Source organism: Streptomyces sp. 4N124 (genome assembly GCF_052245395.1).
Classification (GTDB): Bacteria; Actinomycetota; Actinomycetes; order Streptomycetales; family Streptomycetaceae; genus Streptomyces.
In genome coordinates this window covers 222200-265184 of the sequence record NZ_JBQQBS010000007.1, presented here as the reverse complement: position 1 = coordinate 265184, position 42985 = coordinate 222200, and the positions used below count along the sequence as shown (strand labels likewise).

The 42985-nt window shown below is 69.4% G+C and carries 30 protein-coding genes and 2 pseudogenes (1 of these 32 only partly in view); 16 read left to right on the top strand and 16 right to left on the bottom strand.

The window, feature by feature from the left end:
• Window positions 1–147 precede the first annotated feature (147 nt).
• The 5 genes and pseudogenes from ACTWQO_RS10210 to ACTWQO_RS10190 form a co-directional block, all read right to left on the bottom strand.
• A pseudogene (locus ACTWQO_RS10210) lies at window positions 148–1116 on the bottom strand (IS5 family transposase); the annotation flags it as partial.
• A gap of 96 nt (window positions 1117–1212) precedes the next feature.
• The gene (locus ACTWQO_RS10205; RefSeq protein ID WP_443236891.1) at window positions 1213–1689 is read right to left on the bottom strand and encodes a hypothetical protein; all 477 of its coding nucleotides are present in this window, start codon (window positions 1687–1689) and stop codon (window positions 1213–1215) included.
• 128 nt (window positions 1690–1817) lie between these two features.
• Window positions 1818–2381 carry an MBL fold metallo-hydrolase gene (locus ACTWQO_RS10200; protein ID WP_443236890.1) on the bottom strand — a complete coding sequence of 188 codons (564 nt, stop codon included), beginning with the start codon at window positions 2379–2381 and terminating at the stop codon, window positions 1818–1820.
• 557 nt (window positions 2382–2938) lie between these two features.
• Window positions 2939–3577: an NAD(P)H:quinone oxidoreductase gene (gene wrbA, locus ACTWQO_RS10195; RefSeq protein WP_443236889.1), complete on the bottom strand. Its 639-nt coding sequence runs from the start codon at window positions 3575–3577 to the stop codon at window positions 2939–2941.
• 58 nt (window positions 3578–3635) lie between these two features.
• Entirely contained in the window at window positions 3636–5135 is a 1500-nt protein-coding gene (locus tag ACTWQO_RS10190; RefSeq protein WP_443236888.1) for an aldehyde dehydrogenase family protein, read from the bottom strand.
• 143 nt (window positions 5136–5278) lie between these two features.
• Between ACTWQO_RS10190 and ACTWQO_RS10185 the strand changes: the two genes are divergently transcribed.
• Window positions 5279–5986, top strand: coding sequence for an IclR family transcriptional regulator (locus ACTWQO_RS10185; protein WP_443236887.1), 708 nt, complete (start codon window positions 5279–5281; stop codon window positions 5984–5986).
• 19 nt (window positions 5987–6005) lie between these two features.
• Here ACTWQO_RS10185 and ACTWQO_RS10180 read toward each other — a convergent pair whose 3' ends face one another.
• From ACTWQO_RS10180 to ACTWQO_RS10170, 3 genes are all read right to left on the bottom strand, one after another.
• On the bottom strand, window positions 6006–7961 hold the full coding sequence (locus ACTWQO_RS10180; protein ID WP_443236886.1) for a primary-amine oxidase: 1956 nt from the start codon (window positions 7959–7961) through the stop codon (window positions 6006–6008).
• A gap of 61 nt (window positions 7962–8022) precedes the next feature.
• On the bottom strand, window positions 8023–9492 hold the full coding sequence (locus ACTWQO_RS10175) for an APC family permease (RefSeq protein WP_443236885.1): 1470 nt from the start codon (window positions 9490–9492) through the stop codon (window positions 8023–8025).
• 182 nt (window positions 9493–9674) lie between these two features.
• The gene (locus tag ACTWQO_RS10170; protein ID WP_443236884.1) at window positions 9675–10454 is read right to left on the bottom strand and encodes an IclR family transcriptional regulator; all 780 of its coding nucleotides are present in this window, start codon (window positions 10452–10454) and stop codon (window positions 9675–9677) included.
• A 115-nt stretch (window positions 10455–10569) separates the two neighbouring features.
• Between ACTWQO_RS10170 and ACTWQO_RS10165 the strand changes: the two genes are divergently transcribed.
• The 8 genes from ACTWQO_RS10165 (at window position 10570) to ACTWQO_RS10130 (ending at window position 19387) form a co-directional block, all read left to right on the top strand.
• Window positions 10570–12162: an acetolactate synthase large subunit gene (locus tag ACTWQO_RS10165; protein ID WP_443236883.1), complete on the top strand. Its 1593-nt coding sequence runs from the start codon at window positions 10570–10572 to the stop codon at window positions 12160–12162.
• Window positions 12163–12173: 11 nt separating this feature from the next.
• On the top strand, window positions 12174–13694 hold the full coding sequence (locus ACTWQO_RS10160; RefSeq protein ID WP_443236882.1) for an aldehyde dehydrogenase family protein: 1521 nt from the start codon (window positions 12174–12176) through the stop codon (window positions 13692–13694).
• Window positions 13695–13734: 40 nt separating this feature from the next.
• Window positions 13735–14529 carry an SDR family NAD(P)-dependent oxidoreductase gene (locus ACTWQO_RS10155; RefSeq protein WP_443236881.1) on the top strand — a complete coding sequence of 265 codons (795 nt, stop codon included), beginning with the start codon at window positions 13735–13737 and terminating at the stop codon, window positions 14527–14529.
• A gap of 51 nt (window positions 14530–14580) precedes the next feature.
• A complete protein-coding gene (locus tag ACTWQO_RS10150) occupies window positions 14581–15603 on the top strand; it encodes a WD40/YVTN/BNR-like repeat-containing protein (RefSeq protein ID WP_443236880.1) in 1023 nt (340 codons plus the stop codon).
• 2 nt (window positions 15604–15605) lie between these two features.
• Entirely contained in the window at window positions 15606–16133 is a 528-nt protein-coding gene (locus ACTWQO_RS10145) for a VOC family protein (protein WP_443236879.1), read from the top strand.
• Between the two features lie 74 nt (window positions 16134–16207).
• Entirely contained in the window at window positions 16208–16810 is a 603-nt protein-coding gene (locus tag ACTWQO_RS10140; protein ID WP_443236878.1) for an amino acid synthesis family protein, read from the top strand.
• Between the two features lies 1 nt (window position 16811).
• A complete protein-coding gene (locus tag ACTWQO_RS10135) occupies window positions 16812–17684 on the top strand; it encodes an alpha/beta fold hydrolase (protein ID WP_443236877.1) in 873 nt (290 codons plus the stop codon).
• Window positions 17681–19387 carry a bifunctional 3-(3-hydroxy-phenyl)propionate/3-hydroxycinnamic acid hydroxylase gene (locus ACTWQO_RS10130; RefSeq protein ID WP_443236876.1) on the top strand — a complete coding sequence of 569 codons (1707 nt, stop codon included), beginning with the start codon at window positions 17681–17683 and terminating at the stop codon, window positions 19385–19387. The genes ACTWQO_RS10135 and ACTWQO_RS10130 overlap by 4 nt, the downstream gene beginning before the upstream one ends.
• A gap of 50 nt (window positions 19388–19437) precedes the next feature.
• Here ACTWQO_RS10130 and ACTWQO_RS10125 read toward each other — a convergent pair whose 3' ends face one another.
• The gene (locus ACTWQO_RS10125) at window positions 19438–20805 is read right to left on the bottom strand and encodes a ferredoxin reductase family protein (protein WP_443236875.1); all 1368 of its coding nucleotides are present in this window, start codon (window positions 20803–20805) and stop codon (window positions 19438–19440) included.
• A 218-nt stretch (window positions 20806–21023) separates the two neighbouring features.
• On the opposite strand from ACTWQO_RS10125, the gene ACTWQO_RS10120 reads away from it, so the two are divergent.
• Complete coding sequence (locus tag ACTWQO_RS10120) at window positions 21024–23003, top strand: glycoside hydrolase family 31 protein (protein ID WP_443236874.1); 1980 nt, start codon at window positions 21024–21026, stop codon at window positions 23001–23003.
• Between the two features lie 62 nt (window positions 23004–23065).
• A complete protein-coding gene (locus ACTWQO_RS10115; RefSeq protein WP_443236873.1) occupies window positions 23066–25375 on the top strand; it encodes a beta-L-arabinofuranosidase domain-containing protein in 2310 nt (769 codons plus the stop codon).
• A gap of 75 nt (window positions 25376–25450) precedes the next feature.
• On the opposite strand, the gene ACTWQO_RS10110 is transcribed toward ACTWQO_RS10115, so the two are convergent.
• The 7 genes from ACTWQO_RS10110 to ACTWQO_RS10080 form a co-directional block, all read right to left on the bottom strand.
• Window positions 25451–27298: an RICIN domain-containing protein gene (locus tag ACTWQO_RS10110; protein ID WP_443236872.1), complete on the bottom strand. Its 1848-nt coding sequence runs from the start codon at window positions 27296–27298 to the stop codon at window positions 25451–25453.
• Between the two features lie 70 nt (window positions 27299–27368).
• Window positions 27369–29105, bottom strand: a complete 1737-nt coding sequence (locus ACTWQO_RS10105) for an amylo-alpha-1,6-glucosidase (protein ID WP_443236871.1) — start codon at window positions 29103–29105, stop codon at window positions 27369–27371.
• Window positions 29106–29215: 110 nt separating this feature from the next.
• Window positions 29216–30040, bottom strand: coding sequence for a carbohydrate ABC transporter permease (locus tag ACTWQO_RS10100; RefSeq protein ID WP_443236870.1), 825 nt, complete (start codon window positions 30038–30040; stop codon window positions 29216–29218).
• A complete protein-coding gene (locus ACTWQO_RS10095) occupies window positions 30037–31020 on the bottom strand; it encodes a carbohydrate ABC transporter permease (protein WP_443236869.1) in 984 nt (327 codons plus the stop codon). The genes ACTWQO_RS10100 and ACTWQO_RS10095 overlap by 4 nt, the downstream gene beginning before the upstream one ends.
• A gap of 28 nt (window positions 31021–31048) precedes the next feature.
• Window positions 31049–32290, bottom strand: a complete 1242-nt coding sequence (locus ACTWQO_RS10090) for a sugar ABC transporter substrate-binding protein (RefSeq protein ID WP_443236868.1) — start codon at window positions 32288–32290, stop codon at window positions 31049–31051.
• Window positions 32291–32417: 127 nt separating this feature from the next.
• Window positions 32418–33437, bottom strand: a complete 1020-nt coding sequence (locus ACTWQO_RS10085; protein WP_443236867.1) for a LacI family DNA-binding transcriptional regulator — start codon at window positions 33435–33437, stop codon at window positions 32418–32420.
• A gap of 329 nt (window positions 33438–33766) precedes the next feature.
• Window positions 33767–34489: a FadR/GntR family transcriptional regulator gene (locus ACTWQO_RS10080; RefSeq protein WP_443236866.1), complete on the bottom strand. Its 723-nt coding sequence runs from the start codon at window positions 34487–34489 to the stop codon at window positions 33767–33769.
• Window positions 34490–34670: 181 nt separating this feature from the next.
• Here ACTWQO_RS10080 and ACTWQO_RS10075 point away from each other — a divergent pair, with 181 nt between their 5' ends.
• The 5 genes and pseudogenes from ACTWQO_RS10075 to ACTWQO_RS10055 form a co-directional block, all read left to right on the top strand.
• Window positions 34671–36662, top strand: a complete 1992-nt coding sequence (locus ACTWQO_RS10075; RefSeq protein ID WP_443236865.1) for a right-handed parallel beta-helix repeat-containing protein — start codon at window positions 34671–34673, stop codon at window positions 36660–36662.
• Between the two features lie 221 nt (window positions 36663–36883).
• Entirely contained in the window at window positions 36884–39115 is a 2232-nt protein-coding gene (locus ACTWQO_RS10070) for an alpha-L-fucosidase (RefSeq protein ID WP_443236864.1), read from the top strand.
• Window positions 39116–39734: 619 nt separating this feature from the next.
• On the top strand, window positions 39735–40682 hold the full coding sequence (locus tag ACTWQO_RS10065) for an expansin EXLX1 family cellulose-binding protein (RefSeq protein WP_443236863.1): 948 nt from the start codon (window positions 39735–39737) through the stop codon (window positions 40680–40682).
• Between the two features lie 202 nt (window positions 40683–40884).
• Window positions 40885–41583 (top strand): annotated as a pseudogene (locus tag ACTWQO_RS10060) (beta-galactosidase); the annotation flags it as partial.
• A gap of 363 nt (window positions 41584–41946) precedes the next feature.
• A protein-coding gene (locus ACTWQO_RS10055; RefSeq protein WP_443236862.1) for a glycoside hydrolase family 43 protein crosses the window boundary here: on the top strand, window positions 41947–42985 show its 5' portion. It continues 473 nt past the right edge of the window; 1039 of the gene's 1512 nt are visible here — the first part of the coding sequence; its start codon is at window positions 41947–41949; its stop codon lies off the right edge, out of view.

Here is a 42985-nt window from a genome sequence, read left to right as displayed (position 1 = left end):
TGCACGAACCGCTCATGCAGAGCGGCCAGTTCACCCGCCCACAGCCTGACATCAGCAAGGTCCCCACCCATAACCACACCAACGAACGACCTGGCCAGCAGTCACGACAACCACCGTTGCAGTACTAGGGCCTGTCTGGAGTTGCGTTCATGTGGCGGGGCGGAGGCTGCAGATCCAGATGATTGATCCGCGAAGCTGAAGTCCCGCCATGTAGCTGTCGGGTGTCTTGTCGTATCGGGTGGCTAGGCCACGCCACGCTTTGATCTTGTTGATGCAGCGCTCCACGGTGTTGCGGTCCTTATATTGTCCGGCGTCGAAGGCGACCGGTCGGCCGCCGGCGCTTCCGCGCTGCTTACGGTGGGCTGCCTGGTCGACCTTTTCCGTGATGACCGCCTTGATCCCTCGTCTGCGCAGGTAGGCGCGGTTGGCCCGAGAGGAGTACGTCTTGTCGGCGGCCACCGCGTCCAGGCGGGTGCGTGGACGCCCGATGGGCCCGCGTACCTTCACCTTCTCCAATACCGGCACGAACCGCGGGCTGTCGGCGGCCTGTCCGGGAGTGAGCACGAACGCCAGCGGACGGCAGCGCCGGTCCGCGGCCAGATGGACCTTGCACGTCAGCCCGCCGCGCGAGCGTCCCAATGCAGCCGGCCTCAGCCGGGCGCGATGCCGGCGCCGGGTTCGTCGACGCTCGGCCCGCTCGTCCTGGCGTGCCTGTTCCTGCTCGGTCAGCGGACCGATTTGCCCGGTATCGGCCGCCCCTTTTCCTCAGCCACGGCCTGCTCCAGCGCCGCCAGCACCGCCGGATCCACGATCATCCCGGCCGCGTCGTGGTGCGCCCGGGCCACCGTGGAATCCACGCTGACCAGCGACAGATCCGTCTCACCGCGGGCGGCAGCCTCAGCGATCATCCCGTCCATCAACGCAGCGAACACCCCAGCGTCCCGCCACTGCGTGAACCGGTCGTACACCGTCTGCCAAGCGCCGAACTCCTCGGGCATCTCCCGCCACTGGCTCCCAGTCCGGAACCGCCAGATCACACCCGCGAACTGCTCACGCAACCGCTTGGGATAAGGACCGAACTGCCCGATCGGCAAGAACGGCTCGATCAAAACCCACTCAGCATCGCTCAACTCGCGCCGGGTCACATCAGGGTTCTACCAACCCGACAGCATCCACCGGACCGAAACTGAACCTCACAACTCTAGACACGCCCTAGGTGAAAGAGCGCGGTTCGAAGCTGATCCCTCCGCGGTCGGCCATCCGTAGCACTCGCCTGCCGTATCGCGGCGGTTGGCGCAGGTGAAGGGTGAAACTCCAGGCGCTGAACTTCAGGAGGAAGCCGGCGCCCTCCAGGTACCACCGCCTCTCACTGCGGGGGAGCGTCGGCCCTACCTGTTGCAGCCTCCTCATTTGCAGCGGCAGCTGGATGGAGCGCAGGTCGCCGGATATCGGCCCCATGCAGTCGAAGACCAGCGTGGCCGGTGAGACCCAGAACTTGACGTCCCGCCAGGGCGGCGGCGGCTCGACCCGGCGCACGATGTAATCGAGGTCGAGGTGCAGTTGCAGGGCCGACGGTGCGGTGTCATCGATGTCGTCCTGCTCGAGGAATTCCTCGGGGGTCAGGTCGTCGGGCGGGCCCTCGTCGTCGGTGACGGCGAGGGCGTGGATCTGGCACGAGTCAAACGACATCGCGTCAAGGTCCCGCTCCGTCCAAGTGGCCTTGCTCAAACCTGACTCGGGGTGGACCACCATCTGCATACCGCGAGTATCGACCAACACGAGCACATCGCAATAGGGATCACGACTCCAAACGCGGCCTAGACGGGCGTCGACGCCGACGGCACGAACGGTGCGCCGTGTCCCGGCACGATCAGCGCCGGGCCGAGGGCCAGGACCTTCTCTCTGGCCGCCCGCAGTTGCTCGCGGTCGGGCGCGAAGGGGTCGTCGGCCGGTCCCTCGGCGGTCCACCACAGATGAGTCAGGACCACCAGGCCCTCGGAGGCCCTGACCAGGGTGCTGACGTCCTCGGCGGTGTGGCCGGGGGTCGTCATGAGCGTGATCGACCGCGACAGCTGGTATCCGTCGGCATCGCGGTCCTCCCAGATGTCGTTCTGGTAGATCGCCATGTGGTCGTGGAAGCGGGCTTCGGGGAACAGGGCCGCGTTCAGCGTGTGGTCCGGATGGTGGTGGCTGAAGATCACGTCGGTGACGTCTTCGGGGGTCAGTCCGTGGTCCGCGAGCGGGTCCAGGATGAGCCGGCGGTCCGCGACCATGCCGGGATCGGCGATCGCCACCGTCTCGCCGTCGACGAGCAGGGTGACGGTGCCGGCCACCCGCGTGTCGGCGTAGCCGGTGGTCAGGACGTGGAAGGCAGCGGTCATGAGGGGCTCCTCGGGGATGGGTGTGGTGTGGGGCCGTACGAGCCGGTCACCGGGATAGGAGCGCCCGCAAGCCGGTGAGTAGGGCTTGGTCGGCGATCAACAGGCATTCGGCGGCCTTCTCCCTGCTCCCAGGGCTGTGACGAGTCCCAGTCGTCAGGGCCGGCACGGGCGCCGCCGTGCCGATGCGCCAGCGGTCCAGCAGAGGGGTGCGCGGCCTTGGCACGGGGCTCCTCTTCGTACGTCTCCCCGCCGGGCGGCGGCACGGCCGCCCGCGGCTGTCACGCGAACTTACCGAACGACTCTCAGTAAAAGCTCTTTCCGACCGTTCCAGTCGTCACGCTCAGCCCGGTCGTCTTCGCGATCGGCGCGGTCCTCGCGATGCGGATCCGCCGCAAGCGGCCGGAGGTCTGCGCGCAGCTCGCCAGCAGCGACGTCGAATCCGTGTGAACACGGGCGGGCCCCGTCGCGGGGCGGCACTTCACCGCGACGGGGCCGCATTCCCACGCCGACGTCTCTCCGCCACGCCCGGCGAAGAGTCGACGTCCCGACGTGCCCGCTCAGCCCTGTGCGGCGGACGCCGGCGCCGCCCTGTCCACCGCGAGCAGTGTCGCGAACCGCGCCAACCGGGCTCCCTGGAAACGGGCGCAATCCAGCGTGACCTCGTCCGGGGCCGTCGAGGGGAATCCTGCGGGCCACGATGTTCCGTAGGGGTTGCCACCGGCGGCGTAGACGATGTCGTCCGTGTAGCCGAGCGGGACGATGACCGCGCCCCAGTGGTAGAAGACGTTGTTCAGCGACAGGATCGTCGACTCCTGGCCGCCGTGCTGCTCGGCCGAGGAGACGAAGGTCGTCACCGGCTTGTCGGACAGCTTCCCCTCCTGCCAGAGACTTCCGGCGGTGTCGATGAACTGCTTCAGCTGCGCCGCCGGGGCGCCGTAACGCGTCGGTGTGCCGAAGGCATAACCGTCGGCCCACTCCAGGTCGGCGAGTTCGACCACCTCGACGGTCGATTCCGTCTCCTGGTGATGCTTGCCCCAGTCCGGGTTCGCGGCCATCGCCTCGGCGGGGGCGAGTTCAGCGACCCTGCGGAGCCGTACTTCGGCGCCCGCGGATTCAGCTCCTTCGGTCACTGCCTTCGCCAGCCGATGCACGGACCCCGTCGCGCTGTAGTAGACGACCAACACGTGTGCTGACACGGAAAACCCCTCCCAGGGATGATGCTCGATGACGAAGTAGGCGCCGCCTGGCGCCGGTTCACTTGTCCGGTGCGTACGAGAGAACGGCGGTGACCGTCTTCTCCTCGGTGTTCGCTTCGATACCGGCCCAGCCAAGTTCCCGCCCGTGACCGCTGAGCTTGGAACCGCCCCACGGCAGGCGGGGGTCGAGGGGCGCCCAGCCGTTGATCGCGACAGCCCCGGCCCGCACTCGGCGAGCGACCACATGCGCCCTGCTCACGTCGGAGGTCCACAGGGTGGCGGCCAGCGCGTAATCGCTGTCGTTGGCCATCGCGACCGCCTCCGACTCCGTGTCGAACGCGATGATCGCACCCACGGGCCCGAAGATCTCTCGCCGGGCGATCGTCATGGTGTTGTCGACGTCGGCGAACAGGGTCGGTTCGACGAAGAAGCCCTTGCCGTCCGGTCGGCCGCCCCCGGCGATCAGGCGGGCGCCGTCGTCGATTCCTGCCGCGACGTACTGCGAAACGCGCTCCAGCTGCCGTGCGTTGATCAACGCGCCCATCGTGGTGTCTTCGTCGAAGGGGTCACCGACCTTGATGTCGCGGGCACGCGCCAGCAGACGTTCGACGAACTCGTCGTACACGGAACGAGCGACCAGGATGCGGCTGCCCGCGGCACACACCTCGCCCTGATTGGCGAAGATTCCGACCGCCACTCCCTGCGAGGCCTCGTCCAGATCGGCGTCCCCGAAGACGATCTGAGGGCTCTTGCCGCCGAGTTCCAGGGTCGTACGCCGAAATCCCTTCGCGGCCGCCACGGCCACCTTGTATCCCGTCTCGGGGCTTCCGGTGAACGAGATCTTGTCCACCCCCGGGTGATCGATGAGCGCCTGGCCCGTCACGGCTCCGAGCCCCGGAAGCACACTGAACGCCCCGGCCGGGAAGCCGGCTTCGTCGATCAGCGACGCGAGGAGAAGAGAGGTGAGGGGCGCGTCCTCCGGAGGCTTCAGGACGACAGCGCACCCCGCGGCGAGCGCGGGCGCGATCTTCCATGATCCGATCATGGTCGGCGAGTTCCAGGGCGTGATGGCCGCGACGACCCCGACCGGCTCGCGCACGGTGTAACTGTGCGTGGGCCGACCCATGTACGGGGACGTCGGGACGGAGCGGCCCTCCAGCTTGTCGGCCCAGCCGGCGAAGTACCGGAAGGTCCCGATCGCCTGGGGCAGGTCGATGGCCCGCGGCTCGAAGCCGGGCTTGCCGATGTCCAGCGACTCCAGCGTCGCGAACTCCTCGCTCCGGGCCTCGATGAGATCGGCCAGACGGTGCAGCAGGAGCGCCCTGGCGCTTCCGTCCGTTCTCCCCCACTCACCTTCATCCAGCGCGGACCGGGCGTGGGTTACGGCCTCGTCTACGTCCCGGGCCCCGGCGGCGGCCACGGTGGTGAGCCGTCGTTCGGTCACCGGGTCGATCACGTCGAAGGTGTCGGTGCTCTGACCGCTGCCCCATCGCCCGGCGAAGTAGGGCTCCGTCGGAACCGTGCTGACCAGCTGTTCGGCTTCTGCGCGTGCTAGCATGAGTACGATTACCGTTCTATGTGGACGATATTCGAAACCATAGGGACGAGGGTGACGCCGGGTCAAGGGGTCCGCGTCATACGACCGTTCTGACCGCCGTGACATGATGTGCGGCACAAAAAGGCAGGAGGCGAGAGAAGATCGTGGCGGCGAACGGCGGGGAAACGTCCCTGACTCTTGACCGTGGGCTGACGGTGCTGTCATTGCTCGCGAGGAACGCCGACGGTCTCACGGCGGCGGAGCTCGCCGAGCGGCTGAGCATCGCCCGGGCGGCCGTCTACCGTCTTCTGCGCACGCTGGAGGCGCACAGTCTCGTCGCCCGTATCGGCACGCGATACATCCTCGGGTTCGGCGTGGCCGAACTGGCCGGGCAACTCAAACCACGGCTGCAGGCCACCGTCCTGCCGATTCTGCGACGGCTCAGCGAACAGACCAACAGCACGGCGCTGTTGAGCGTCGCCGACGGCGACCAGGCCCTGATCCTGCTGACGGCGGAGCCGCCGAACTCCACCATGCACCTCGCCATGCGGGAAGGCGCCCGGCACGCCCTGACCATCGGCGCGGACGGCATCGCCATCCTCGCCGGCAGGCCGGAGAGCGACGAGGACACCGACGACGTCCGCGAGGCCCGTCGTCGCGGCTACGCCGTCAGCGTGGGCTCGATCCAGGAAGGTGCGATCGGCATCGCGGCCCCCCTCCGGGTCTCGGACTGGTCGACCGCGAGCCTCGGAGTGGTGCAACTCGGCCTCAAGCTCGTCGACGACCAGGTTCCCCATCTGGTGACGGAGGCCGCCGGGACGGCCGCGACCCAATTGGTCGGCGCGGCCGGCCCGGAAGCGGTCAGTCGATAGCGCCCCACGCTCGCCAAGGTCACTCGCCGTGCCCGTCCCCCTGCTCCGGTGCGGAGTGACAGCTCTTCGCGCCATGCCCGACCGGGGGCGGCACGTCCAGCGAGGGGTTGCGGTCGAAGAACCCGACCGGCTTCAACGCGAACCCCACGTACTCGCACGGCATGATGGGCCAGTCCTCCGGCCGTGGCAGATGCGAGGTACCGAAGGTGTGCCAGAGCACCACGTCCGTGTCGGCCAGATCGCGCTCCTGCTCGATCCACCTGCCGATCCCGTCCCCGGGGTGCTGGTTCGGGTAGTCGCCGGCCGCGTGCACTTCGTCCGGGCTGTACCGGGTCACCCACAGATGCGCCCGCGCGAACTCGGCGCGTCGTGCCAGATCGCTTTCGGGGGCGGCGAGCAGCGTCGGGCCGACGAAGGGGACCAGTTTGTAGGCGACGGGCTCGTCGAAGCGGTTGCGCACACCGGGATTGGTGATCTTCCAGGTGCGAGCGGTGAGGGGATCGCACATCCTGCGGCCGTCACGTTCGTTGGTGATCTCCGTGCGGCGGGCGACGATCGCGTTTCCGTACGGGTTGTCCGGCCCCATCGGCAGACCCACCGCGTCGACCTCCACGACCGTGTTGCGCGGCCCGTCGACTTCCATGTCCAGTCGCATGTTGAACAGGTGCTGGTGGTTCGGCGCGTCCAACTGGGGCGCCACGAGCGTTCCGTAGGCGGGTTTCTCGCCGGGAGCCACGGCCCGCGTCTGGACGATTCCGGTCAGCTTGGCTTCGAACTGGATCGTCCCGTCGAGGTAGAAGTACCAGAAGAAGCCGTACTCGTAGTTGCCGATCGTGTGGATCGACGACACGACGAGACGCCGGGAACGCCTGACCTCCGCCTGCTCGACGTAGCGGAAGTCCCAGTGCTTCCAGAGGATTCCGTAGTCCTCCTCGTGCAGACAGATGGCGTTGGTGATGGTGTGCGGGGTGCCCGACTCGTCGGCGAGAACGGCGTCGAGGTACCGGATCTCCCCGAGGCAGTCGCATCCGAGGCTGAGCGACCCCACGGTCTTCCCCAGGCTGTATTCGCCCGCGTCGAAGACGTTCCGGAAGTAGAAGTCGTCGCTGGTGTCGCCGTAGGGCACCACCATCTCGCTGATGCCGGCCCGGTGCACGATCGAGCGGCGACGCCCCTCGTCCAGGTAGGAGACATCGCTGATGACGAGGCCCTCCACCACGTCGATGTGGGCGTGCAGCCGCCATCGCTGCCACTCGATGACGTTGCCGGACACCGTGAAGGAGGGGCCTTCGGGCTGGGTGATCTCGATGGGGCGGAGGTCGTCGCGCAGCGGGCCCACGCTGCCCGGGTCGTAGTTCCCGCTCTCCGGCGGGAGCGGCAGCGGATCCCCCTCCGAGATGGCCACCACCGAACGGGCGTCGCAGTCGATGACGAAGACGAGGTTCCCTACGGGCCTGGCGTAGCCGTTGTCCGCGGTGAAGTGCCGGATGTACGCGGTCGCGCGGATCACCCGTCGTCGCGCGTCCACCCCCTCGATCGGCAGGGTGCCGGTCGACCAGGGGTCGAACTGCACCTGCGAGAGATCGTCGACTCCGTGCCGTGCCAGGGCCTCCACGGCGGCCGGGTCATTTTTGATGATTTCGTCGAGTGCCATCAACTCGTCGATCATGATGGGCGGTTGCAGGCCCGGGAGGTGCTTGAAGGAGACCAGGGTGTCGCCGGTGAGATCGACCCGGGCCTCGAACATGGCACTGGCCTCGGGGTCGTAGACGACGAGGAAGGCCACGCGGGGGATCGGGCGCGAGGGGTCGTACGCCCGCACCCGCTCCTTGTCCGGGAGGTCAAGCCGCACCAGGGGGAATTTCATCGCCCGCCGCTGACGGTGACTGGCACGCACCACACCGACGGCCTTCTCTATCTCCTCGGCGGTCAGCGGATCGTACGGGTGTGCCGTGGTGGTGATGGTGGTGGTCACTGCCTTTCCTCCTGATGGCATCGGCGGTGAAGGGTGAGGTGAGGGGCGGTTCTGGTCGTCGTCAGAGTGGGGTCACTTCAGTGGTGTCTTCCGCCGCCCGGTCCGTCACGGGTTCTCCCTGACGGGAGGAGCGGCCGAGCGCGAAGAAGGACCAGACCGCGCCCAGGGCCACCCACATGAGCAGAGCCCAGGGAACGGTGTCGAGAGGGCTGGCCGCCTTGTAGACCGCGCCGAACACAGCGCCGGACGCCACCGCTACACCGGCGCTTCCCGCGATGAGCAGTTTGGTGCGGCTGACCTGGTTCCAGAGGCCCTTCACGCCCGCGGCACCGACGACGAGATACATGATCGCCATCCCTGTTCCGCCGAAGCCGGCCATCCAGCCGAACGCCGACGACCATCGTGGCTGCCCGGCCGCCTGTCCGAACATCCGGTCGCCCCCCACGTGCACACCGATGATGGCGACGCACGATACGGCGCCCAGCAGCGCGGCGCCCCACACAGGGGTACGGAAGCGGTGGTGCAGAACAGCCAGCTTCGAAGGCAGTCGGCCACTGCGGGCCATCGAGAGCATTCCCCGAGTCGATGCGACGCCGATTCCGATCGCCACCGCGAGGATGTCGAGAATGATCAGGACGGCCAGGATGTTTCCGAACGCGGCAGACCCGAACTCCTCACCGTACGAGAGCTTCTCCAGCGGGAAGACACTGTTCTTCCACGCGTCCGCGTCGAGGCCGAAACCCATGACCTGCGCGTAGGCCACCACCACGTAATAGACGCCGACGATGATCAGCGAGAGCATGACCGCCCGCGGCACATGGCGTTTGGGATCCGAGGTCTCCTCGGCGAGGTTGGCCGCCGACTCGAAGCCGATGAACATGTTGATGCCGTACAGCACGCCGAAGAGAAGATTCAGACCCCCCACGGCGAAGGGATTGAAGGGTTCGGCGGACCAGCTTCCGCCGTTCTGGCCGCCGCGGAAGATGATGACCAGCGAGAAGACGAGGACGACGACCATGGCGCCCAGGGCGAGGACGAGTTGCGCCCGGATCGAGACGTGAACGCCGACCACGAGAATCGTTGAGGTGACGGCGGCGTACATCAGGGACAGCGGCCACCACGGCACGTCCACGGACAGGGCGCTCTTGAGCCATGTCTGCGTGAGTCCGCCGAGGACGAGATACGTCGAGGCACCCAGAACCAGCATGGCTCCGTAGTAGAGCCATCCGGCGATCACGCCGATGCGAGGTCCGGCACTGTCACTCACGTATTCGTAGAGAGAGCCGCACAGATGGATGCGCTTCGCGTACTGGGCGATGATCCATCCCACGCCGCACATGCCGATGCCGGCTATGACGATCGCGATCGGGGTGGCGACGCCGGCGCCGCGTCCCGTGGCCGACAGGCCCACGACCAGGGGCAGAAGGGCCGCGACAGAGAAGACCGGTCCCATGAAGCCGAGCGATTGAGTGAGGACGCCGATCAGTGACAGGCGGCCTTGGGCCAGGGTGGTGCGATCAGGGCTTGTCATCCCGATCAGCCTCCAGTTCACCGCTGTGCGCTATTCGTACACGGTGTACGTTTGTTGAGAGCACATCGTGTTGTGGCTTGTGGTGGGTGTCAAGGCCCGGCGGACACAAATGGGACCGCCCCCTGCCGAAGTCCTTCGGCGGGGACGGTGGTTGACCAGGGAGGAATGCGGGATGGGCGGTTCTACCGCGGACCCAGCAGGAACGCCCGGGCCGCTCGCGCGGCGGAGACCACTTCCGGCGTGGCCTCGTCGACGCGGTCCTGCCGGTGCGAGACGAACATGACGCAGGCGTCGAGTACGTCTCCGTCGCGGGCCAGCGGAGCAGCGACCGCGTGGGCTCCGGGCTCCACCGCGCCATGACTGGTGACCCAGCCCCTGCGGCGCGCCTCACGGACGGCGTCCGAGTCGTCGTCAGCAGGCGCTCGTCCGGCCCGGATCGCGCACGGGGCGGCCCCCCGGTCCAGCGGCTGGCGGGAGCCCTTGCGGTAGGCGAGGTGGTAGTCGGCGTCCTGGGGAACGGCCGTTGCAACGGCGACGACACAGTCCGGTTCCGGGAAGAACAGGATCGCCGTACCGCCGTACCGGTCCGCGAGTTGCTGCAGCAGCGGCTGGATGAACTCCGCGAGGGTGGGCCGCGAGGTGCCCGCGAGCGTGTGCAGTTCTCCTCCGGGTACGTACGCGCCGTCCGCGTTCTTCGCCAGGAATCCCTCCGCGGCCAGCGTGCCCGCGAGGCGGTGCACGACGGTCCGGTGCAGGCCCGTCCGGGCGGCGATCTCGGCGACCGTCAGGCCACGGGGCTGGTGAGCGACGGCCCGCAGGACGGAGAGGCCTCGGACGAGGGTCTGCGACGGTGGCTGGCTGGGACGCTTCGCCTTCTCCGCGCGCTCGCCACCTGCTCCGTTCTCCGTGTCGTTCGCGGCCTCTGCCCGCACGCCGCCTACCACCTTCCCGGTTCCGCTCACGCGTTCAGCGTATGGCACGGGTCTCTTGGACCCAGGGGTTGACGCCGGAGCCGCCCCATGCTGATGCTGTGCACTATACGCACGGACGGTGCGCATAGTGCACGGAGGAATGTCCATGACCCACGCCACCACCGTCTGGCAGGCGAACCGGTCCGGCGGCCTGACCGGGGCCGAGGCCCTGATCGAGACCTCGCTCGCCGCCGGAGTCGACGTCTGTTTCGCCAATCCGGGGACCACGGAGATGCCCCTCGTTGCCGCGTTGGACTCGGTTCCCGGCACCCGCGCGGTGCTCGGTCTCTTCGAGGGTGTCTGCACCGGAGCGGCCGACGGCTACGCCCGGATCGCGGGCCGGCCGGCGATGACGCTGCTGCACCTGGGCCCCGGTTTCGCCAACGGCATCGCGAACCTGCACAACGCGCGGCGGGCCCACTCCCCCGTCTTCAACGTCGTCGGGGATCACGCCAGTTGGCATCTCCCCTTCGACGCTCCCCTGACCTCGGACATCGTCTCCCTCGCGACCCCCGTCTCCGGCTGGGTCGCCGCCGCCGCCTCCGGCGCGGGCCTCGCCCAGCTCACCGCCCGCGCCGTCGCGGCCGCCACCACCGCACCCGGCTGCGGGGCCACGCTCATCGCCCCGGCCGACTTCCAGCAGGAAGTGCTCACAGCCCCCGTGGACGTCGAGTTGTCCCACTCCCGGAGCAGGCCGGAAGTGGCGGCGGACGTCATCGACGCGATCGCCAAGCGGCTGCGTGCCGGCGAGCGGGCTGTCCTCCTGCTGGGCGGTGCGGCACTCGACGAGCGCGGTCAACGGGCGGCCGCCCGGATCGCCGCCGCCACCGGGGCCGTCCTGTACAGCGAGACCTTCCCGGCCGCCGCCGAGCGCGGCGGCGGCCTTCCCGACCTGGACCGGCTCCCGTATTTCCCGGAGAAGGCGATCGAGGCCCTCGCCGAGGCTCAACTGGTCGTGCTGGCCGGTGCGTTGGAGCCGGTGTCGTACTTCGGCTACGAAGGGGTTCCCAGCCTGCTGGCTCCCCACGGCACCGTGGAGGTACTGGGCACCCCGGAGGAGGACGCCGCCCGCGCGCTCGAAGTCCTCGCGGCCGCGCTCGGTGCTCCCGAACCGGCCCCACAGCCGCCCCGACCGTACGACGAAGGGCTCCCGGACGGAGCGCTCACGCCGCAGTCGGTCGGCCGGATCGTCTCGGCGATGCTGCCCGAACACGCCATCGTCTCGGTCGAGGGCGGCACCTGCGGCTACCCCTTCTTCACCGCGTCGTCGCGCGCCGCCCGCCACACCGCACTGACCAACACCGGCGGAGCCATCGGCCAGGGCCTGCCCGCCGCCGTCGGCGCCGCGATCGCCGCACCCGGCCGCAAGGTCGTCGCCCTGCAGTCCGACGGAAGCGCGCAGTACACCATCCAGTCGCTGTGGACGATGACCCGCGAGCAGCTGCCCGTCGTCACCCTCATCGCCTCCAACCGCGCCTACAACGTGCTGCGCACCGAGCTGGGCCGGCACGGACAGAGCCAGCCGGGGCCGGGCGCGATGGCGCTCACCAGCCTCGACGAACCGGCCTTCGACTGGCCGGCGCTGGCCCGTGGCTACGGCGTGCCCGGCACCCGGGTGGAGTCGAGCGAGGCGCTTCGGCGCGAACTCGGCCGCGCCCTCGCCGCCGACGGTCCTCAGCTCATCGAGATGGCCCTGTGAGAGGAGCCACCATGCACAGCGCAGCAGCCCCGGTCACCGGCGCGGCAGAGGCGGTCAGTCGTTTCCTGGCCGAGCCGCGGACCATGTTCATCGGCGGCCACTGGGTCGGGGCGCACTCCGGCCGCTCGTTCGAGAGCGTCGACCCCGCCACCGCCACCGTGCTCACCACCGTTCCCGACGGCGACGCCGCCGACATCGACCTGGCCGTGGCGGCGGCGCGCCGCGCCTTCGACGACCCCGACTGGCGGCGGATGAGCCCGCTGGACCGGGGCGCGCTGCTGAACCGTGTCGCCGACGTCATCGAGGCGCACGCCGAGGAACTGGCCCTGCTGGAGTCACACGACAACGGCAAACCGGTCTCGGTGGCGCGGGCCGTGGACGTGGGCACCAGTGTGAAGCTGTTCCGCTACTTCGCGGGCTGGCCGAGCAAGCTGGAAGGCAGCACGATCCCCGTCTCGCCGCGCGGCGGGCTGCGCGTGCTGAACTACACCACGCGGCAACCGGTCGGCGTGGCCGGTCTGATCGTGCCGTGGAACTTCCCCGTGTCGATGGCGTGCTGGAAGCTCGCGCCCGCACTGGCCACCGGCTGCACGGTCGTCCTCAAGCCGGCCGAGGAGACCCCGCTGTCCACGTTGCGGCTCGCCGAGCTGCTCCAGGAGGCGGGGGTGCCGGACGGTGTCGTCAACGTCGTCACCGGGCGCGGTGCCACGGCGGGCGCCGCCCTCGCCGCGCACGACGGAGTCGACAAGATCGCTTTCACCGGGTCCACGGAGACGGGCCGCTCCATCGTCCGCGCCGCCGCCGGGAACCTGAAGAAGGTCTCCCTCGAACTCGGCGGCAAATCCCCGAACATCGTGCTTCCCGACGCCGATCCGCAGGCCGTCGCCGAAGCCGCCGCCCAGGCCGTCTTCTTCAACCAGGGCCAGGTCTGCACGGCCGGTTCCCGGCTGTACGTGCACCGCAAGATCTTCGACGAGGTGCTGGACGCGGTGGCGGAACGCGCCAGGAGCATCGTCGTCGGGCCCGGCAGCGACCCGGCCACCGAGATGGGGCCGCTGGTCTCGGCGAGACACCACGAGAGAGTCGCCGGGTTCATCGCCGCAGGCCGGGAGCAGGGGGCCCGGCTGGCCGCGGGCGGCGGGCGGCCCGACCTCGACGCGCCGTACGACGGCGGCTACTTCGTCCAGCCGACGGTGTTCGTGGCGCCCGACGACAGCCTGCGCATCGTGCAGGAAGAGATCTTCGGTCCCGTCCTGGCGGCGATGAGCTGGGACGACGTGGACGATCTGGTCGAGCGGGCCAATGACTCCCCCTTCGGACTCTCGGCGGGCATCTGGACCTCCGACCTGGGCCACGCCCACCGCATCGCGGACGAACTGCAGGCGGGCACGGTGTGGATCAACTGCTACAACCTCACGGATCCCGCGTCGCCCTTCGGCGGGTTCAAGCAGTCCGGCTGGGGCCGGGAGATGGGGCGGACCGTGCTCGACCACTACACCGAGGTCAAGAGCGTCTGGGTCAACCTCAGCTGACATACGGGCGCCTTCCCGACCACACACCCTGGAGACACGCATGGACCTGGGACTGGGCGGCAGGACCGCCATCGTCACCGGCGGCAGCCTGGGCATCGGCAAAGCAACCGCCCGCGCACTCGCCGCCGAGGGCGCGACCGTCGTCATCACCGCCCGTCGGCTGCCTCTGCTGGAGAGCACCGCCAAGGAACTCGAGGCCGAGACCGGCGGCCGGGTCGTTCCCTACGTCTCGGACACCAACGACACCGAGTCCGTACGAGCCATGGTCCGGCGTGCGGCCGACGACCTCGGTCGGATCGACATCCTCGTCAACGGCGCGGCCGCCCCTTCCGGGCTGGTGCGCAACTCGGTCGAGGAAGCCGACCCCGAACTGCTGCTGGCCGACATCAACACCAAGGTCGTCGGCTACTTCCGCTGCGCGCAGGCCGTCACCCCGCACATGAAGGCGGGCGGCTACGGCCGCATCGTCAACATCGGCGGACTGACCGGCCGTTCCAGCCACGCGCTCTCCGGCATGCGCAACCTCGCGATCGTCCATCTGACGAAGGCCCTCTCCGACCAGCTCGGCCCGTCCGGCATCACCGTCAACACCCTGCATCCCGGTGTGGTGGAGACCGAGCACATCCACGAGCTCTACGAGAAGGAGGCCGCCAAGCGCGGCATCACCGCGGCCGAGGTCGAGGCGGACTTCGTCGCCCGCACACCGATCCGCCGGGTTCTGGAGGCGGACGAGATCGCCCAGGCCGTGTGCTTCCTCGCCTCCACCAGGGCCGCCGCGATCACCGGTGAGTCCCTGGGCATCGACGGCGGTCTCACGCGCGGCATCTTCCTCTAGCTCTCGGCCGCCCCCTCTTTCGTTCCGCAGTTCCGAAAGGAAACCCACGACATGGAAGGCACCATCCTGGTCGCCACCGCGGGCCAGGGCGTCCTGCGCTCCTCCGACGACGGCGCCACCTGGTCCCGTCTCGGACTCGGGCAGGCCCTGGAGTTCGACGCTGTCGTCCGCTGTCTGGCCGTACACCCCGAACAGCCCGACGTCGTCTTCGCCGGCGCCGACGCGGGACTCGTGCGCAGCACCGACGCCGGCGTCACCTGGCAGCGCGTCGACTCGCCCATGAACGACCGGACCATCTGGTCGCTGGCGATCGACCCCACACATCCGGACACGATGCTCGTCGGAACCGGCGCCCCCTCCCGGGCCGCCATGTTCCGCACCACGGACGGCGGGGCGACCTGGGACCAACTGCCCCCGGAAATCCCGGAGTTCTGCGCGGGCGTCAACCGCCCCAGGATCCTGACCTGCGTCGTCGACCGCTACGAACCCAAGAACATGTGGTTCGGCATCGAGGAGGGCGGCCTGTGGCGCAGCGGCGACCGGGGCGACACCTGGGAGCGGATCGACGGCACACCCGCCACCCTGCCCCACGGCGTCACCAACTCCGACATCCACTGTGTGCTCGTCCTCCAGGGCCCGCCGAAGACGATCGTCGTCGCCGTCGTCAACGCGCTCTTCGTCAGCCAGGACGACGGCGCCACCTGGACCCGTACCGACTCCCGCAAGACGTTCGGCATCTACTACACCCGGCTGGTCAAGCAGCTCCCCGGCACCGACGACCTGCTGCTCGGCATCGGCGACGGCACCCCCGGCACCACCACCAAGATCCTGCGCTCCGAGGACCTGGGGCGCACCTGGCAGGACACCGCCTTGGACACGCCCGCCAACTCGACCGTCTGGGCCTTCGGCACCCACGCCGCCGACCCACAACTGGTCTTCGCGGGAACGAAGTACGGCCATCTCTTCCGCTCCGCCGACGCCGGTCGCACCTGGCGCAAGGAGTGGCGCGAGTTCAGCGAGATCACCGACGTGACCTGGACGCCGGCAGTAGCACCCGCCACGGAAGGACACTGACATTGGACCCCGACGAGCGCGTACTCGGCCCGAACGAGGAGCCCACGCCGATCCCCGCCGACCCGCGGGACGCTCCGAAGCCGCGGGTACGCCGCACCCATATCTCGCTGTTCGTCCGTGACCCGGAGGCCTCGGCCAAGTGGTACGAGGACGTCCTCGGCATGGAGGTCACCGCACGCGGCCCGCAGTGGGTGTTCCTGTCCTTCGGCAAGAAGCACCACGACATCGCCCTCATCCGCGCCGAGGAGGGAGCCGCCACCGGAGGTGTCGGCCTGCAGCACTACGGCCTTGAGGTGGAGGGCGACCTCGACGAGTGGCGGCGGCTGTACGGAATGCTCCTGGCCAAGGACGTACCCGTGGTGACGACCACGGATCACAAGATCGGCTTCGGCCTCTATTTCACCGATCCGGACGGCAACCGCTTCGAGTTCTTCCACGAGACGGTCACCGACGACGAGGAGGGCAAGCGCGTCCTCGGTCTTTACGGCGCCCCGAGCGACCCGGTGGAGATCGAACCGCTCCGCGGTTAGCACTGCCTCCCCGCCTCTTCCGGGCGGCCACCTTGCCCGTATCGCGTCCCCTTCCACTCCATGAGGAATCACCCATGCCCCAGCCCAACTTCGCCGGTTACCACATCCGCAAGTGGTTCACCCAGACCGAGGACACCCTCGCCAACGAGACCGGTGTCCTCGCGGACGGCGAGCCCGTACGCAAGATCGTCATCGCGGCGGCGGTCCGCAACCCCTACGCCGGACGGTTCAGCCAGGACCTCGACGACATCGTCGCCGATTCGCCGAAGCTGGGTGAGGAGTTCGGCCGTCGGATCCAGGAGGCGGCCGGCGGCCTCGCGATCCAGAGCTACGGCAAGGCGTGCCTCGTGGGCACGGCCGGTGAGTACGAGCACGGCAACGCCTTCCTCACCGCGGTCTTCGCGGACCCGGTGCGCGCGGCGGTCGGCGGCGGGAAGTCATGGGTGCCCTCGACCGGCAAGCGGGGCGGGCCCGGTACCGAACTCGACGTTCCGCTGGCCCACAAGGACGCGCTCTACGTCCGTTCGCACTACGACACCGTCACGGTGAACTTCTCCGACGCCCCGAACCCGGACGAGGTCGTCGTCGTGTTCGCGTTCGCCACGCGTGGCCGGCTGCACGCCCGGTTGGGCGGTATCCGCGCCGACGAGGTCCAGGGCCAGGACGGGCTGCACTGAGATGGCTGCCGACACCACCGCGGTGGGGCAGGACCGCTTCATCACACTCAACGGCCTGCGCACGCACTATGTCGAGTGGGGCGACGAGGACCGGCCCGCGATCGTCATGCTGCACGGCCTGCGCAGCTACGCCCGGACGTTCGAGCCGCTGGCCGCGCGGCTCGCGGACCGCTACCGCGTCCTGGCTCCGGACGCGCGAGGGCGGGGTGACAGCGACTGGGATCCGAAGGGCGAGTACTACACGGACTCCTACGTCGCCGATCTGGAGCAGTTCGCCGACCGCCTCAGCCTGGACCGGTTCGTGCTGCTGGGCCATTCCATGGGCGGCACCACGACGTACGTCTACGCCGCGCGGCACCCCGAACAGGTGGGCGCGGCGGTCGTCGAGGACATCGGGCCCGGCTCGTCGCTGTCCGGCGAGGGCGCCGAGCGCATCAAACGGGAAGTGGCGAACACGCCCCGCGACTTCCCCAGCCGGGAGGCGGCCCGCGCGTACTGGCGCGGCATCCGGCCGAACATCTCCGAAGACGCCCTCGACTCCAGGCTGCGGCACACCCTCGTCCCGGACGGAGAGGGACGCTGGCGCTGGAAGCTCGACCTCGCCGGCATCGCGGCAGCCCGCCTGGACCCGGATCCGGCCCGCCAGGTGGATCTCTGGCCCTACGTCGAGGCCCTCCTGTGCCCGGCCCTGGTCGTCCGGGGCGGGGAGTCGGACTTCCTGCCCGCCGGCACCGCGGCCGCGATGACGACGCGCAACCCGCGCATCCACGCGGTGGAGATCCCGGGGGCAGGCCACTACGTGCACGACGACGCCCCGGAACTCTTCCATCACCACCTCACCAGATTCCTCAGGAGCGCGGAGGCCGGCCGATGACCGAACCCGTCGAACACCGCGCCCAGGTGGCCGTCGTCGGCGCCGGACCCGTCGGCGTGACGGTCGCCAACTACCTCGGTCTCTACGGAGTGCGCACGCTGCTGATCGACCGCAGCGACGAGATCGTCGACTACCCGCGCGCGGTCGGCATGGACGACGAGTGCCTGCGCAGCTTCCAGGGCATCGGCCTCGCCGAGGAGATGCTGGCCGACATGATCCAGAACGTCCCGCTGAAGATGTTCGCCGCGAACGGCCACTGCCTCGCCGACATCCGGCCGGACACGAAGGAGTTCGGCTGGCCCCGGCGCAACATCTTCATGCAGCAGCTCGCCGAGCACACCCTGCGCGCCGGCCTCGCACGCTATCCCCACGTGCAGCCCCTGCTGGGACACGAACTGGTACGTCTGGAGCAGGACGGAACCGAGGCACAGCTGCACGTCGTCGACCCCCAGGGCCAACGCGTCCTGGTACACGCCGATTATGTGGTCGCCGCCGACGGTGGCCGCAGCACCGTGCGCGAGCAACTCGGCATCCCCTTGAGCGGAGACACCCACCCGCGCAAGTGGGTGGTCATCGAGTGCGACAACGATCCGCTCGACGCCCCGTACACAGGGCTGCACGGCGACCCGAAGCGCCCGTACGTCTGCCTGGACCTGCCCTACAACTACCGCCGCTGGGAGTTCATGCTCTTCCCCGGCGAGGACGCCGAGGCCATGCTCCGGCCCGAGAAAGTGCACGAACTCCTCGCCCGGCATGTGCCCGATCCCACGGCGCTCAACATCATCCGGGCCCGCGTCTACACGCATCACTCGCGTGTGGCCGACCGTTTCGTGGACGGCCGGGTCTGCCTCGTGGGCGACGCCGCCCACCTCATGCCACCGTGGGCGGGGCAGGGCATGAACACCGGCATACGGGACGCGACCAATGTCGCCTGGAAGCTGGCGGCCGTCGTCACCGGGCGCGCCCATCCGAGGATCCTCGCCAGCTACGACACCGAGCGGCGCGAACACGCCCAGGCGATGGTGAAGCTGTCGGATGCCATCGGCCGGTTCCTCTCGCCGACGAGCCTCAGGGTGGCCCGCGCGCGCGACACCCTGGTGCGCGGACTCACCGTGGCACCGCCGGTCCGCGACTGGCTGGTGCACATGAGGTTCAAGCCTGTCCCCCGGTACACCGAGGGCATCATGCTGCACAGCGGGCGGCCGACGCGGAAGCGCTCACCGGTGGGCAGGATGTTCATCCAGCCGAGGGTGGAGACCGCCGACGGGAGGGTGCTGCCGCTCGACGAGACACTCGGCGAGTGGTTCGCCCTCATCGGTTACGGCACCGATCCGCTCGTCCATCTGGATCCCGACAGCCGTGCCTTCTGGGACCGCGTCGGCGCGCGCTACCTCACCGTCGTGGAGTCCCGCTCCGGCCGGTCCCGTACCGAACGGCGCACGTCGACGACGGACTCGGTGGCGGTGGAGGACGTCGACGGCGCCCTGCGGGACTGGTTCGCCCTGCACCAGGGCAGCGTCGCCGTCGTCCGCCCCGACCGGTATCTCGCGGCCCTGACCGAGCCCCGGGACCTGGCGACGGTGACCGACGCCTTCGAACGACTTCTCGCGCCGTCGCGCTCCACGGAGTTCAAGGACGCCTGGCACTCGGTTCCCGTCACGCACCCGATGCGTACCGCCCCGCACGAGGGAGACCGAGGATGACGGCGGACGAACGCCCTCTCCATGTCGAACTGTCGGCACCTGCGCCGGGCTCAGGCCAGGCCGAACCGCTCGGCGTGCACTTGCCGCTGGGGAACCTTCAGACCGCGCAGGGCGCTTAGCACGGCCGAGGTCATCGCGGGCGGGCCGCAGACGTACACGTCGCGTTCGGTGATGTCGGGAACCATGGCACGGAGACTGTCCGGCTCGAACGGCGGTTTCCCCTCCCCCGTGCGGCCGGTGAGCAGGTGCAGCCGCCCGCCGCGGGCCTCGACCAGGCCCCGTACCTCGTCGACCAGCACGGCGTCGTTCTCGCTGCGCACCCGGTAGAGCACGACGACGTCGCCGGCCGGTTCCTCCTCCAGCAGGGCTCGGACCGGCGTGATCCCCACTCCTCCGGCGATCAGCAGTGCGCCGGGCCGCGTCCGGTGCAACGAGGTGAACGCCCCGTACGGCCCCTCGACGAAGGCGCGGCTCCCGACCGGGACGTTCCGCAGGCCGGCGCTGGTGCTGCCGACCGCCTTGGCGGTCAGGCGCAGTGAGCGGCCGTCGGGTGCCGCCGACAGCGAGAACGGGTTGGCCAGCCACCAGTGGTTGTGCCCGGGGAACCGCCAGATGCAGAACTGGCCTGCCCTGATCGGCAGCTTGTCGAGGTGGCGGCCGGTCACATGCACCGACACCACGTCGTCCGACTCCGGCACCACCGCCGAGACCTCGAACCGGTGATAGGCGTTGCGCCACACAGGCATGACGATCCGGCCCGTGACCAGGGCGCCGAACGCGAACAGCCACAGGGCCCACCAGTAGGTCATCGCGAGCGTGGAGGAGCTGAAGGTCGTGGTCTCCTGCAACTGGTGGACGAACGCCAGCCCCAACGCCAGGTACAGCAGCAGATGCACGCCGTGCCAGGTCTCGTACCGCAGCCGCCGCCGCACCTGCCGGGCGGAGGCCGCGGCGACCACGACGACGATCGCCGCGGCCCCCATCCCGAGCAGGGAGGCCGGCACGCCGGCCAGCGCGAAGAACGTCTTCGTCATCGACGCGTCGTCGAGCCGCGCGTAGCCCAGCACCACCAGCACGGCGTGGGTGAGCAGGGTCCACAGCAGGGTGAAGCCGACCCACCGGTGCCAGACCGTCAACCGGTCCATGCCGATACGGCGGTCGAGCCACGGCAGCCGGGCCACCAGCAGCAGCTGGAACAGCATCAGCACAGCGGCGTGCAGGCCGAAGAACTTGGCGACCGTGAGCACCCCGTTCTTGCCGGTCCCGTCGGTGAGGAACAAGGCCTCGACGATCACCAGGTTGGTGATGACAAACGTCCACAGCGCCCATCGCGCTGCAACGACCGGAGGTATGGAGCCCTGCCCCACCCGAGAAATCGTCGCCTCCACCGCTTCCCCCTCTTGTCCAGTGGTGGCCATGAGTATCACCCTCGTGAACCCGTCAGGCACCCGTCTGGGCATCTCCCTTACGGACGGGCTGAGCGCAAACGAACCGAGACTACTGAGAAAGCGCTCACTACACAGGACGGCTACGGCCCTTGATCCGGTTGTAGTGGTGGGGGAGCATCGCCCACACCGGGCGGATGCCTGATCTTGCAGCGCGGCTTCGGCCCCTTGAGAAGAACAGAGGACATGCCTTGCCGTACATCATTCGCCTGGGCGGCCTGGAGCGGCACGCTCCCGAAGAGATCCTCCGCATCGAGCCCTGGGGGCCACACGGCGTCCGGGTCCGGGCCTCGGCCGGAGCCATCGATCCCGCCGCCCCCGGAGCGCTGGAGTACCCCCCGTCGTCCCCGCAGGCCGAGCTGTCGGTGGCGGACGACGGCTCCGCCCGCCTGGTCAACGGCCGCCTCGCCGTCGAGGCCGCGGCGGACGGCCGGCTGAGGTTCCAGCACTCCGGCTCGGGCCGTGAACTGCTCGCCGAAAAGCGCCCGTACACCCACTACCAAGGCCCCCGCGTCCATGCCGGGGGCGGCCGGACGGAGCAGCACTTCGAGGCGTACGACGGTGAGCGGCTGCACGGTCTCGGGCAGCATCTGCACGGGCTCCTGGACCAGAAGGGCTGTGTGATCGACCTCGTCCAGGGCAACACCGTGGCCGCCATCCCCTTCCTGCACTCCTCGCGCGGCTACGGCCTGCTGTGGAACAACCCCGCCACCGGCCGTGTCGAACTGGGCACCGACACGACCCGGTGGACCGCCGACGGGGGCGGGCGCGTCGACTACTGGGTCACCGCGGGCGACACCCCGGCCCAGATCATCGACGCGTACACCCTGGTCACCGGACGCCCGCCCCTCCTCCCGGAGTGGGCGTCCGGCTTCTGGCAGTCGAAGCTGCGCTACCGCACCCAGGACGAACTCCTCGCGGTGGCACGGCAGTACAAGGAGCGCGGGCTGCCGCTGTCCGTCATCGTCTGCGACTTCTTCCACTGGCCGAGGATGGGCGACTGGCGCTTCGAGGAGAGCGAGTGGCCCGACCCCTCCGCCATGGTCAAGGAGCTGACCGGACTCGGGGTGCGGCTCGCGGTCTCGGTGTGGCCGACCGTCGAGCCCGGCAGCGAGACGTTCGACGAACTGCGCGCGTCCGGGCACCTCGTACAGGACGCGGACGGCGGCCTCCTCACCTTCCCGTGGCCGTCGCGCAGCGCCGAGGAGCCGATGCGCCCGATGGCGTACTACGACGCCACCCACCCCGGAGCACGCGCCGCGCTGTGGCAGCGGCTGAACGACAACTACCGTTCGGCGGGCGTGAGTTGCTTCTGGCTGGACGCCTGCGAGCCCGACCTGAGCCGGGAGGCCGCCGAGCGCGCCGTCTACGCGGCCGGTCCGGCCGCCGAGGCCGCGCACCTCTACCCCGTGCTGCACACCCGCGCGGTGGCCGAGGGCCTGGCGGCGGAGGGTGACGACCGGCCGCTGTCCCTGGTCCGGTCCGCGTGGGCCGGCAGCCAGAAGTACGGGGCGGCGCTGTGGTCCGGCGACATCCCCACCACCTTCGACTCACTGTCGCGCCAGATCAGGGCGGGGCTGAACGTCGCGATGAGCGGCATCCCCTGGTGGAACACCGACATCGGCGGCTTCGGCGGCGGCAACCCGGACGACCCCGCCTACCGCGAGGTGCTGATCCGGTGGTTCCAGTACGGCACCTTCAGCCCCGTCATGCGCCTGCACGGCGACCGTGAGCCCAACCACCCCACGTTCTCCGCGGACATGACCGGCGGACCGAACGAGGTCTGGTCCTACGGCGATGAGGCGTACGGCATCCTCCAGGAGCACCTGCAACTGCGCGAGCGCCTGCGCCCGTACCTGAGGGAGCTGTCCGAGGAGGCCCACCGCACCGGCGCCCCGCCGATGCGCCCGCTGTTCTTCGGCTTCCCCGACGACGAGCAAGCCTGGGACGTGGACGACCAGTTCCTGCTCGGTCCCGATGTGCTGGTGGCACCCGTGTACAAGGCGGGCGCGCGGACCCGCCGGGTGTACCTGCCGTCCGGAGCGCGCTGGCTCGACCCGGTCACCGGAAGCGTGGTGGAGGGCGGTACGACGCTGGACGCGGACGCCCCGCTGGAGCGCATCCCCGTCTTCGTACGCGAAGGGGCAGCGGTCGCAGCGCAATTGAGCTGACCGGACCCCGGTGACTGCTTACGGCGGTCGAGCGAGCGATTGCTGACGAGGAGACGAGCACCATGCAGTCATTCCCCCGCCGCGCGGTACGCCTTCTGCCCGGCCCGTTCCTGGACGCACAGGTCACCGCCCTCGACTACCTGCTGTCCCTCGACACCGACCGGCTCCTCGCGCCCTTGCGGCGCGAGGCCGGCCTGCCGCCGGTCGCCGAGTCCTACGGCAACTGGGAGAACTCCGGTCTCGACGGCCACACCCTCGGACACGCGCTGTCGGGCGCCGCTCTCATGAGCGCGGTGACGGACGATCCCCGGCCAAGCGCCATGGTCGAGCGTCTGGTTCAGGGCGTCGTCGAGTGTCAGGACGCCCTGGGAACCGGATACGTCGGCGGCATCCCCGACGGCGTGCGGCTGTGGCAGCGGGTCGCCGCGGGGCAGGTGGAGCGGGACTCGTTCGAGCTCGGTGGTGCCTGGGTCCCCTGGTACAACCTGCACAAGCTCTTCGCCGGACTGCTGGACGCCCACCGGCACGCCGGTTCAGAGCCGGCGCTGACCGCCGTCCGACGGCTGGCCGACTGGTGGGACCAGGTGGCGGCGGGGATGGACGACGACACCCACGAAGCCATGCTCCGCACGGAGTTCGGCGGGATGTGCGAGGCGTTGGCGGACCTCGCCGACGTCACCGGCACGGACCGCTACGCCGCCCTGGCCCGGCGGTTCCTCGACCAGTCACTGCTCGGCCCGTTGCGCGAGCACCGCGACGTCCTCGACGGGATGCACGCCAACACCCAGATCGCCAAGGTCGTCGGGTACCAGCGGCTCGGCGAGGTCGGCGGCGACCCCGGCCTGCGGGACGCCGCCCGGTTCTTCTGGCAGACCCTGACCCGGCACCGCACGTTCTCCTTCGGCGGCAACTCCGTACGCGAACACCTTCACCCCCGCGACGACTTCAGCTCCGCGCTGGAGTCGCCGGAGGGCCCCGAGACCTGCAACACCTACAACATGCTCAAGCTGAGCCGCGCGCTGTTCCTCGAACGGCCGGACGCCGAGGTGCTGGACCACTACGAGCGTGCGACGGTCAACCACATCCTGTCGTCCCTGCATCCCAAGGGCGGGCTGGTGTATTTCACGCCCGTGCGGCCGGGCCACTACCGCGTGGTGTCGACACCTCAGAACTGCTTCTGGTGCTGCGTCGGCACCGGGCTGGAAAACCACGCGAAGTACGGCGAGTTGGTGTACACAGCCGAGGGCGGCGACCTGTTCGTCAACCTCTTCATCGCCTCCCGGCTCAGCCTGCCCGAACAGAACCTGGTGCTGGAGCAGACCGGGACGGCCCCCTACGACGACGAGGTCGAACTCGTGGTGCGTGGGGCTCCCGCCACCCCTGTGGCGGTCCACATACGCGTCCCCGGTTGGCATGAAGGGACGCCAGACGTCCGTATCAACGGTGCACGTCCCGAGGGAGATCCAGCCCCGCTCACGACGCGCCGCGGGGCAGGCGGGCAGCCTCTCACCTACGTGCGTCTGGAGCGGCAGTGGCGCGAAGGGGACACGGTCACCATGTGCCTTCGCCCGCGCATCAGCGCCGAGTTGCTTCCCGACGGCTCGCCGTGGGTGTCGTTCCGCTACGGGCCCAGCGTGCTGGCGGCCGAGGGCGACCGGGGCGACCTGGTCGGGCTCTTCGCCGACGACTCCAGGATGGGTCACGTCGCCGGCGGCCCGTTGCGCCCCTTGGAGGACCTGCCGGTCGTGCTCGCCCCGGTCGGCTCCGATCCGGCGGCCGGCGTACGCCAACTCACCCCGGGCCGACTGTCGTTCGCCCTGGATCACGTCGACACGCGAGCGGGCGACTCCGTCACCCTCGTCCCGTTCGCCGGCATCCACGACTCCCGCTACGACCTCTACTTCCCCCTGGCGGAACCGGAGCGGCTCCACGAGCGGCGGGCGGAGCTGCGCGCGGCCGACGAGGCGGCACTCGCGCTGCACGACCGGACCGTTGACGCCGTTGCCGCCGGCCAGCAACAGCCCGAGAACGACCACCGGTTCAAGGGGCAGGACACCTGGTCGGGCCTCACCGACGGGCTGACGTGGCGGGCCGCCACCGGATGGTGGTCCTACCGCCTGACAGACCCGGACGGCGCCGCCACCGGCCTGCAGGTGACCCACCTCTCGGACCCACGTGCCGGATCGACCCGTGTGCTGGTCGACGGCCATGTGCTGGCCACGCTGGCGCCCTCGTCGCATCCCGAGGGCGAGGAGATCTCCCAGGTACTCCCGCTGGACGCAGACCGTCGTGCCGGGACCGTCGAGATCCGGTTCGAAGCGGTTGGCGCCGCACCGACCATCCGGCTGCGCGAAGTGCGCCTGGTGCGCTGACCCGACCGCCGATCGCGCGGCCGTCCGCTGTGCTGCGGACGGCCGCGCGTCTGGGCATGCCGGGGCTGAGGGCTGTCAGGCCTTGCCGAGCAGGCGCCAGATCTGGTTCTTCTTGTTGTTCAGCGCGCTCGCCGGGTCGCAGGCCCACTGGTGGATCTTCGCGCCGGGTGCCGTCGAGATCTCGCTGACGTCGACGCACTTGCCGCTGTGGACTGCGGCCAGTTGGTAGTCCTTGCTGTTGCCGAGCGCGGTGACGGGGTTGAGGGTGAACATCTGGTTGGTGGCGCCGTTGCAGGTGTACTGGATGACGGCGGCACCGTCGGCCATGGAGCGTCCCGAGACGTCCAGGCACTTGCCACTGTGCTGGTTGACCACCGTGTAGGTGTTCGCCCGGCCGGCGACGGGCTTGAAGTCGAACATCTGCTGGTAGCCGCCCTCGCAGTCGTACTGCTGGTACTGCGTGCCGTTGGCCGTGGACCGGTTGGTGTCGTCCAGGCACTGGTTGCTGTGCTGGGCGACCGCGACCGTGGAGATCGCGGTGTCGGACGGCGGGAGCAGGGTGACGGTGTAGCCGTCCGCCGCGTTGGTCCACGGCACGCTGACGGAAGCGGAGTTGCCGCTGACGGTCAGGGTCTGGTCGGAGACGGTGACCGGTCCGGTCACGGCGGCGCCGCCGTTGTTCGGTACGCGCTGCACGACCGCACGGACGCGGCCGTTCTCGACGACGCCGGTGGTGTCCAGGCGGTCGAGGCCGACGGTGATGTTGCCGGTGTTGCCGTTGCTGCCGAGCAGGATCTTCGCGTTCTTGGCGGCGTTGTCCTTGGTGGCCAGGGCATCGGTGCCGGTGCCCGGGGTGACCTTGACGATGTTGCCCGTCTGCGAACCGTAGTAGCGGTAGAGGAACCACTCCCCCAGCGGCAGGTACTGACTGCCGGTCTTGGTCAGCAGATTCGCCTGGAAGTCGTGCAGGTTGTCGGTCGAGGCCCAGTTCGCGCGCAGGCCGTCCGCCCCCGCCCGCTCCAGACGCGAGATGTACCAGCCGCCACGACCGGGGTTCTGCTCGCTGGTGCCGGCGTACTCGTTGACCTGGAACGGGCGGCTCGTCGTCATCGACCGGGCCGACAGCTTCGACCTCACGGCGTTGGCATCGGCGACCGGGTCACCCGGCAGGTCGTGCCAGCTGTAGATGTCCGGCTCGACGTTGTTCGCCTTCACGTAGTCCAGGTACGTGTTCCACCAGGTGGAGCCGTTCGAGGCGGGCTTGGAGGCACTGCTGGGGCCGACGACGACCGCGCCCGGGATGGCGGACCGGATCCGCTGGTAGGCGCGCTTCCACATCTCCAGGTACTGGGCCTGCGACCGCCCCCAGAAGGGCGTCCAGTCGGGTTCGTTCCAGATGTCCCACTGGACGTCGGTCATGCCGGCGGCCTGCACGTCGGCGATGAGGCGGTCGTAGAAGGCGTCGAAGCGGGACCAGTCGCCGTTGTCACCAGGGAAGGTGGGCGAGGTGGTCCCGTCGGCGCCCCACAGGTCGTGCGGCAGGATGACGAAGGTCCCGCCGAGGGCCTTGGTGCGCTCGTACTGGGCGTGGGTGGAGTTCCACCGGCGGTCGTACTTGCCGGCGACCCAGCCACCGGGGTTGTCCAGTTGGGCGCCGCCGGCCCGCATGAACTGCCACTTGATGTCCTTGTAGAAGTGCTCCTGGGGAAGCGAGCCGTTCTCGGTCATCCCGTAGATGGTGCCCGAGGCACGGTAGGTGGGGGCGCCCCCGGCGGTGGAGAAGTCGACGACCACGGTGGTGTCGGCGGCGTGCGCGCCGGTGGCGGGCATCAGGGTCGTGGCCAGAACGGCCAGGAGGACGCCGGTGGAGGGGACCGCTCGGCGGGTGGTTCTGGATCTGGGGTGTATCCGGGGCGGGTGCATGTGCGGCTCCTGAAGGGGGGAGGGACCGGGGACCGTCGTGGGCCCCGGGGCCGAGTGGGAGGCAGCCCGGTCAGTGGCTGTCTCGGTGTGCGTGTGCTTCGGCGAGGAGGAGATAGCTGCTGGCGGTCCAGGTGTAGGCGCGGTCGCGCAGCCCGGTCCCGGTGAGGGCGTCGAAGTTCTCGGCGAAGCCGTGGGTCTCGCACAGGGCTCGGAAGCGGGCACTGATGTCGTCGGCCAGGCGGTGGTGGCCGGCGCGGCGCAGGCCGTCCTCGACGAGGACGGTGGCGGGCGCCCAGATGGGGCCGCGCCAGTAGCCGTCGGCGAGGTAGTGCGGTGAGGTGGTCAGTTCGGTGGCGAGGCCGTAAGGGGTCAGGTGGGCCTTTATGTGGTCGGCCAGCGCGCTGCTGACATCGGGGGGCAGGTGCTCACCCAGGGCGATGGGCATCAGGTCCAGGAGGCTGGCGCTGCTCCAGGTGTCCCCGGTCGTGGCTGACCGGGCGACGAACCGCTCGCCGGTCCAGAGCTGTTCCAGCAGCGCCGTCTGGATCTCCCCGGCCATGCGGCTCCATCGCAGCGCCTCGTCGTCCTTGCCCAACTCGGCTGCGATATCAGCGAGTTCGCGCAACTGAAGGACGAGGAAGGCGGACAGGTCAGCGGTGACGACGACCCGTTCGGGGTCGAAGGTGGTGGCGTTGTCCCAGCCGCTGTCGTTGCCATGCTGGTAGTAGGGCAGGGCGTCGTGGGGTGCGCGTCGTGCCGTGAGCCAAAAGCGTGTCCAGCGTTCCAGCCGGTCGTATGTCTCGGCCAGTTCCGCCGTGCCGGGCGGGGTGGACAGCCGACGACGCAGGTGGCCGAACGCCCAGCCGTGGATGGGCGGTTTGACGAAGTTGTAGAGGACCTCGGAGTGGGTGACGGAATCGGGCAGGGCACCGCTCGCGTCCTGGTGGTCGAAGGGCAGGGCGAACTGGTCCAGGGCCAGTTCGGGGCGACCGGGCGCCAGAGCCAGGGCGTTGAAGCAGTGGTCCCAGCTCCAGACCTTGTCCATCCAGTGCTTGGACATCAGCACGGCGGGCCGGGAGATGAGGCCGGTCGGGCGTACCGTCGCCGACCAGACCACATACACGGCGAGTTCGGCGGCCGGTGTGGCGGCCGAGCGCCAGGGAGCCACCGCGTCGACGAAGTCCACGAAGGATCTCCGCGCGGCCTCGACAACCTCGTCGAACGCCGCCGAGGACGCGTAGGGCGGGCGTGAGGTGTCGAGTTCGTCGATCGCGATCTCCCACACGCCGTCCGCCTCCGCGGTCACGGCGACACCACGGTCGGCGCTGCTCAGCGCCTGGGCCCCCGCCGTGTCGGTGACGGTGCCGGACAGCACGGTGACGCGGTAGCGGCGTCCGGTCTCATACGACGAGAACACATGCCCCCGCGCGGCCGGGTCGTGGAAGAAGTACGTGCCACTGAACGGGGTCAGCGTCCGCGCGGCCGCGAAGACGCCGATGCCCAGGCCGCTCCCCCGCAGGCGTACGGTGTCCGGCGACTCGTAGGCGAGGTCGACCCGCCCGTTCCGGCCGACCCAGCTGAGCAGGCCCGGTGTCGCCTCGACGCGGGTCTCGGCGCGGTCACCCGCCGCCACGTCCAGGGGGACCAGGCGCAGGACGGCGTGCATGCCGTTCTGGTGCGAGACGAGGTGGAGGTCCTCGGCATACGTCTTCTCCGCCACCACGGGCGAGATGTCGAACCAGGAGCCGTACGTGCTGAACGGGACATCGTGGACGGAGAAGGGCGGGCCGGATCGGTCGGCGGTCATGCAGCGGCACTCGTTTCTCGAGCAGGGGGCACCGGCCGGCCGGGAGCGGCCGGGGCAGTGGTGACGGGGTGGAGGGGCTCAGCCTTGAGGCACTCGGTCCCTCGCGGCACTCAGTCCTTGACGGCTCCGGCGGTCACGCCGGCGGCGATGTAGCGCTGGGCGAGGACGAGGATCACCGTGGCGGGCAGGGAGGCCACGACGGCGGTGGCCATGATGGCGTTCCACTCCTGGTTGTTGTTGCCGATGTACTGGTAGATGCCGAGGGTGATCGGCTGGTGGGTGCCGCCGCTCGCGAGGGCGCTGGCGAAGACGAAGTCGGACCAGGACCACAGGAACGCGAACAGGGACACCGTGACGACGGCGTTGCGGCTCATCGGCAGCACGATCGACCGGAAGGTGGTCAGCGGCCCGGCGCCGTCCACCGTCGCCGCCTGGAGCAGTTCGCCGGGGATGCCGGACATGAACGCGGTGAAGATGAGGACGGCGAAGGGGACGGCCAGGGTGGAGTCGGCGACGATCAGGCCGGGGACGGACTGGAGCAGGCCGAGCTGGAGGTAGATGGCGTAGAAGCCCATCGCCATGATGATGCCGGGGATCATCTGGGCGACCAGGAAGAGGAAACCGAGCATGCCGCCGCCGCGTGGGCGGAGTTTGGCCAGCGCGTAGCCGGCGGGAGCGGCGAGGGCGACGGTCAGCACGACGGTGCCCAGGCCGATGACGAGGCTGGTGGCGAGGTAGGGCAACTGGTCGTCCAGGACGGACCGGTAGCCGGCCAGGGTGCCGTTGACGGGGAACAGGCCGGGTGGGCTCTTGCGCATGTCCTGGTCGCGGGTGAAGGACACGTTGAGCATCCAGTAGACCGGGAAGAGCATGAGCGCGGTCAGGAGCAGGCCGACGGCCGTCTTCCACCATGTACGGCTGGTGCTTCGGTTCATGACACCGCCTGCTTTCGCTGGACCCGGACGTAGACGAGGCCGAAGACCAGGGCGGCGACGACGAGCAGGTTGCCGACGGCCGCGCCGGGGCCGAAGGCGGGCAGCAGGTTGCCGAAGCCGAGCTGGTAGGACCAGGTGGCGAAGGTGGTGGAGGAGTCCGCGGGGCCGCCCCTGGTCATGATCCAGATGATGTCGAAGACCTTGAGCGTGTAGACCAGACCCAGCAGCAGCGTGATCGCGGACACCGGGCGCAGCAGCGGGAACGTGATGCGCCAGAACCGCTGCCAGGCGCCGGCGCCGTCGAGGGCGGCCGCCTCGTACAGCGAACCGGGGATCGACTGCAGGCCGCTGTAGAGCACGACCAGGTTGAACGGGACGCCGATCCAGATGTTCGCGATGATCACCGAGGCCAGTGACCAGGACGGCGAGGTCAGCCAGTTCACCGGGCCGATGCCGACAGCACTCAACAAGGCGTTGACGACGCCCGATTCACTGTTGAGCATCCACGACCAGGTGGAGGCCGACACGATCAGCGGCAGCAGCCAGGGCACCAGGAACAGGGCCCGCAGGGTCGCTGAAAGCCGGAAGTGCTGATGGAAGAAGACCGCCAGGGCCAGCCCGATGGCGTACTGGAAGACCAGGCACACGGCGGTGAACACCACAGTGTGGATGAGCGCGGGAGCGAAGGTCGGATCGTCGAAGACGGTCCGGTAGTTCGCCAGACCCGTGAACGGCGCGTCGCCCTGGACGAAGGAGCGGACGGTGTAGTTGCGCAGGCTCAGATCGAGGTTGCGGTAGAGCGGATAGGCGTAGAAGAGGACGAGGTAGAGGGTGACCGGGGCGAGGAAGGCCCAGGCGGCCCACTGCTGGGAGGTCGGGCGGCGCCGTGCTCGCACGGCGGCCGGGGGCGGGGCGGCGGTGGCCGCCCCGTTCCCGTCGCGTGCGGACCGGCGGTCCGACAACTGCGTCGTGTGCTTCATCTGCGGACCAGGGATCGTCGGCCGGCGGCTACTTGACGGAGGACTGCGCCTTGGCCAGCGCGTCCTCGGGGGACTCGGCACCGCTGAGGGCCGACTGGACCGCCTTCCACATCTGCTCGGAGATCTTCGGGTACTTGGTGCCGAGATCGTCGCTGGTGCGTCCCTTGGCCGACTTGACCGCGTCGACCCAGGGCTTCAGTTCGGCGTTCGCAGCCACCTGCTTGTCCTGGACCGCGGCGGTGGGGGCCACGTAGGACAGCGTGGTGTCGGTGTCGTACAGGTTCTGGGTGCTGGTCAGGCAGGTCGTCAGCTTCTGAGCGGTGGCGTAGCGGGCGGTGTCGTCCTGGACCGGGATGGTGACGAACTCGCCGCCGGTCGGGGCGGCGGCGTTGCCTCCCGCAGAGGCGGGGATGGGCAGGACGCCGTAGTCGAAGCCTGCCTTCTCGGCATTCGCGAGCTGCCAGGTGCCGTTCTCCGCGAAGGCGTAGTCACCGCTCGCGAACTCCTGCCAGCTGGTCGTCTGGGTGTTGTTGATCACCGAGTTGGGGGCATAGCCCTGCTCCAGCCAGTCCTTCCACAGCGACAGCGCGGACACGGCCTGGGCGGAGTCGAGTTCGGTCAGCTTCGCCCCCGAGCCCCAGAACCACGGCAGGAACTGGAAGCTGCCCTCCTCCGTGCCGATCGCGGAGAACGTGATGCCCTTCTTGCCCGCCTTCTCGACCTTGGCCAGAGCCGCCGTCAGCGACGTCCAGTCCTTGACCGAGGCGATGTCCACCCCGGCCTCCTTCAGCACCTTCTTGTTGTAGTAGAGGGCGAGGGTGTTGGCGCCGATCGGCGTGCCGTACGTCTTCCCGCCCGACTGGCCGGCCCCCAGCAGGTTGGGGTCGGCCTTCGAGGTGTCCAGCTTGTTCTCGTCGGTCGTGGTGAGCACGCCCGCCTCGGCCAGGGTCGAGACAACCGGGTTGTCGACAATGAGGACGTCCGGGGAGTTGCCCTGCTGAGCCGCCAGCAGCGTCTTGTTGGCCAGGTCGCTGGTGTCGAAGCCGGTCCGCTTGACCGTCACTCCGGCCTCGGTGCCGCACTTGTCCAGCAGCTTCGTCCAGGCCGAGCCCTTGGCGAACTGCGGATACGGGTCCCAGATGGTGTACGTGCCGCTGTCCGCGTCCTTGTCCGCGGTGCCGCCCGAGCCGGAGGAACAGGCGGTGCCGGTGACGGCTACGACGGTCGACAGGGCCACGGTGGCGAGGAGCCGCCTCGAGGAGCTGTGCATGGTGGATCCTTCGTTTTTGGCACACGGGTGCCGTGGGAGGGGTGACGAGGGGGGAAGCGGGCACGCCGGACGGAGACGGTGAACGGGTGTCCGGTGAAGTGAGGAGGCCTGAGGAGTACGAGGGCGGTCAGGCGGACATGCCTCCCGCAGGGCCGGTGCTGGCCCGCAGCGAGATCGGCGGGGCGAGAAGGTGGTGGCGCGGTGGCGCGTCGGGATGGTCGATCCGCTCGATGAGCAGGTCCACGGCGCGGCGGCCCATCTCCTCCGCCGGTACGTCCGCCGCGGTGAGCTGCGGGGTCACCGTCTCCGCCCACCGGCTGGCCACGACCCCGGTGACGGAGAAGTCGCGCGGGACATGACGGCCCGCCTTGGCGAGCCCTCCGTACAGGCCCCCGAGGGCGGCCTCGTTCAGCGTGACCACAGCCGTGGTGGCCGGGTCGTCGTGCAGGATCTGCTCCAGGCATGCCTGGCCGGACGCGACATCGTCGCCGCAGCAGTACGTGCGCACGGTCAGCCCGCGCTCGGCGGCGGCCTTGGTGAAGCCGTCCAGTCCTCGGTGCGCGGACTCGTATCCGGCCCGCAGGAGTTGCTCGGGTCGGTTGACGAAGGCGACCCTGCGGTGGCCGAGGTCCGCGAGGTGGTGGACGCACGCCGCCGCCAGTGCGGTGTGGTCCAGGCCGACCCACCAACTGCCGCCAGGGTGTGCGGTGCGGCCGATGGCGACGAAGGGGAAGTCCAGTTCGGCCAAGTGGTCGACCCGGTCGTCCGCCAGCCGGATCTCCATCAGGATGGCGCCGTCGACGCGCCGCTCACCGAGCAGCCGCTGGAACGAGCGGTCGCTGTCCGCACCGCTCGGAGAGAGCAGCACGTCGTAGTCGTAGGCCGCCGCGGCCTCCACCACGCTGCCGATGAAGTCCAGTTGCATGCCGGTGTAGTGGTTCCCGGCCGGCGGGAAGACCAGTCCGATCGTGCTGGTCCGGCCGTTGGCGAGGGCGCGTGCGCTCGCGTTGGGCCGGTAGCCCAGCTCGTCGATGACCTCCTGGATCTTCCGCCGGGTCTGGTCCGACACGGGGCGCTTGCCGCTCAGCGCGTAGGAGACGGTGCTTCGCGAGACACCGGCCCGCCGGGCGATCTCACCGATGTTCACGGCGACTCCTTGCTCGAACCGGTTCGACCTCTCGGAGGAGGAGGCGAGGGCCGGTCGTGTCGGTGTGGGGTGGAGATGTGGAGTGGAACGACGCGAGAGTCGGTTGTCGAACCGGTTCGCGTGAAGTGAAGGTAGGAAGCACCCGAACCCCTGTCAACACTCGTGACGAAATCTCTCGCGACCGGTTGAAGAGGGTTCTGAAGTGATGTCGGAGGGATTGATGGCCGCGAGCGCCGGTGCTAGCTTCGCCGAACCGGTTCGACTTTCCGCTACTCAAGGATTGAGGACGCCATCCATGTCAGGGCACCATGCCGGCCGGCGCCCGCCCGTCAATTCCGCGCTGTCGCCCCGGAGGTGAGGGGTTCGCCGGAGCGCAGGTGTTCCCTCAGCCACTGCTCGGTGTTGCTCACGTGGAGCAGCGCGGCGGCCTGGCTGAGGGCGGCGTCACGGGCGGACAGCGCGTTGAAGATCGCCTCGTGCTCGGCGAGAGTGCGGCCCGCGGCCTTGTCGTCGACCAGACCGCGCCAGATGCGAGCGCGCAGGGTGCGGCCGGAGATCCCTTCCAGGAGGGTGAGGAGGGTCTCGTTGCCCGTGGCCGAGACGACGGCGCGGTGGAAGGCGGCGTCGTGGGCGTTGAGCTGTTCGACGTCATCGCGGGCCTCGCGCATGGCGTCCAAGTGCCGCTTGACCTCGCCCAGTTGGGCGTCGGTGATCCGGGTGGCGGCAAGTGCCGTGGCCATCGGTTCGAGGAGCCGCCGTACCTCCATGAGGTCCTGGAGGGCGACCGAGTCGCCCTGGAGCAGTTCCACCGCGCCGCCGAGCCCCTCCAGCAGCAGGCTCGGCTGGAGGCTGGTCACATACGTGCCGTCGCCCCGGCGGACCTCCAGGACCCGCGCGACGGCCAGCGCCTTGACCGCTTCCCGGGCGAGGTTGCGGGAGAGCCCCAGCTGAGCGGCAAGGTCCGGCTCGGGCGGGAGCTTCGAGCCCGGCGGCAAGGCACCGGTCCTGATCAGCTCACGCAGCTGCTTGATGGCCTTGTCCGTCAGAGACACCGCTCATCCCTCCCCCCACTGTGCCCCGCGAGCACATCCGACCTGATCAGCCCCCGAGTGACGTTGATGATACTGGGATGCCGGTGATTCCGACTTTGGTCGACGATGCCGCTACCTCAGGACGACTGCGCACCATCTCGTGCTGCCCCCAGGGTGGAACTCCGTACATCGAGGAGGCAGCGTGGCGATTTTCCGTACACGGACAAGGGCAGGCGCCGTGACGCAGGCGGCGGCGATCGGGCTCGCGGTGGCGGCCCTGCCGTCTCCGGCGGCGGCCTTACCGGCCGAAACGGCGACTCCCACTCAGCTGTACGTCGCTCCTTGGGGCAAGGACTCCTGGCCCGGCACGCTGGACCGGCCCTTCGCCACACCGGCACGCGCGCAACAGGCCGTACGTGCCCGGGCGCCGCGGATGACGTCGGACCTGGTAGTGAACCTGCGCGGCGGGACGTACCGCCTGAAGGCGCCGCTGCGCCTGTCGGAGGCCGCGGGGGACTCCGGCCGCGGCGGCCACCGGGTGATCTACCAGGCGTACGGCCACGGGACACCGCGACAGGAGCGGGTGACGATCAGCGGCGGCCGTCAGTTCTCCGAGTGGCAGCCGGACCGACGGCTCAGGGGATTCTGGCGCGCGGACGTGGGCGGGCTCGAGACCCGCCAGCTCTACGTCGACGGCCGGCGCGCCACGCGGCTCACACGTGACGGTACGGGCTTCCCGGGCACGCTGAAGACAACCAGGACCGGTTACGTCACCACCAGTACCGTCCCCCGAACCTGGCGGAACCCCGGCGACATCGAGTTCGTCTACCGGTCCGGCTATGTCGAGGGCCGCTGCGGAGTCGCGGGGGTCTCCGGCAACGCCCGCCGGACCACCATCACCATGGACCAGCCGTGCTGGGATCTGGCCCAAGAGCTGTACGGCGGCCCGGAGTTGCTCGAAGTCCCGAACAGTGTGGAGAACTCCCCCAGCTTCGCACCCAAGCCCGGCAGCTGGTATCTCGACCGCTCCCGGCCCGGACACCACGAGCTGCTCTACTTCCCCCGGCCCGGGGAGGACATGCGCCGGGCCAAGGTGGTCGCCCCGGTCCTGGAGAACCTGGTCACCGGCACCGGCCGTCCGGGCCGCCCGCTCCACGACATCAGCTTCCGCGGCCTGACGTTCGCGTACGCCACCTGGCTGGCGCCCAGCGAACCCGCCGGGTTTCCCGCCGCGTGGAGCATGTACCTGCGGCCCGGGAAGGGCGAGGACGCGAGGCTGCTCACGGTGCCTGGCACGGTCGCCTTCCGCACCGCCGAGCGGATCACCTTCGAAGGCAACCGTTTCACCCACCTGGGCGCCCAGGCGCTGGAGTTGTCCGAGAACAGCTCGTACAACGTCGTCGACGGCAACGTCATCAGCGACGTCTCCGACGGCGGCATCCTGATGGGGGTGGTCCCGCCCGACCAGAAGGGGACCAACCGCGGCAACCGGATCACCAACAACTGGATCCACCACATCGGCGCGGAGTACCACGCGGCCTCCGGCATCTGGGACACCGCGACCCAGGAGACCACCATCGCGCACAACCAGGTCAACGACGTGCCCTACACCGGCATCCTCTCCGGGCCCAGCGACGACCTGCGGGGCATCATGCGCAACAACCGCATCCTCGACAACCGCGTCTTCGCGACGAACCGGCTCCTCGAGGACGGAGGCGGTATCTACCTGCGCGGCGAACAGGGCAGCTCCTTCGGCGACGGGGCCCTCATCAGCGGCAACGCGGTCACCGACAGCAAGTACGGCCTCTGGAACGTCGGGATCTACACCGACGACAGCACCAACTGGCTCACCGTGGACCGCAACACGGTCTACGACTATGTCGCCTCCATCGGCGGCTGCAGCGAGGAATGGGGCAACCGCCCCGTCCAGAACGTGCGCTACCGCGGCAACTTCTGGGACGATGCCGTGCCCGAATGGCTCGAACGACGAGAGTTCCCCGGAGCCTGGCCCCCGGCCGACGAGCAGAACCCGGAGGAGGGGTGCGGAGACCCCCACCGCCTCGCCTTCACCGACAACACGCTGCTGCCTCCCCGCAACCCCGGCCCGGCCTGCGCCGCCAACCCTGCCTGCGCCGCAGTCCTGGCGAACGCCGGCCCTCTCCCGTCCTACCGCCAGCGCCTGGGCATGCCATGACGGGACGGTGAGTCGCGTACGCGCCGCCAGGTCACAAACATGCCATGTTTGCGAAGTCTCAAATCGCCTCAAACACGCAATGAACAGGGTCAACTACCTTACCCTGCACCGCTTTTCATCCCTGCACACCCGTTGACATCCCCGTGAGACATGGCAGACCTTCATGCGTAACAAGCGACGCCGTGCATTCCTCTGTCCCCCACCGCACCAGGGATGTCTCCATGTCGAGTTCGATCAACAGACGCAACTTCCTGGCCGTCGCCACCTCCGTGGCCGCGGCGGCCGTTGCCGGAGGCGTGTTGGGTGCCGGCGCCGCTCAGGCGGCGCCCGGCACCTACACGCCCGACTGGGAATCGCTCGACCAGCACCCGCCGGCCCCGGAGTGGTTCCAGGACGCGAAGTTCGGGATCTACTTCCACTGGGGCGCCTTCAGCGTCCCCGCCTACGACAACGAGTGGTACCCGCGGAGCATGTACCAGGCGGGCAGCAACGCCAACCGGCACCACATCGCGACCTACGGCCAGCCGTCGGCATGGCCGTACCACAACTTCATCAACGGCGCCCGGGACCTGGCGGGCAACACCGTGAAGTTCGCGCCGAAGCTGAAGTCCGCCGGCGGGAACTTCGACCCCGACGAGTGGGCGCAGTTGTTCGTCGACGCCGGCGCCAGGTTCGCCGGCCCGGTCGCCGAGCACCATGACGGCTTCTCCATGTGGGACAGCCAGGTCAACGAGTGGAACTCGGTGAAGAAGGGCCCGGGTCTTGACCTGCTGCGGCTCTTCTCCACGGCCATCCGTGCCAAGGGCCTGAAGCTGCTGGTGTCCATGCACCATGCGTACAACTTCACCGGCTTCTACGAACATGTCCCCGCCCAGACGGACAGCAGCCTCAAGAAGCTCTACGGGCAGCTGGGTTCGGCGGCGGAGAACCAGCTCTGGTTCGACAAGCTCAAGGAGGTCGTCGACCGCGCCCAGCCCGACATCCTCTGGCAGGACTTCAATCTCGTTGCCGTCGACGAGCAACAACGCCTGAACTTCCTGGCCTACTACTACAACCAGGCCATCGGCTGGGGCCGTGAAGTCGTCGCCACCTACAAGGACGGCATGCACGGCAAGGGCGAGGTCTTCGACTACGAGCGCGGCGGCCCGGCCGACCTCACCACTCCGTACTGGCTGACCGACGACAGCATCTCCAGCAGCAGTTGGTGCTACACGCAGGGCATCGGCTACTACACCCTCCAGCAGATGCTGCACTCGTTCATCGACCGGGTCAGCAAGAACGGCAACATGCTGCTGAACATCGCGCCGAAGGCCGACGGCACCATCCCGCAGGCGCAGAAGGACATCCTGCTCGGCATCGGGGACCACCTGAAGCGCTTCGGCGAGTCGGTGTACGGGACCCGCGCCTGGACGGCGTACGGCGAGGGCCCGACCAAGATGGGCGGCGGCTCCTTCACCACTCCGCACGCCGGTACGCCGCAGGACATCCGCTTCACCCGCAACAAGGCGAACAACGTCCTGTACGCGACCGTCCTGGGCTGGCCCGGCAGCTCGCTGACGATCAAGACCCTCGGCTCGGACCGGATCAACCTCTCGTCGCTGACCTCGGTCAAGCTCCTCGGTGCCACCGCCGGAACCTACATCGACCTGCCCACGCCGGCCCAGAACGCGTCCGGCCTCACGGTCACCCTGCCGTCGTCAGCGCCGTACAGTGCGGGCGCCTACGTGCTGAAGCTCGCCTTCTCCGGCACGATCCCGGGCCTGCGGCCGCTCGCCGGTGCCATCGCCTTCACGGACGTCAACTACACCGGCAGCGCCGGCGTGTTCACCGTCGGCGACCACACCGCGGCCGACCTGACCGCCGCCGGACTGGGCGCGCGCACGCTCTCCTCCCTCCGGCCGGCTCCCGGCTACCAGGTCATCGGCTACTCCGGCGACAACTTCACCGGCACCTCCTGGACGTTCACCGCCGAGAACCCCGACCTGCGGGTCACGGGCAACAACGACCAGATCACCTCGTTGAGGGTCCGGTTCAACCCGGCGACATACTTCCGGATCACCAACGCCGCCAATGAACTCGCCCTGGACAGCGGCGGCAACGTGGCCTCCGGGTCCAACCTCAAGCAGTGGACCTGGGACGGCAGTTCCAACCTGCAGTGGCACGCGGAGGCGGTCTCAGGCGGCTACTACAGGCTGGTCAACCGCACGAACGGCATGGTCGCCGACGGCTGGGGCGCCACCGCCGACGGCACAGCCGCCAGACAGGCCCCCTGGAACGGCGGCACCAACCAGCAGTGGACGATCACCCACCGGGGCGGCGACCGCTACTCGATCGCCAACCGCACCACCGGTCTGGTCCTCGACGGCGGCGGCAAGGTCGACTCGGGCTCCGTCGCCAAACAGTGGACGTACGGCAGCAGCACCAACCTGCTGTGGACCTTCACGGCGCTCTGATCCTCGGGGGCTACTTCAACCGTGCGCCGACCAAGGCGATGCCCACGAGCAGGCCCCAGCACAGCAACACCACGATGTTCTCCTCTTCTACGGTCTGCCCAGCACCGGGTCGGCGGTTCTGAGGTCGATGAGGTGCCCTCCGTTTGCGTGTAGCCGGGCCAGGAAGCGATAGTGGTGCGCCCGCGCCGCCCTGCCCTGGAGCGAGCCCGTCAACCGGACCGCCTCGTCGTCGACTTCGACCGACGAGACCTCCCCGCCTCCCCCGGCCGTAGGGCCGCGGGATCCAGCAGGCGCGCGGTCTCGACGAGCCCTGCTCGGAGTGCAGCAGAAAGGTGATCTTCACGGGGCCTCGTCACTCACCCGTCGTGGTCTTGGCCCGCACCTCCATCCCATCGCCGTCCGCTCTCGTCATCACTCCGCCGACCAGCGGGACCACCCCCGCCGACAGGCCGGACGCGGCCATCCCGGAGAAGGACCCGCGCCACCCTGACGGTTCACACGCGCGACCGAGCCCGGGCCGGCCGCGCCTCACCGTTCCTTGAGAAGTCGGCGGCAACCTTTTCGGCTCCGGCGGTCACTGAGCAGTGCACATCGGCTCGATCTTCCGAACGGACGGGTAATGCAGACATCGAGACAGGCCGCGCGGCAGCGCAGGCAAAGGCGCAGGCTCGTGTTGGGTACCACCTTGGCGGTGACCGCCGCGGGCGTTCTCGCCTCCCTGGTCGTGGCGTTGCTCCCCGACCGCAGGGTCGATGCAGGGCCCGCCGCGGCCACGCCCGTCGCCACCACCCAAGAGGCAGCCACCACCGCGGCCAGGACGCCCACTCCGACCGCGACGGCGACACCGACCGCCACCCCGACCCCCACGCGCAGTGCGGCCACCGCGTCGGCACGACCGTCTCCGAAATCCACCCCTCGGCCTCCGCGAACGGCATCCGGCGCGGCAGCGTCGACAGGACGCATTCAGCCCAAGACCACCTATCAAGGAGTCGCCACCGCCTACGAGGCCGCCGACGGAAACGGCGCCTGCCTGTTCGGCCCGAGTCCCGACCTCATGATCGCGGCCATGAACACCACGGACTACGAGACGTCCAGGGCGTGCGGCGCGTACGTCCTCGTCCGCGCGGCCAATGGCAAGTCGATCACGGTACGGATCACCAACGAATGTCCCCTGCCCTGCGCACCCGGGCAAATCGACCTCAGCCAACAGGCCTTCGCCAAACTCGCCGACCTCAAGGTCGGCCGGATCCCGATCACCTGGCAGCTGCTGAGCCCCAGCACGTCCGAAACGATCTCGATCAGGTACAAAACCGGGTCCAGCCAATATTGGTGCGGCATCCAGGCGATCGGCCACCGGAACCCGGTAGCGCGCCTGGAGGTCCAAACCGGCGACGGCTGGCGGCAGTTGCCCCGCACCGAATACAACTACTTCCTTTCAGCCAGCGGCAGCGGGTGCGGCAGCTCGATCAGAATCACGGACATCTACGGAGAACGACTGACCATCACCGGGATCGCGGTGCGGCCGAACGTCGCGCAACCGACCCGGGTTCAGTTCGCCCAGCACTGATTCCGCCGTCCCACAGGACGCGTGCGCAGCCGAGTTGTCGAAGCGCATCGACGCGGCGACTTGTCCCTGATGGGCCGTCAATGCCCCTTACTCAAGAAACTTTCACTGCGTCCAGACTCTTGTTGCGCAAGAAACAAGTCCGTTACCTTCCCGCGTAGGTGAAGCGCTTCGACACGCTTCCAGGGAAGGGCCCGGAACCCTCATGACGGCACGCGACATCACCGACCGCCTGCGCGGCCTCGCCTACGGCGGCGACTACAACCCCGAGCGGTGGGACGAGCCGGCCTGGAAGGAGGACGACGAGCTCATGCGCCAGGCCAGGGTCAACCTGGCCACTCTCGGCGTCTTTTCCTGGGCCCTGCTCGAACCGGAGCAGGGGCGCTACGACTTCGCCTGGCTCGACGCCCACATCGACCGCCTGCACGCGAACGGCGTGGCCGTCGACCTCGCCACCCCGACGGCCTCCCCGCCGCCCTGGTTCACCCTGGCCCACCCCGAGGCGCTGGCGGTCAGAGCGGACGGCACCCGTCTGGTGCACGGCAGCCGCGACACGTACTGCCTCGCCTCGCCCGCCTACCGCAGCGCGGCCCGCCGGATCGCCTCCGCGCTGGCCGAACGGTACGGCGACCACCCGGCTCTCGCGCTGTGGCACGTGCACAACGAGTACGGCACGCTCTGCTGGTGCGACCACGCGGCCGCGGCCTTCCGGGTGTGGCTGCGCGCCCGGCACGGCTCGCTCGACGCGCTCAACGAGGCGTGGGGCACGGCTTTCTGGAGCCAGCGGTACGCCTCCTGGGAGCAGGTGCTGCCGCCGCGCGCGACCCAGCACCACAAGAACCCGAGCCAGACGGTGGACTTCCACCGCTTCTGGGCCGACGAGATCATCGCCGCCTACTGCGAGCCGCACCTGCCGGAGCTGCCGGCCGGTGTCGAGGCCGTCACCCGGCACGCAGCCGACGGGCGCCGCCGGCAGGTCCTGCTCAACCACAACTCCGAGGCCGTGCCCTTGCCGACCCCCGCCCACGACCTGCTCACCGATGCCGTCGCGCACGAACTGCCGCCCGGCGGTTGCGCGGTTCTGCGCGGCCACTGACCTCGAAAGGGCCGCCATGACCAAGGAACGCGGATCCTTCGACTGGGGGCACGAGGCCACCGTGACCCTGCCCACCGCTCCGTCCGCGGCGCTGCTCCGCATCACCCGCACGGAGCCGGACGCTCCCTGAGCGCCGTCCCTGCTGCTCACCCCACGAAAGGACGACCAAGGGTGCCCGCTCAGAACCGGCCCGCCCGCGCCGCCAACCCCGTGCTCCCCGGCTTCCACCCCGACCCCAGCGTCTGCCGGGTCGGCGACGACTACTACCTCGCCTGCTCCAGCTTCGAGTACTTCCCCGGCGTACCCCTCTTCCACAGCCGTGACCTGGTGCACTGGCGGCAGATCGGCAACGTACTGGACCGGCCGGAGCAGTTGCGTCTGCCGGCCTCCATGCCGTCCTCGGGCGGCATCTACGCCCCCACCCTGCGCCATCACGACGGCCGTTTCTGGCTGATCGTCACCAATGCCCGGGAGGGCGGCGACAATCTGATCGTCACGGCGACCGACCCGGCCGGACCGTGGTCGGATCCGATCCCGGCACCAGGCGTGCCCGGTATCGATCCCGACCTGGCCTGGGACGAGGACGGCACCTGCTGGTGCACGGTCGCGGGGGTGTCGCAGGTCCGTATCGACCCGTCCACGGGCGAGACGTACGGCACACCGCGCAAGCTCTGGTCCGGCGGCCCCGGCGCGAAGGCCCCGGAGGCGCCGCACCTGTACCGGATCGGCGACTACTGGTACCTGCTCATCGCCGAGGGCGGCACCGAGCGCGGCCACGGCGTGTCGATCGCCCGCGGTCGCACGCCCCAGGGCCCGTTCGAGCCGTGCCCGGCCAACCCGGTCCTCACCCACCGTGGCACCGACCATCCCGTGCAGAACACCGGGCACGCGGATCTGGTCCAGGCGCCCGACGGCTCCTGGTGGATGGTCTTCCTCGGCGTACGACCGCGCGGCGGCACCCCCGGCTGGCACGTGCTCGGCCGGGAGACCTTCCTGGCGCCCGTGACCTGGGAGGACGGCTGGCCGGTCGTCGGCGAGGTCACATTGGACCTGTCCGAACTCCCCTGGCGGCTCTCCCCCGCTCCCGCCGAGGAACGGCACGACGACTTCGAGCTCGGCGAACTCGGGCCGGCCTGGATCTCCGTGCGGGACCGCACCGCCGAGCTCTGCACCACCAAGGAGCGCCCCGGCTGGCTGACGCTCCGCGCGC

What these genes read in the sequence shown, in the direction of transcription:
- ACTWQO_RS10130 (WP_443236876.1), top strand. Translation starts at nt 17,681, where the DNA reads ATGACCGAACCCGTCGAACACCGCGCCCAGGTGGCCGTCGTCGGCGCC.
- ACTWQO_RS10155 (WP_443236881.1), top strand. Translation starts at nt 13,735, where the DNA reads ATGGACCTGGGACTGGGCGGCAGGACCGCCATCGTCACCGGCGGCAGC.
- ACTWQO_RS10150 (WP_443236880.1), top strand. Translation starts at nt 14,581, where the DNA reads ATGGAAGGCACCATCCTGGTCGCCACCGCGGGCCAGGGCGTCCTGCGC.
- ACTWQO_RS10140 (WP_443236878.1), top strand. Translation starts at nt 16,208, where the DNA reads ATGCCCCAGCCCAACTTCGCCGGTTACCACATCCGCAAGTGGTTCACC.
- ACTWQO_RS10070 (WP_443236864.1), top strand. Translation starts at nt 36,884, where the DNA reads ATGTCGAGTTCGATCAACAGACGCAACTTCCTGGCCGTCGCCACCTCC.
- ACTWQO_RS10205 (WP_443236891.1), bottom strand. Translation starts at nt 1,689, where the DNA reads ATGTCGTTTGACTCGTGCCAGATCCACGCCCTCGCCGTCACCGACGAC.
- ACTWQO_RS10065 (WP_443236863.1), top strand. Translation starts at nt 39,735, where the DNA reads ATGCAGACATCGAGACAGGCCGCGCGGCAGCGCAGGCAAAGGCGCAGG.
- ACTWQO_RS10110 (WP_443236872.1), bottom strand. Translation starts at nt 27,298, where the DNA reads ATGCACCCGCCCCGGATACACCCCAGATCCAGAACCACCCGCCGAGCG.
- ACTWQO_RS10115 (WP_443236873.1), top strand. Translation starts at nt 23,066, where the DNA reads ATGCAGTCATTCCCCCGCCGCGCGGTACGCCTTCTGCCCGGCCCGTTC.
- ACTWQO_RS10095 (WP_443236869.1), bottom strand. Translation starts at nt 31,020, where the DNA reads ATGAAGCACACGACGCAGTTGTCGGACCGCCGGTCCGCACGCGACGGG.
- ACTWQO_RS10125 (WP_443236875.1), bottom strand. Translation starts at nt 20,805, where the DNA reads ATGGCCACCACTGGACAAGAGGGGGAAGCGGTGGAGGCGACGATTTCT.
- ACTWQO_RS10175 (WP_443236885.1), bottom strand. Translation starts at nt 9,492, where the DNA reads ATGACAAGCCCTGATCGCACCACCCTGGCCCAAGGCCGCCTGTCACTG.
- ACTWQO_RS10160 (WP_443236882.1), top strand. Translation starts at nt 12,174, where the DNA reads ATGCACAGCGCAGCAGCCCCGGTCACCGGCGCGGCAGAGGCGGTCAGT.
- ACTWQO_RS10200 (WP_443236890.1), bottom strand. Translation starts at nt 2,381, where the DNA reads ATGACCGCTGCCTTCCACGTCCTGACCACCGGCTACGCCGACACGCGG.
- ACTWQO_RS10190 (WP_443236888.1), bottom strand. Translation starts at nt 5,135, where the DNA reads ATGCTAGCACGCGCAGAAGCCGAACAGCTGGTCAGCACGGTTCCGACG.
- ACTWQO_RS10105 (WP_443236871.1), bottom strand. Translation starts at nt 29,105, where the DNA reads ATGACCGCCGACCGATCCGGCCCGCCCTTCTCCGTCCACGATGTCCCG.
- ACTWQO_RS10135 (WP_443236877.1), top strand. Translation starts at nt 16,812, where the DNA reads ATGGCTGCCGACACCACCGCGGTGGGGCAGGACCGCTTCATCACACTC.
- ACTWQO_RS10090 (WP_443236868.1), bottom strand. Translation starts at nt 32,290, where the DNA reads ATGCACAGCTCCTCGAGGCGGCTCCTCGCCACCGTGGCCCTGTCGACC.
- ACTWQO_RS10165 (WP_443236883.1), top strand. Translation starts at nt 10,570, where the DNA reads ATGACCCACGCCACCACCGTCTGGCAGGCGAACCGGTCCGGCGGCCTG.
- ACTWQO_RS10100 (WP_443236870.1), bottom strand. Translation starts at nt 30,040, where the DNA reads ATGAACCGAAGCACCAGCCGTACATGGTGGAAGACGGCCGTCGGCCTG.